We start from the raw sequence: 47,831 nt of genomic DNA on the forward strand, positions 1-47,831 counted from the left end.
GCCCGGCGCCGTCGTTCCCGCCGCTACGAGCGGTGGCAGATGTATGCCAGGGTGCCCAGCAGCAGCCGCGCCTGCGGTGGCGTGGCGGCCGTGTCCAGGACCGGCGGACACAGCCAGCGGACCGGACCGAGACCGCCCTCGTCCGACGGGGGTGCGGTGATGTGGCAGCCGGGCCCCAGTGCCCGCAGATCCAGATCCGCGTCGTCCCAGCCCATCCGGTACAGCAGCTGCGGAAGTTCGGCGGCGGCGCCCGGTGCGACGAAGAACTGCGCCCTTCCGGACGGCGTCACGGCCACCGGGCCCAGCGGCAGCCCCATCCGCTCCAGCCGCACCAGCGCCCGCCGCCCCGCCTGCTCGGCGACGTCGAGCACGTCGAACGTCCGCCCCACCGGCAGGAGCATCGAAGCGCCTGGCACCTCCGCCCATGCGCGTGCCGCCGTGTCCAGCGTGGCGCCCGCCGGTACCTCGTCGGCGAACTCCAGCGGATGAGCGCCGGGGGAGAGGCAGTCGGTGTCCCCGCAGGAGCACCTCCCCGCCATGGCCCGCGCCCCCGGCGCGACGGCCCAGCCCCACAGTCCTGTGTACTCGGCCACCGCGGTGCACTCGGCCGCACGGCCTCGACGCCGTGAGCCGGATCGCATCTCCCGGATGCCGCCGATCGTGAAGCCCATGCCCCCTCCAACGGGTCCGGCTCGCCGGTGGTTACGACGCGGAGCACTGTTGTGACACTCCGTCGCCCCGACGATCCGGCAGCGCCGGGGGTCGTGCGACACGAACCACGCGCCCCTGTGCGCACCACTGCTTCCACTGCTGATCGTCGTCTGTCAAGTGAATCGCGCCGGACGGCAGGCGCGTTCCCCCAAAGGGGTGGCGAATGGTGGCGTTTCTGTCAACGCCCTCGCCGAGGCGGTGATCGGGGGATTACCGTCGGTACACGAACCATGGAAGTATGTGCGCCTGCGGGTATGCCGGAGGCAATCCGATTTCCTGTTCGATGGCGCCCCACCCCCAAAGGGACGGCTTTGGATCACGGCAATCTGATAGTGGTTCGCGCGACAGTATTCAGAGGGATGGGGGCGTTCCAGTGAGTGGCAGCGGCGCAGGCGATACGAATGCCGGTAAGCGCCCCAACGGGCAATTGGGATCATGGTTCGTGCGCAGCGGCTGGTCGAAGGGCGAGCTGGCGCGGCAGGTGAACCGCAGGGCACGCCAGATGGGCGCCCACCACATCAGCACCGACACCTCCCGGGTGCGGCGCTGGCTCGACGGCGAGCAGCCGCGCGAACCGATCCCGCGCATCCTTTCCGAGCTCTTCTCCGAGCGCTTCGGCACCGTCGTCGCCGTCGAGGACATCGGACTGCGCTCCGCCCATCAGTCACCGTCGGTGTCCGGCGTCGACCTGCCCTGGGCGGGCCCGCAGACCGTCGCCCTCCTCAGCGAGTTCTCCCGCAGTGACCTGATGCTTGCCCGCCGCGGCTTCCTCGGCACCTCGCTCGCCCTCGCCGCGGGTCCCACCCTCATCGAACCCATGCAGCGCTGGCTGGTGCCGGTCCCCGTCGCGGCACCCGCGGAGCCCGAGCCGGCGACCGCCGCCCGGCGTCCCTCCCGGCTCTCCGGCCCCGAGCTCGACCTGCTGGAATCCACCACCGTGATGTTCCGCCAGTGGGACGCGCAGTGCGGCGGCGGACTGCGACGCAAGGCCGTCGTGGGCCAGCTTCACGAGGTCACCGACCTGTTGCAGGAACCGCAGCCCGCGGCCACCGCCAAGCGGCTCTTCCGGTGTGCGGCGGAACTCGCCGAACTGGCGGGCTGGATGAGTTACGACGTCGGTCTCCAGCCCACGGCCCAGAAGTACTTCGTCCTCGGGCTGCACGCCGCGAAGGAGGCCGGCGACAAACCGCTGGGCAGTTACGTCCTGTCGAGCATGAGCCGCCAGATGATCCATCTCGGACGGCCCGACGACGCCCTCGAACTCATCCATCTCGCCCAGTACGGCAGCCGGGACTGCGCCACCCCGCGCACCCAGGCCATGCTGTATGCGATGGAGGCCCGCGCGTACGCCAACATGGGCCAGCCGAGCAAGTGCAAGCGAGCCGTCCGAATGGCCGAGGACACCTTTCTCGACGCCGGGATCGACGGCGAGCCGGAGCCGGACTGGATCCGCTTCTTCTCCGAGGCCGAACTGAACGGCGAGAACTCCCACTCGTACCGTGACCTCGCCTATGTGGCCGGCCGCAGCCCCACGTACGCCTCGCTCGCAGAGCCTGTCATGGAGAAGGCCGTCGAGCTCTTCGGTGAGGACGACGAGCACCAGCGGTCGTACGCGCTGAACCTGGTCGGCCTCGCCACCGTCCATCTCCTCAAGCGCGAACCCGAACAGTCCACGGTGCTCGCCGAGCGGGCCCTGCGGGTCGCCAAGAAGGTCCGCTCCGAGCGCGTCAACACCCGGCTGCGGAAGACCGTCGACACCGCTGCCAGGGACTTCGGCGACATTCCCGCGGTTGCACAACTCACCGATCTGCTCACCGAGCAGCTGCCCGAGACCGCCGAAGCGGTCTGACCGGGCACCCCTCACCCCGGCCACGACGATCACCCCGCACAGACCGACTTCGGCTCCCCCTTGCCAGGTCAGCGGGTGATCGGCGTGGCCGGTTCGCGTTCCCGTTCCCGTACTCCAGAGTTGTAACCGCACCGTATGCGGCCACGGCCGCAGGGTAGGCCCGGCCGCGGATACGCCACTCGCGGTTCATGGGGACGTAACACGCCACGCCTCTTCGTCACTGTGGCGAAACACCGTGCGGCATCGGCGGAAACCGCGCTGGGCGAATCTCATGGCGCATAACCGGCCCGCACCTTTTCCACAGTGGTCCCGCACGTTTCGCCCCCCGCGGCCGCTCCGACGACGAGGAGACGCCGATGCCCCCAGGCATCACGACGCTTGCCGCAGACGCCCCGACGCTGTCTGCCGCCAACACCGGGTTCATGCTCATCTGCTCGGCCCTGGTGATGATCATGACCCCGGGTCTGGCCTTCTTCTACGGAGGCATGGTCCGCGTCAAGAGCACCCTCAACATGCTGATGATGAGCTTCATCAGCCTCGGGATCGTCACGATCCTGTGGGTGCTGTACGGATTCAGTCTCGCCTTCGGCACCGACATCGGCTCTCTCATCGGCTGGAGTTCGGACTTCGCAGGCCTGAGCGGGATCGGCATCACCCAGCTCTGGGACGGCTACACGATCCCGATCTACGTCTTCGCCGTCTTCCAGCTGATGTTCGCGGTCATCACTCCGGCGCTGATCAGCGGCGCCCTCGCCGACCGCGTCAAGTTCACCTCCTGGGCGCTGTTCGTCGTCCTGTGGGTGACCGTCGTCTACTTCCCGGTCGCGCACTGGGTCTGGGGCGCCGGCGGCTGGCTCTTCGAGCTCGGTGTCATCGACTTCGCCGGTGGTACGGCGGTCCACATCAACGCGGGTGCGGCAGCCCTCGGCGTGATCCTCGTCATCGGCAAGCGGGTCGGCTTCAAGAAGGACCCGATGCGGCCCCACAGCCTCCCGCTCGTCATGCTCGGCGCCGGTCTCCTGTGGTTCGGCTGGTTCGGCTTCAACGCCGGCTCGTGGCTCGGCAACGACGACGGTGTGGGCGCGGTCATGTTCGTCAACACGCAGGTCGCCACCGCCGCCGCGATGCTCGCCTGGCTCGGTTACGAGAAGCTCCGCCACGGTTCCTTCACCACTCTCGGCGCCGCTTCCGGCGCGGTTGCCGGCCTCGTCGCCATCACCCCGTCCGGCGGCGCGATCAGCCCGCTCGGTGCCATCGCCGTCGGTGCCATCGCCGGTGTGCTCTGCGCGATGGCGGTCGGCCTCAAGTACAGGTTCGGCTACGACGACTCCCTGGACGTCGTCGGCGTCCACCTCGTCGGCGGTGTCGCGGGCTCGCTCCTCATCGGCTTCTTCGCCACCGGCGGTGTCCAGTCCGACGCCAAGGGCCTCTTCTACGGCGGCGGCCTCGACCAGCTCGGCAAGCAGGCCGTCGGGGTCTTCGCCGTCCTCGCGTACTCTCTGGTCGTCTCCGCGGCGCTCGCCTTCCTCCTCGACAGGACGATCGGCATGCGGGTCGACGAGGACGACGAGATCTCCGGTATCGACCAGGTCGAACACGCCGAGACCGCGTACGACTTCAGCGGCGCCGGCGGCGGTGCGGCCCCGCGTACGGCCTCCGCACCGGCATCGGAGACCACGGCAGCAGCGCAGACCAAGAAGGTGGACGCATGAAGCTCATCACGGCAGTCGTGAAGCCGCACCGGCTCGACGAGATCAAGGAGGCCCTCCAGGCCTTCGGCGTCCAGGGCCTCACGGTCACGGAGGCCAGCGGATACGGGCGCCAGCGCGGCCACACCGAGGTCTACCGGGGAGCCGAGTACACCGTCGACCTCGTCCCCAAGATCCGTATCGAGGTCCTCGTCGAGGACGAGGACGCCGAACAGCTCATCGATGTCGTGGTCAAGGCAGCCCGAACCGGCAAGATCGGAGACGGCAAGGTCTGGAGCGTTCCCGTCGAGACAGCCGTACGGGTCCGCACCGGTGAACGCGGCCCGGACGCACTCTGACCGACGGCCTCGCAAACTGAAAGGCAGCTGGGTGACGAGCACCGAAGTGACCACCGAATCCGAAGACTCGGGACCCAGCGGCTACGCGGCGGCCCGGCTGCGCCTCCTCCAGGAGAAGGCGCAGCCCGGGCCGCCGCGCCGTGCGGCCCTCGCCTCACTCACGGACGACTGGCTGACCGCCCTGTTCGCCACCGCCACCGAACAGACCGGCGTCCGCGGCGCCGCGCTCGTCGCCGTCGGCGGCTACGGCCGCGGCGAACTCTCCCCGCGCAGCGACCTCGACCTCGTGCTCCTGCACGACGGCAGCGCCGGCGCCGGAGCCATCGCCTCCCTCGCCGACCGCATCTGGTATCCCGTCTGGGACCTCGGCCTCGCCCTCGACCACTCCGTACGGACCCCCGGCGAAGCCCGGAAGGCGGCCGCCGAGGACCTCAAGGTGCAGCTCGGACTGCTCGACGCCCGGCCCGTCGCGGGAGACCGCGGCCTGGTCGCCGCGATGCGCACCACGATCCTCGCCGACTGGCGGAACCAGGCTCCCAAACGGCTTCCCGCCCTCGACGAACTCTGCCGCGAACGCGCCGAACGCCAGGGCGAGCTCCAGTTCCTCCTCGAACCCGACCTGAAAGAGGCCCGCGGCGGCCTGCGCGACGCGACCGCCCTGCGCGCCGTCGCCGCCTCCTGGGTCGCCGACGCCCCCCGTGAAGGCCTCGCCGAGGCCCGCCGCATCCTCCTCGACGCCCGCGACGCCCTGCACCTGACCACGGGCCGCGCCACCGACCGCCTCGCTCTCCAGGAGCAGGACCAGGTCGCCACCGCCCTCGGCCTCCTCGACGCCGACGCACTGCTGCGCCAGGTGTACGAGGCCGCGCGCACCGTCTCGTACGCCACCGACGTCACCTGGCGCGAGGTCCACCGCGTGCTGCGCGCCCGGTCCGTTCGCCCCCGGCTGCGCGCCATGCTGGGCGGCGGCAAGACCGCCGCCACCGAACGCACCCCACTCGCCGAAGGCGTCGTCGAGGCCGACGGCGAGGTCGTCCTCGCCCGCACGGCCCGCCCCGAACACGACGCCGTGCTCGTCCTGCGCGCCGCCGCCGCGGCCGCCCAGTCCGAACTGCCGATCTCCCGCCACGTCGTGCGCCACCTCGCCGCCGCCGCCCGCCCGCTGCCCGTGCCCTGGCCCGCCGAGGCCCGTGAGGAACTCGTCACCCTGCTCGGCGCGGGCGAGGCCACCGTCCCCGTCTGGGAGGCCCTCGAAGCGGAAGGGCTGATCACCCGGCTGCTGCCCGACTGGGAACGCGTCCACTGCCGCCCGCAGCGCAACCCCGTCCACACCTGGACCGTCGACCGGCACCTCGTCGAAGCGGCCGTCCGCGCCTCCTCGCTCACCCGCCGCGTCGGCCGCCCCGACCTCCTGCTCGTCGCCGCCCTGCTCCACGACATCGGCAAGGGCTGGCCCGGCGACCACTCCGTCGCCGGGGAGGTCATCGCCCGCGACGTCGCCGCCCGGATCGGCTTCGACCAGCACGACGTGGGCGTCATCGCCACGCTCGTGCGCCACCATCTGCTGCTCGTCGAGACCGCCACCCGTCGTGACCTCGACGACCCGGCCACCGTCCGCTCCGTCGCCACCGCCGTCGGCAGCGCGTCCACGCTGGAGCTCCTGCACGCCCTCACCGAGGCCGACGCGCTCGCCACCGGGCCCGCCGCCTGGTCCACCTGGCGCGCCTCCCTCGTCGCCGATCTCGTCACACGTGTCGCCGCGGTCCTCGCCGGCGAGGCAACCGCCGATCCGGAACCCGTCGAACCCAGTGCCGAACAGGAACGGCTGGCCATCGAGGCGCTGCGCACCGGCGAACCCGTCCTCGCCCTGCACGCCCAGGCCGAGACCCCGGACGAGGACGGCGAACCGGAACCCATCGGTGTCGAACTCCTCATCGCCCTCCCCGACCGCCCGGGCGTCCTGCCCGCCGCCGCCGGAGTCCTCGCCCTGCACCGCCTGACCGTCCGCGCGGCCGACCTGCGCGCCGTCGAACTGCCCACCGAGCTCGGCGAGTGCGTCGACGTGCTGCTGCTCAGCTGGCGGGTGGCGGCGGAGTACGGCTCCCTGCCGCAGGCAGCCCGGCTCCGCGCCGATCTCGTCCGCGCCCTGGACGGTTCCCTCGACATCCCGGCCCGTCTCGCCGAACGCGAAGCCGCCTACCCGCGGCGCCGCGGGGTGAAGGCGCCACCACCTCGGGTGACGGTCGCGGCGGCGGGCTCGCGGCTCGCGACCGTGATCGAGGTGCGTGCCCAGGACGCCCCGGGGCTGCTGCACCGGATCGGGCGGGCGCTGGAACAGAGCACGGTCCGGGTGCGCAGCGCACACGCGTCGACGCTCGGTGCCAACGCGGTGGATGCCTTCTATGTCACAGGGGCGGACGGGGAGCCGCTGTCCGACGCACGCGCAACAGAGCTGGCCCGAGAGGTCGAGCGGGCTCTGGGCTGACCCCCGCGACCACGCGGAAGGGCCCTCGTCCGTCACGAGAAACGGGCGAGGGCTTTGCGTTTCCCGGCGTCCGGATACCCTTGGGGACGACTGACCTGCACCCGACCCCGACCCTGAGGACCGACGAGCGCCGTGTTCGATACTCTCTCCGACCGCCTTAGCGCGACTTTCAAGAACCTCAGGGGCAAGGGCCGCTTGTCCGAGGCGGACATCGACGCCACGGCCCGCGAGATCCGTATCGCCCTGCTCGAGGCCGATGTCGCGCTTCCCGTCGTGCGCGCTTTCATCGCCAACGTCAAGGACCGGGCGCGCGGCGTCGAGGTCTCCCAGGCGCTGAACCCCGCCCAGCAGGTCGTCAAGATCGTCAACGAGGAGCTTGTCGGCATCCTCGGTGGCGAGACCCGGCGGCTGCGGTTCGCCAAGAACCCGCCCACCGTGATCATGCTCGCGGGTCTGCAGGGTGCCGGTAAGACCACCCTCGCCGGAAAGCTCGGCCTCTGGCTCAAGGGCCAGGGCCACTCCCCGCTGCTCGTCGCCTGTGACCTCCAGCGCCCCAACGCCGTCAACCAGCTGAGCGTCGTCGCCGACCGCGCCGGTGTGGCGGTCTACGCCCCGCAGCCGGGCAACGGCGTCGGTGACCCGGTCCAGGTTGCCAAGGACTCCATCGAGCACGCCCGGGCCAAGCAGTACGACGTGGTCATCGTCGACACCGCCGGCCGCCTCGGTATCGACGAGGAGCTGATGCAGCAGGCCGCGGACATCCGCGACGCCGTCAGCCCCGACGAGATCCTCTTCGTCGTCGACGCGATGATCGGCCAGGACGCGGTCAACACCGCCGAGGCCTTCCGCGACGGCGTCGGTTTCGACGGTGTGGTGCTCTCCAAGCTCGACGGTGACGCCCGCGGTGGTGCGGCCCTGTCGATCGCCCACGTCACGGGCAAGCAGATCATGTTCGCGTCGAACGGTGAGAAGCTCGAGGACTTCGACGCCTTCCACCCCGACCGCATGGCGTCCCGCATCCTCGACATGGGTGACCTGCTCACCCTGATCGAGCAGGCGGAGAAGACCTTCAGCCAGGAAGAGGCCGCCAAAATGGCCTCCAAGCTGGCGTCCAGCAAGGGCAAGGACTTCACCCTCGACGACTTCCTGGCCCAGATGGAGCAGGTCAGGAAGATGGGCTCCATCTCCAAGCTGCTCGGCATGCTGCCCGGCATGGGGCAGATCAAGGACCAGATCAACAACATCGACGAGCGCGACGTGGACCGTACCGCCGCGATCATCAAGTCGATGACGCCGCACGAGCGCCAGGAACCGACGATCATCAACGGTTCGCGCCGGGCCCGTATCGCCAAGGGCTCCGGTGTCGAGGTGTCCGCCGTGAAGAACCTGGTGGAGCGGTTCTTCGAGGCGCGCAAGATGATGTCGAAGATGGCGCAGGGCGGCGGCATGCCGGGCATGCCGGGGATGCCCGGCATGGGTGGCGGCGCGGGCCGGCAGAAGAAGCAGGTCAAGCAGGCCAAGGGCAAGCGCAAGAGCGGCAACCCGATGAAGCGGAAGGCCGAGGAGCAGGCCGCTGCCGCCCGTCGCGAGCAGGCGGCGGCGCAGGGTGGCGCGTTCGGTCTTCCGGCGCAGGACGACCAGAACTTCGAGCTTCCCGAGGCTTTCAAGAAGTTCACGGGCTGACACCCGACGCCCGCAGGGGCGCACAGGCAAGGGGCATTCGCCATGGGCGGGTGCCCCTTCCCCGTGCCACCCGGTTGCGCGCCCGTGTCGTGTCGGTGTCCCTCCACGGGCCCAGCAGACGGCTTCTCGGAGGGCTTTGGTTGTATTTCTCCTTTAATGTCGGCTCAACGGCTGTCGGCAGAGGAGCGCGCGTGACCAATCCCGTACCGCCACGCGATCGGACCGACCAGCCGTGGCGCTCGGAAGGTGCCCCACCGCCCACACCGCCGGGCCGGAAGATGCCGGGCGGCTGGGGCGGACTGCTGCTGACCGCACTGGCCGTCTATCTGCTCGCCAACCTGGTGCTGTCCTTCTTCAACGGGAGGAACGAGCCGACCATCGCGTACACGGAGTTCAGCAAGCAGGTCACGGCGGGCAACGTCTCCAAGATCTACTCCAAGGGCGATGCCATCCAGGGGCAGCTCAAGAAGGGGGCGAAGATCCCGGGCACCGACGAGACGTACACCAAGTTCGTCACCCAGCGGCCCGCGTTCGCCGACGACAACCTCTGGGCCGAGCTGGTGAAGGACGACGTCACCGTCACCGCCGAGCCGGTCGTCAAGGAACGCAGTTTCCTCGCCAACCTGCTGATCTCGCTGGCACCGATGCTGCTGCTCGTCCTGCTCTGGGTGCTCATCGCCCGGCGGATGTCCCGGGGCATGGGCGGCGGGATGGGCGGCTTCGGCCGCAAGGCCCCGCCCAAACCGGTCGAACTGGAGGCGGGCAAGCGCACCACCTTCGAGGATGTGGCCGGCATCGACGAGGTCGAGGGCGAACTCAACGACGTCGTCGACTTCCTGAAGAACCCGCAGCAGTACCGGCGGATGGGCGCCCGGATGCCCGGGGGAGTGCTGCTCGCGGGTCCGCCCGGCACCGGAAAGACACTCCTGGCGCGGGCCGTCGCCGGCGAGGCGGGCGTGCCGTTCTTCTCCGCCTCCGCCTCCGAGTTCATCGAGATGATCGTCGGCGTCGGTGCCGGCCGGGTACGGGAACTGTTCGCGGAGGCCCGCAAGGTCGCCCCCGCCATCGTCTTCATCGACGAGATCGACACCATCGGCAGGGCCCGCGGCGGCGGCTCCGGCATGGGCGGCCATGACGAGCGCGAACAGACGCTGAACCAGATCCTCACCGAGATGGACGGCTTCTCCGGCTCGGAAGGCGTCGTCGTCCTCGCCGCGACCAACCGCGCCGACGTCCTCGACCCCGCCCTCACCCGGCCCGGCCGCTTCGACCGGATCGTCCAGGTGAGCCCTCCCGACCGGACCGGCCGGGAGGCCATCCTGAAGATCCACACCCGGCAGATCCCGCTCTCCGAGGACGTGAGTCTCGGTCAGGTGGCGCGGACGACGCCCGGCATGACCGGTGCCGACCTCGCCAACCTCGCCAACGAAGCCGCGCTTCTCGCCGTCAAGCGCCAGCAGTCCGAGGTCAGCCAGACCGACCTGTCGGACGCCCTGGAGAAGGTCCAGCTCGGAGCCGAAAGACCGCTCGTCATGCCGGAGGAGGAGCGGCGCAGGACCGCGTACCACGAGAGCGGCCACGCCCTGCTCGGCATGGTCCAGCCGGGCGCCGACCCCGTGCGCAAGGTGACCATCGTGCCGCGCGGCAGGGCCCTCGGCGTCACTCTCTCGACGCCGGACGCCGACAGGTACGCGTACACCGAGCAGTATCTGCGCGGCCGCATCATCGGTGCCCTCGGCGGTATGGCCGCGGAACAGCTGGTCTACGAAGTGGTCACCACGGGCTCGGAGAGTGACCTGGAACAGGTCACCAATCTGGCGCGCGGAATGGTCGGACGCTGGGGGATGAGCAGCAGGGTCGGCAGGCTGACGGCGATCCCGGGCGACGTCCAGCAGGCGTACGGGCTCTCGGCGGCGCCGGCCACGCTGGACGCCGTGGACGACGAGATGCGGCGCATCGTCGACGAGTGCTACATCGAGGCGCAGCGGCTGCTGGGCGAGCACCGGGAGAAGCTGGACGCGCTGGCGGCGGCGCTGCTGCAGAACGAGACGCTGGACGAGGAGGCGGCCTACCGGGCGGCCGGCATCCCGCGCCTGGCCAAGTAGGACCGCCCCATCGCGTTCGCACCGGCTTCAGGAGGTGCAGACGAGATAGCGGAAGACATTCGGCATCCACACCGTGCCGTCCTGGCGCCGGTGCGGGTGCAGTGCCTCCGCGACCTCCTTCTCCACCTGGGAGCGGTCCGTCGCCCGCACCGCCGCATCGAACAGCCGCGTCGACAGCAGCCCGCGCACCGCACTGTCCAGGTCCGCGTAGCCGAACGGGCACGCCACCCGCCCCGAGCCGTTCGGATTCAGTCCGGCCCGGAACGCCACGTCCTCCAGATCGTCCCTGCGCGCCGGGCGCCACCCACCCGCGCGGGGCGCCCGGGCCCCGTCGGTGAGCCGGGCCGCCACCCGGAGCACTGCCGCGGTCGCGCACCGCTCGGGGGGACCCCAGCCGGTCAGCACCACCGAGCTGCCCCGGGCGAGCAGCGGCAGGGCGGACTCCAGGGCGGGCAGCAGCCCTTCGGAGTCACCCGCCGAACAGCCGATCGGGGAGAACACGGTGAGCAGGTTGTACGGGACACCGTCGGCCGGTGCGACGGCGGACGGATCACCGGCGAAGAGTTGGGGCGGCCCGGCCGGGGCCGGATCGGGGCCGCCGTCCCACGCCGCTTCCGGCAGCAGCCGTTCGCGGGCCAGATCAAGGCGTTCACGGTCGGTGTCGACGCCGGTCACGCGCGCCCCGCGGGCGGCCGCGATCAGCAGCGCGAGCCCGGAGCCGCAGCCGAGGGAGAGCATCCGCGTACCGGCTCCGACTTCGAGCCGGTCGTACACCGCTTCGTACAGCGGCGCGAGCATCCGCTCCTGGATCTCGGCCCAGTCACGAGCACGGGTTCCGGGGTCCATCGGGGCGGACGGATCTGTCTGCCCGTGGTGCCGGACGAGCGTTGGTGTCATGGAAAGCGCCCCAATCCGCCGAGAGGTAGGTCGTTCCCGAGTGATGGACGGCCCCCGCGTGTGCGTGCCCGCACTCCCCCCGTATGTCAGAGAACTGCGCATCCGCGACCGCGTCCAGAGGGCGGAGGGCAATGGTTGTGCGCCTCGGTCGTGCGCCCCCGCAGACGGTCGGCCGTGACCGGTCCCGTCACTCCGTGGGAAAGGCGATGTCGCCGTACGATGCGCGCCATGGCAAAAGCACCCGTTCTCACACCCCAGGCCGAGGACTTTCCCCGCTGGTACCAGGATCTGATCAACAAGGCCGAACTTGCGGACAACGGCCCGGTGCGCGGCACCATGGTCATCCGACCGTACGGATACAGCCTGTGGGAGCGGATGCAGCAGGAGATGGATGCCCGCATCAAGGACGCGGGCGCCCAGAACGCCTACTTCCCGCTCTTCATCCCCCAGTCTTACCTGACACGCGAGGCCCAGCACGTCGAGGGCTTCGCACCCGAGCTGGCCATCGTCACCCACGGCGGCGGGAAGGACCTCGAAGAGCCCGTGGTGGTGCGGCCGACGTCCGAAACGATCATCAATGAGTACTTCTCGAAATGGGTGCAGAGCTACCGGGATCTGCCCCTGCTGATCAACCAGTGGGCGAACGTCGTCCGCTGGGAGATGCGTCCGCGGGTCTTTCTCCGTACGACCGAATTCCTCTGGCAGGAGGGGCACACGGCCCACGCGACCTACGAGGACGCCCGCGACTACGCCGCGTACATCCACCGGGACGTCTACGCGGACTTCATGACCCAGGTCCTGGGCATCGATGTGGTGCTCGGCCGCAAGACCCCGAGCGAACGGTTCGCGGGCGCCATCAACACCCTCACGCTCGAATCGATGATGGGCGACGGCAAGGCCCTGCAGATGGGTACGAGCCATGAGCTCGGCACCAATTTCGCCAAGGCGTTCCACACCGAGTACCTGTCCCGGGAGGGCAGGCAGGAGCTGGTCTGGCAGACCTCCTGGGGCTCCTCGACCCGGATGGTCGGCGGCCTGATCATGTCCCACGGTGACGACCGGGGGCTCCGCGTCCCGCCGCGGCTCGCCGCCGTGCAGGTGGTCGTCCTCGCGATCAAGGAGGACGAGGCGGTACTGACCGCGGTCCGTGAGATCGGCGACCGGCTGCGCGAGGCCGGGATCAGGGTCCGGATCGACGACCGGACCGACACCCCGTTCGGCCGCCGCGCGGTCGACTGGGAGCTGAAGGGCGTGCCCGTTCGGATCGAGATCGGTCCGCGCGACCTGGAGAACGGCACCGCGATGCTGGCCCGCCGCATCCCGGGCGGGAAGGAGCCGGTCGCGATCGAGGCACTGCCGGCCCTGCTCCCGGCGGTCCTGGAGGAGGACCAGGCGACGCTGCTGCGCGAGTCCCGGGCCCGCCGCGAGTCCCGTACCAGCGAGGTGTCCACCGTCGACGAGGCCGCGGAGGCGGCGGCAGCGGGCGGCTGGGCGCGTATTGCGTGGGACGTCCTCGGTCCGGCGGGGGAGGCCCGGCTCGCGGAGCACGGGGCGTCGGTGCGGTGTCTGGTGGCCGAGGACGGGTCGGTGCCGGTGTCGGACGACGCCCCGGGTAGTGTCGCCGTCGTGGCCCGCGCCTACTGAGGCCCCCCGGCGCTCCCGGAGCCGTCGGAACCCCGGCGCGGAGGCATTGTCTACGCACCGGGGCGTACCCGGCACTACGTACCACCTTGGTGTGAGCTGTGAGAGTTCTCCACAGATCGGCGCACCCGCCCTCGTCAGGGCGCATCAACGGCAACTGACTGGTACGTGCAATTTATTTGGGATGCCCCGGAATAGGAACACCGGGGCACTCGCGCTCGTTGTCACGACGTGAGCACGACACCACCTGTACTTGCCGCAGAGCTGGCACAGGCGTGGGCCGACATTCAGCGGTACCACCCCGAGCTGCCCGATCTTGCCGCGCCAGAGTCCCTGATCGGAGAGTCCTCGTCCGCCTGTGGCGCCGAGCTCTCCTTCGAGCGACTGCTGCATGAGGCAGTCCATGGAATCGCCGCCGCACGAGGTGTCCGCGACACCTCCCGCGCCGGCCGCTACCACAACCGCAGATTCCTCGCGATCGCCGAGGAGTTGGGCCTCGATCATGCCGAGGAACCCCACCCCAGCAGTGGCTTCTCGCTGGTCACGCTCAATCCCGAGGCGAAGCGGAGGTACCGCCCGACGATCGAGCGGCTGCAGCGCGCCCTCAAGGCGCACACGGTCGCCACCGCCGCCGACACCAAGCGCTCCTTCCGCGGGCCGGCCGCCCGGCACGGCTCCTCCGGCGGAGGCGTGCGGGTCAAGGCCGTCTGCGACTGCGGACGCAACGTCCGGGTCGTTCCCTCGGTCCTCGCCCAGGCGCCGATCGTCTGCGGGGGCTGCGGGAAGCCGTTCCGGATCCCGGAAGCAGCGGTCGCGGTGGGGTGACCCGACGTGGTGTGGCACAATGGCAAGCTGTACTCGACAGTCGAACAGGACCCCTCTCTCCTCCGGCTGACGCGTCCATCGGGCACCCGAGTACCGCAACCCCACGTGGCATCTTCGTTGTGCCCAACCACGTCATAGACCAGGAGACACCACTTCCGTGGCAGTCAAGATCAAGCTGAAGCGTCTGGGCAAGATCCGTTCGCCTCACTACCGCATCGTCGTCGCCGACTCCCGTACCCGCCGTGACGGCCGGGCCATCGAGGAGATCGGCCTGTACCACCCGGTGCAGAACCCCTCGCGCATCGAGGTCAACTCGGAGCGTGCGCAGTACTGGCTGTCTGTCGGCGCTCAGCCGACCGAGCCGGTTCTCGCGATCCTGAAGCTCACCGGTGACTGGCAGGCCCACAAGGGTCTCCCGGCCCCCGCGCCGCTGCTGCAGCCGGAGCCCAAGGCTGACAAGCGCGCCCTGTTCGAGGCCCTGGCCAAGGACACCGGCGAGGAGTCCAAGGGCGAGGCCATCACGCAGAAGGCAAAGAAGTCCGACAAGAAGGCTGACGAGGCTGCTGACGCTGCCGCGCCCGCCGAGTCGACCGAGGCCTGAGCATGCTCGAGGAGGCTCTCGAGCACCTCGTGAAGGGCATCGTCGACAACCCCGACGATGTGCAGGTCGCCTCGCGCAACCTGCGCCGTGGTCGTGTGCTGGAGGTCCGGGTTCACCCCGATGACCTCGGCAAGGTGATCGGCCGCAACGGCCGCACCGCACGCGCGCTGCGAACGGTCGTGGGCGCCATCGGCGGCCGTGGCATCCGCGTCGACCTCGTCGACGTGGACCAGGTTCGCTGACAGAGTTGAACACCGGCACGGGCCGGGGAGGGCCATGCGCCCGCCCCGGCCCGTCGTCGTATGACAGGAGAGACACAAGGTGCAGCTGGTAGTTGCGCGGATCGGCCGCGCCCACGGCATCAAGGGCGAGGTCACCGTCGAGGTACGCACGGACGAGCCGGAGCTCAGGCTCGGTCCCGGGGCCGTACTCACCACCGACCCGGCCGCGAACGGACCGCTGACGATCGAGGTCGGCCGGGTGCACAGTGGCAGGCTGCTGCTGCGGTTCGAGGGCGTACGGGACCGTACGGCCGCCGAGGCCCTCCGGAACACCCTGCTGATCGCCGACGTCGACCCGGCGGAACTTCCGGAGGACCCCGAGGAGTTCTACGACCACCAGCTCATCGACCTCGATGTGGTCCTCGCCGACGGCACCGAGATCGGCCGGATCACCGAGATCTCGCACCTGCCGTCCCAGGACCTCTTCATCGTCGAGCGCCCGGACGGCAGCGAGGTGATGATTCCGTTCGTCGAGGAGATCGTCACCGAGATCGATCTGGAGGAGCAGCGCGCGGTCATCACCCCGCCGCCCGGCCTGATCGACGACAGCCAGGCCGTGGTCGCCTCCGCGCGGGACGACGAGGCCGCCGAGCAGGAGAACGAAGCCTGATGCGGCTCGACGTCGTCACGATCTTTCCCGAGTACCTGGAACCGCTGAACGTCTCGCTCGTCGGCAAGGCCCGCGCCCGCGGGCGCCTCGATGTGCACGTGCGCGATCTGCGGCACTGGACGTACGACCGGCACAACACGGTCGACGACACCCCGTACGGCGGCGGTCCCGGCATGGTCATGAAGACCGGGCCGTGGGGCGACGCCCTGGACGAGGTGCTGGCGGACGGGTACGAGGCGGGGGCGCACTCTCCGGTGCTCGTGGTGCCGACGCCCAGCGGCCGCCCGTTCACCCAGAAGCTCGCCGTGGAGCTCTCCGAGCGACCGTGGCTGATCTTCACCCCGGCCCGCTACGAGGGCATCGACCGTCGGGTGATGGACGAGTACGCCACGCGGATGCCGGTCGTCGAGGTCTCCATCGGCGACTACGTGCTGGCCGGCGGGGAAGCCGCCGTACTGGTGATCACGGAGGCGGTGGCCCGGCTGCTGCCCGGCGTGCTCGGTAACGTCGAGTCGCACCGCGACGACTCCTTCGCGCCCGGCGCCATGGCCGATCTGCTGGAGGGGCCGGTCTTCACCAAGCCGCCCGAGTGGCGCGGCCGGGGCATTCCGGACGTCCTGCTCAGCGGTCATCACGGGAAGATCGCGCGCTGGCGGCGGGACGAGGCGTTCCGCCGCACCGCGCTCAACCGGCCCGATCTGATCGAGCGCTGCGAGGCGAGTGCCTTCGACAAGAAGGACCGTGAGATCCTCTCCATCCTCGGCTGGTCCCCGGAGCCCGGTGGCCGATTTTGGCGCAGGCCCGAAGCCGTGGAAGAATGAGCCGCTGCTGTACGTCCGGTGTGCGCCCCTGCCACAGGGGGAACGACGCCCGCCCGACGCGATCAGCACCCCATCTCCTTACGATCTCCCGTCGATGACCTGTGGCATCGGCGAAGAAAGCAGACAACATGGCTTCCCTGCTCGATGGCGTCAACGCCGCTTCCCTGCGTACGGACGTTCCGGCGTTCCGTCCCGGTGACACCGTCAACGTCCACGTGCGAGTGATCGAGGGCAACCGCTCCCGTATCCAGCAGTTCAAGGGCGTAGTCATCCGCCGCCAGGGCTCTGGCGTCAGCGAGACCTTCACGGTCCGCAAGGTCTCCTTCAGCGTCGGCGTCGAGCGCACCTTCCCGGTGCACAGCCCGATCTTCGAGAAGATCGAGCTCGTCACCCGCGGTGACGTCCGTCGCGCCAAGCTGTACTACCTCCGTGAGCTGCGCGGCAAGGCCGCGAAGATCAAGGAGAAGCGCGACAACTGAGCTAACTCCCAGCTCCGCGGCTCGGCCGGATAAACTCTGGCTCCGATGGACACGGAAGCAAAGCACACGGAGCGCGACCGCTCCTCCACACCCGAAGCAGGGGCGGAGGAGAGGTCGCGCTCTTCGCGTATTTTGGACCGGTTCGCCTCGCTGTCGTGGCGGCGTGCGGCCTTCCTCGGCGCTGTCTGCTCGGTCTTCCTGCTGCTCTTCAGTACTTATGTGCTGCAGCCGTTCCTGATCCCCAGTGGCTCGATGGAGTCCACCCTGCGGGTGGGGGACCGGGTGCTCGTCAACAAACTGGCGTACCGTTTCGGCTCCGTACCGCACCGCGGTGACGTGGTGGTCTTCGACGGCACCGGCTCCTTCGTCCAGGTGGCACCCGCCGAGAACCCCGTCACCGGGCTGCTGCACGGCGCGGCAGCGTCCCTGGGGCTGGCGGAACCTGCCGAGACCGACTTCGTGAAGCGGGTGGTGGGCGTGGGCGGCGACCGGGTGGTCTGCTGCGACAAGCAGGGCAGGATCGAGGTGAACGGGGCGCCGTTGGACGAGGAGTACCTCCATTCCGGCGACGCCCCGTCCCGGGTGGCCTTCGACATCGTCGTCCCCGACGGCACGCTGTGGATGATGGGCGATCACCGGAGCAACTCCCGCGACTCCCGTGACCATCTCGGAGAGCCCGGCGGCGGCATGGTGCCGGTCGACATGGTCATCGGCCGGGTGGACTGGATCGGCTGGCCGCTGGGCCGGCTGGGCTCGATCCCGAAGACCGGCGCCTTCGACGCCGTACGGATACCGGGCGGCACGCATGGGTAACCGAGGACGGGCGAGCGGCGGGTCGGACGCCGACGTTCCGCTGCCGACCGGCACCAGGCCGACGGCCGCGCGCTCGCTGCCGACCCGGGCGGAGCGGCGCAAGCTGGCGCGCCGGGTCAAACGGCGGCGGCGCAGGTCCGCCGTGAAGGAGATACCCCTCCTCATCACCGTGGCGCTGCTCATCGCGCTCGTCCTCAAGACGTTCCTGGTGCAGGCCTTCGTGATCCCGTCCGGTTCGATGGAGCAGACGATCCGGATAGGCGACCGGGTGCTGGTGGACAAGCTGACGCCCTGGTTCGGATCCAAGCCGCACCGCGGTGACGTGGTCGTCTTCAAGGACCCGGGAAGCTGGCTGCGGCAGGAGAACGTCGCGAAGCAGGATCCGCCCGTCGTCGTCAAACAGGTGAAGGAAGTGCTGACCTTCATCGGGCTGCTGCCGTCCGACGACGAACAGGATCTGATCAAGCGGGTGATCGCCGTCGGCGGTGACACCGTGAAGTGCTGCGACAAGGACGGCAGGGTCACCGTCAACGGCGTACCGCTCGACGAGCCCTATCTTCATCCGGGAAACCCGCCCTCCACGCTCAAATTCGAGGTAAAGGTTCCGGACGGCCGAATCTTCGTCATGGGCGACCACCGCTCCAATTCCGCCGACTCGCGCTTCCACCTGGACGAGCCGGATCACGGCACGGTCCCCGAGGACGCGGTCGTGGGACGGGCTGTCGTCATCGCCTGGCCCTTCGGTCACTGGCGGAGACTGGGAGAGCCCGAGACGTTCGCTTCGGTCCCGGACGCGCGCGCCGGGACGTCGGTGGCGTACGCACCGTCGAATAGTGTGTCGTCCCAGGACCTCAATGGAATGGTCCGGCTCCCGACCCCTGCGGAACTCCCGCTCGTTATGGGAGTGGTGGGCCTGCACCGACTAGGGGGCAGGCGGTGGCACGGAGTGAGGAGTGGATGTGGGGGATTTGGCGGTCGGCGCACGATCCGGACACGACGAACCCGAGGACCGGCCCGAGAGCGAAAGGTCTGCCGAGGTGACGCCGGACCGGGCGGAGAGTGACGGCGACTCCCCGGACGGTGGTGGTAGGGCTCCCGGGAAGCCACGCTCCTTCTGGAAGGAGCTGCCCCTGCTCATCGGCATCGCGCTGATTCTGGCGTTGCTGATCAAGACGTTTCTGGTGCAGGCGTTCTCGATTCCCTCGGACTCGATGCAGAACACGCTCCAGCGGGGCGACCGGGTGCTGGTCGACAAGCTGACCCCCTGGTTCGGCTCCGAGCCGCAGCGCGGCGAGGTCGTGGTCTTCCACGACCCGGGCGGCTGGCTGGTGGACGGCGAGTCGACGCCCCAGCCGAACCTTGCGCAGAAGTTCCTCAGCTTCATCGGACTGATGCCGTCCGCCGAGGAGAAGGACCTGATCAAGCGGGTCATCGCGGTCGGCGGCGACACCGTGGAGTGCAGGAAGAACGGGCCGGTCGTCGTCAACGGCAAGGCGCTGGACGAGCAGTCGTTCATCTACCCCGGGAACACCCCGTGCAACGACGAGCCGTTCGGTCCGATCACGGTGCCCCAGGGCCGTATCTGGGTGATGGGCGACCACCGCCAGAACTCCCTGGACTCCCGCTACCACCAGGAGCTGCCGGGGCAGGGCACGGTCTCCACGGACGAGGTGGTCGGCCGGGCCATCGTGGTGGCATGGCCCATCAACCGCTGGGCGACCCTGCCGGTTCCGAGCACCTTCGACCAACCGGGGCTGAACGCCGCGATGGGGCTGGCGCCGGGAGCACTCGGTGTAGCCGGAGCGCTTCCGCTCGTGTTGTGGCGTCGCAGGAGGCTGACCGCCGGGCGTACTGCCGGGTAGGGTGCCGACTCGGATCAGCGATTGTCGATCTCCGAGGTGGGGGACGCTGGGATGAGTGGAACTGGACGTACGAGTGACGGCCACGGTCGGCTCGGCAGCATGCTGTCCGGGCTGGCCGTGGCCGTCGGCTGTGTGCTCTTCCTCGGCGGGTTCGCCTGGGCGGCGGTGGTGTACAAGCCGTACACCGTGCCGACCGAATCGATGACGCCGACGGTGCGTGCCGGTGACCGGGTGCTCGCGGAGCGGGTGGACGGCGCCGAGGTGCGCCGCGGTGACGTGGTGGTCTTCAAGGACCCCGCGTGGGGCGACATGCCCATGGTGAAGCGGGTCGTGGGCATCGGCGGCGACCTGATCGCCTGCTGCGAGAAGAACGGCCGACTCACCGTCAACGGCAAGCCCATTGAGGAACCGTATCTGCAGGCGAAGGGCCTCGCCTCGGTGAAGAACTTCTCGGCGGAGGTGCCCAAGGGGCAGCTCTTCCTCCTCGGCGACGAGCGCAGCGGCTCCCTGGACTCCCGGGTCCACCTCGACGACCCGGGGCAGGGCTCGGTACCGCGCAGTGCCGTGCGGGCCCGGGTGGACGCCGTCGCCTGGCCGATGAACGGGATGATCGAGCGACCGCAGGCGTTCGCGGTTCTTCCCGGCGGGGTGTCGCAGCCCGGACCGCTGGAGCTGCAGGTCGGGGCCGTGGTGGCGGGTGCGGTGCTCATCGTCGGCGGCGCGGCGTACGGGCCGATCGCGGCGCGGTCCGCACGGAACAGGCGTGAACAGGGCGGGAAGGTGCCAGCGGGTGCCCGCTGAGATCCGGAAGGTCGCCAGGGTGATCCTGCTCGACCCCGACGACCGCATTCTGCTGATGCACGGCTACGAACCGGACAACCCCGACATCACCTGGTGGTTCACGCCCGGAGGCGGCCTGGAGGGCGACGAGACCCGCGAGGAGGCCGCGCTGCGCGAGCTCGCCGAGGAGACCGGGATCATGGGCGTCGAGCTCGGCCCCGTGCTCTGGCAGCGCATCTGCTCCTTCCCGTTCGACGGGCGGCGCTGGGACCAGGACGAGTGGTACTACCTGGCACGTACCACGCAGACCGAGACGGATCTGAGCGGGCTCACCGGGCTGGAACAGCGCAGTGTCTCGGGCCTGAGGTGGTGGACCTGCAGCGAACTGTCGGTGGCGCGTGAGACGGTGTACCCGACCAGGCTCGCCGGGCTGCTGCGCACGCTGCTCGACGAGGGTCCGCCGCGTACGCCAGTGGTCCTGGCCCCCGAAATCGCCTGAGCCTTCGGGGGTGCGGGAGCCTGGCGCACAATAGGTGGACGCACGGCTGAAGGGGAACATGCCAATGAGCGCCGAGGACCTCGAAAAGTACGAGACCGAGATGGAGCTGAAGCTCTACCGGGAGTACCGAGATGTCGTCGGTCTGTTCAAATACGTGATCGAGACCGAACGGCGCTTCTACCTCACCAACGACTACGAGATGCAGGTGCACTCGGTTCAGGGTGAGGTCTTCTTCGAGGTGTCCATGGCGGACGCATGGGTCTGGGACATGTACCGGCCCGCCCGGTTCGTCAAGCAGGTACGCGTCCTGACCTTCAAGGACGTCAACATCGAAGAACTCAGCAAGAGCGATCTGGAACTTCCGGGCGGCTGAGCCGCCGCGGCGGTCGCCGGTCCATTCGGGTGGCCGGGTTGTCCACAACCGCCGAGTTGTCCACCAAGATCCACCAGCGGGACTCGGACGCGTCATCGTCGGTGCCGGAGGTGGTGCCGAATGAACGCACGGGGGGCACTCGGGCGGTACGGCGAGGATCTGGCGGCGCGGCTGCTGACCGACGCCGGCATGGCCGTACTGGAACGGAACTGGCGCTGTCGCGCCGGTGAGATCGACATCGTGGCGATGGACGGGGACGCGCTGGTCGTCTGCGAGGTCAAGACCCGCAGGGCGGGGGCGTTCCAGCATCCGATGGCGGCCGTCGGCCCGGTGAAGGCGGACCGGTTGCGGCGGCTCGCCGAGATCTGGCTCGACCGGAACGGCGGCCCGCCGCCGGGCGGGGTGCGGATCGATCTGATCGGTGTGACGTTGCCCGGACGGGGTGCGCCGGTCGTCGAGCACGCGCGCGGGGTGGCCTGATGGGGTTCGCGCGGGCGTGCTCGGTGGCGCTGGTCGGCGTCGAAGGCGTGGTGGTGGAGGTCCAGGCCGACCTGGAGCCGGGGGTGGCGGCGTTCACCCTGGTCGGTCTGCCGGACAAGAGCCTGGTGGAGAGTCGGGACCGGGTCAGGGCCGCCGTGGTCAACTCCGGGGCGGAGTGGCCGCAGAAGAAACTCACGGTCGGGCTCTCCCCGGCTTCCGTGCCCAAAGGAGGCAGCGGCTTCGATCTTGCTGTCGCGTGTGCCGTACTCGGTGCGGCCGAGCGGATCGATCCCTCGGCCATCTCCGATGTGGTGATGATCGGGGAGCTCGGCCTCGACGGATGGGTGCGGCCGGTCCGCGGTGTGCTGCCTGCCGTGCTTGCCGCTGCGGAGGCGGGGTACCGGAAGGTCGTCGTGCCCAAACAGACCGCGGGCGAGGCGGCGCTGGTACCCGGCGTCTCGGTCCTCGGGGTGCGGAGCCTGCGGCAGTTGATCGCCGTGCTCAGCGACGAGCCGGTACCCGACGAGCGGGAGGGTGACGAGGAAGGACGCCCCTCCACGATGCTGGCGGGGCTGATGGTGCCGGGCGCGGGCATCGGCAGCGGACTGGCACGGGTCTCCGCGCAGGGCGAGGGACGTCCCCCGGACCTGGCGGACGTCGCCGGCCAGGAGACGCCGCGTCTGGCCCTCGCGGTCGCAGCGGCGGGCGGGCATCATCTGCTGCTCTCCGGACCGCCGGGCGCGGGCAAGACCATGCTGGCCGAGCGGCTGTCCGCGATTCTGCCGACGCTGAGCCGACAGGAATCCCTGGAGGTGACCGCGGTGCACTCGGTGGCGGGCATCCTGCCGCCGGGTGAGCCGCTGATCACCCGGGCGCCCTACTGTGCGCCGCACCACTCGGCGACGATGCAGTCGCTGGTCGGCGGGGGGAACGGGCTACCGAGGCCCGGGGCGGTCTCCCTGGCCCACAGGGGCGTGCTGTTCCTGGACGAGGCGCCGGAGTTTTCCGTCCGGGCGCTCGACGCGCTGCGCCAGCCGCTGGAGTCGGGGCATGTGGTGGTGGCGCGCAGCGCCGGAGTGGTGCGGCTGCCCGCCAGGTTCCTGATGGTGCTGGCGGCCAATCCCTGCCCGTGCGGGCGCCACACCCTCACCGGCGCCGGTTGCGAATGCCCGCCCTCTTCGGTCCGCCGCTACCAGGCGAGACTCTCCGGGCCGATGCTCGACCGGGTGGATCTGCGGGTGGTCGTCGCACCGGTCACGCGCGAGGACCTCATGGGCCTCAGAGGCCGGGGCGAGTCCACGGCCGTCGTCGCGGCGCGCGTACGGGAAGCCCGGGCCCGGGCGGCAGAACGGCTTGCGGGCACGGGATGGACCACCAACAGCGAGGTACCCGGCCATGAGCTGCGAACCCGGCTGCTCGCTGCGCCGGGGGCGCTCATGGAGGCCGAACGGGACATGGAGCGGGGGCTGCTCACCGCGCGGGGACTCGACCGGGTGCTGCGGGTGGCGTGGACCGTCGCCGATCTGCGGGGCGCGGATCGTCCGGAGGCGTCCGACATCGCGGTGGCCCTGGAACTACGCACCGGGATCGCCCGGGGAGCCCTGGCCCGGGGCGGGACGTCATGACGCGGGGGGCTACGGCGAGGGGCGGGGCGTGATGACGCCGGAGGCGGTGGGCGGCCGCCCACCGGTACGCGCGCCGGGGACGGTGGGGGAGCGGGAGCGGCTGGCACGGGCTGCGCTGACCCGTGTGCTGGAGCCGGGGGACGAGCACGGTGGCCGCTGGCTGCGCCAAGTCGGCGCCGTCGAGCTGATGCGGCGGCTCGCGTCCCGCGACGGGACCGCGGAAGGGCTGAGCGGCATGACACCGAAGCGGCTCGCCGGATACCGGTTGCGGGTCGGGTCGGCCGAGCCCGAGGGGGACCTCGCGGCGGTCGCCGCGGTGGGCGGCCGCCTGGTCTGTCCCGGTGACCGGGAGTGGCCCAGCCAGCTCGACGACCTGGGTGACTCCAGGCCGACCGCGCTCTGGGTGCGGGGCCGGGCCGATCTGCGGCTCTGGGCGCTGCGTTCCGTCGCCGTGGTCGGTGCACGCGCCTGTACTCCGTACGGGGCGCATATGGCGGCGAGCCTCGCTTCCGGGCTGGCGGAGCTGGGATGGGTGGTCGTGTCGGGCGCCGCGTACGGAGTGGACGGGGCGGCACACCGTGGCGCACTCGCGGCCGGCGGGGCGACGATGGCGGTCCTGGCCTGCGGCGTCGACGTCGCCTATCCCCGAGGCCATGCCGAGCTGATCGGACGCGTGGCGGAACAGGGTCTGGTCATCGGAGAGTTGCCACCGTCCGATCATCCGACACGCAGCAGATTTGTCCTTCGGAACAGGGTGATTGCCGCGTTGACGCGGGGAACGGTGGTGGTGGAGGCGCAATACCGCAGCGGTTCGCTGGTCACGGCGCGCAGGGCTCAGCAGCTCGGCCGCTTCACCATGGGGGTTCCGGGACCCGCCACCAGCGGACTGTCGGCCGGTGTCCATGAACTGCTCCGGGGCGAAGGCGTCCTGGTCACGGATGCCTCGGAGGTGGCCGAACTGGTCGGGGACATCGGTGATCTCGCTCCCGCCCGACGCGGTCCTCTGCTTCCCAGGGACCTGCTGAACGCCGTCTGCGCCCGGATCCTCGACGCCCTGCCCTCCCGCGGTTCCGTCAACGCGAGGGACATCGCCCGCACCGCGGGCACCGGCACCGACGAAGCGCTCGGCCGGTTGTACGAACTCCACTCACTGGGGTTCGTCGAACGTGATGGCGATGGATGGCAGTTGACGCGGCAGTCGGCATGCAATGGGGACGCGCGGCGAGGCGGTCCTTGACCTGGAGCATTCGGGTGAAAAGGTGATGCCGGTGACCTCGGCGGATCCTTCAGCGACACCTCCGGGACCGCTGCACAGGCGACGGGCCCGGAGCGTAGTCGTGTCTGTTCCCCCAGAAGTACCCGGCTTCGATGCTCTATCCTGCGCGCACCGCGACGCTTCAGTCACGCTACGCTCACAAGGAATCCGACTCAGACACAAGTCCCCCAGCACTTCACAGCAGAACGGCTCAAGGCACCACATGCCCCAGCACACCTCCGGGTCTGACCGCGCAGCAGTGCCACCCGCTGCGCGTGGCACTGTGCGTCCCCCTGCCCCCTCCTCGCTCGACGAGTTGTGGCGTTCGTACAAGTCCACGGGTGACGGCCGGCTGCGGGAGCAGCTGATCCTTCACTACTCGCCGCTGGTGAAGTACGTCGCGGGCCGGGTGAGCGTGGGGCTGCCGTCCAATGTCGAGCAGGCGGACTTCGTCTCCTCGGGAGTCTTCGGACTGATTGATGCGATCGAGAAGTTCGACATCGAACGGGCCATCAAATTCGAGACGTACGCGATCACGCGCATCCGCGGCGCGATGATCGACGAGCTCCGGGCGCTCGACTGGATCCCGCGCTCCGTACGGCAGAAGGCGCGGGCCGTGGAGCGTGCCTACGCGACCCTGGAGGCGCAGTTGCGGCGTACCCCGTCCGAGGCGGAGGTCGCGGCGGAGATGGGCATCGCCCTGGAAGAACTGCATGCGGTTTTCAGCCAGTTGTCGCTGGCGAACGTGGTCGCGCTGGAGGAACTGCTGCATGTCGGCGGCGAGGGTGGCGACCGGCTGAGTCTGATGGACACCCTCGAGGACACCGCCGCCGACAATCCGGTGGAGGTAGCCGAGGACCGCGAGCTCCGACGGCTGCTCGCCCGGGCGATCAACACGCTCCCGGACCGCGAGAAGACCGTCGTCACCCTCTACTACTACGAGGGGCTCACCCTCGCCGAGATCGGCAACGTGCTCGGGGTGACCGAGAGCCGGGTCAGCCAGATCCACACCAAATCGGTGCTGCAGCTCCGCGCGAAACTGGCCGACGCGGGACGTTGAGCAGGTATCCGGCCGGGCGATGTCGGCTGCCCGCGCCCCCTCTCGAAACCTGCCGCCGTAGAGTGGATCCGTGCCCAGGATTCGAGCGGCCTCCGTGGCCGAGCACCGGACCATGCAGCGCGGCGCCCTCCTGGACGCTGCCCGCTCCCTGCTGTCCGAGGGCGGTACGGAGGCGTTGACCTTCCCCGCTCTCGCCGAGCGCACGGGCCTTGCGCGGTCTTCCGTCTACGAGTACTTCCGTTCCCGCGCGGCCGTCGTCGAGGAGCTGTGCGCCGTCGACTTCCCCGTCTGGGCGGCCGAGGTCGAGAACGCGATGGAGCGGGCGCAGACACCCGAGGGGAAGATCGAGGCGTATGTACGCCGCCAGCTCGATCTGGTCGGGGACCGGCGGCACCGCGCTGTTGTCGCCATCTCGGCGAGCGAGCTGGACGCAGGCGCACGGGAGAAGATCCGGGCAGCCCACGGCGGTCTGATCGCCATGATTGTCGAGGCGCTCGGTGACCTCGGCCATGAACAGCCGAGGCTGGCGGCGATGCTGCTGCAGGGCTCGGTGGACGCCGCCGTGCGCCGTATCGAACTGGGCGTGGCGGAGACGCCCGGGGTGATCGCTGACACCGCCGTCGCCATGGTCCTGCGGGGCGTACGGGGCTGACGCCCGCACCGGGTCGCCGCCGCGACGAGGAACACGGCAGGGTCTGTGTACCCGACGGCGCCCGGCGCCTGCGGCTCCGGTACGCCGAACACCGGCAGCAGCCGCGAAGGGCCCCGCCGCAGCAGCTCCGGAGGCAGCAGCGACAGCGGATCCAGATACGCGTCACCACGCCGCAGCCCCCAGTGCAGACACCCGGACTCGCAGTGGAACGGTCCGGCCTCCATGACCGCGACCGGCTGGCCGGCGCGGACCTCGTCACCTTCCGACACCAGCGCCCGCACCGGCTCGTACGTCGTGCGCAGCGGCGGATCACCGGTGCCCGCCACCTCGATCGACAGCACCCCCCGCCCCGCGACGCGCCCCGCGAACGAGACCCGGCCGTCGGCGGCGGCTCGCACCTGGACACCCGGAGCGGCGGCGAGGTCGACGCCACGGTGCCCCCGCCCGTAGGGCCCGGCCGGCGGCTCCCACCCCTGTACGACCACGGGACGTCCCGCGAGCGGCCACGCGCGCCCGCCGTCCTGCGTGGGGTTGTCCGCGGCGGCACGGCCCGCACCGCACAGCATGGTGAGCACGGTCATGAACGCCGCCACGAGTGCTGCCACGAGCGCCGCCCGGGCCCGGCGAGCCGTCGATTCAGGTCTGTGTCGCATGCCCCGAACCGTTCCTCACCCGGCGGATCCGCGGGGATCATGGACCGGATCTGTGGACTACTCGCCGGTTGTGGACAGCGCCGTCACCCCGCACTCGACGGGTCCCGTACACTTCTTGTGGCGATCCGGGTCACCGGGTCGACTTCGCACGCCCCGCCACCTCCCTCTCTGCGGACGGTGGCCGCGCTCCTCGGTCCCTCGTGGCATGGCGCGTCGGGGCGTCAGGCGCGACCGCAATCCTGCGGTTGCGACAACCGAGTACCTCAAGGAGTACGGCCATGGCCGTCGTCACGATGCGGGAGCTGCTGGAGAGCGGCGTCCACTTCGGTCACCAGACCCGTCGCTGGAACCCGAAGATGAAGCGCTTCATCTTCACCGAGCGCAACGGCATCTACATCATCGACCTGCTCCAGTCGCTGTCGTACATCGACCGCGCCTACGAGTTCGTCAAGGAGACCGTCGCGCACGGCGGCTCCATCATGTTCGTGGGTACGAAGAAGCAGGCCCAGGAGGCCATCGCCGAGCAGGCGACGCGTGTCGGCATGCCGTACGTCAACCAGCGTTGGCTCGGTGGCATGCTCACCAACTTCTCCACCGTCTACAAGCGCCTTCAGCGTCTGAAGGAGCTCGAGCAGATCGACTTCGAGGACGTGGCCGCCTCCGGCCTCACCAAGAAGGAGCTCCTGGTCCTCTCCCGCGAGAAGGCCAAGCTGGAGAAGACCCTCGGTGGTATCCGCGAGATGCAGAAGGTGCCCAGCGCCGTCTGGATCGTCGACACCAAGAAGGAGCACATCGCCGTCGGTGAGGCGCGCAAGCTCCACATCCCGGTCGTCGCGATCCTCGACACCAACTGCGACCCCGACGAGGTCGACTACAAGATCCCGGGCAACGACGACGCGATCCGCTCCGTCACCCTGCTCACCCGCGTGATCGCCGACGCCGTCGCCGAGGGCCTCATCGCCCGTTCCGGCGCTGCGACCGGCGACTCGAAGCCGGGCGACAAGGCTGCCGGTGAGCCGCTCGCCGAGTGGGAGCGCGACCTGCTCGAGGGCGACAAGAAGGCGGACGCCGAGGTGCAGACCTCCGCCGAGACCGAGAAGGCCGCGGACGCCGCCGAGGCGCCGGCCGAGGCCGCTGCCGAGGCTCCGGCCGCGGACGCCGAGCAGGCCTGACGACTCCGTCACGGCTGAATGACGGCGGGGGCCGGTGCCACAGGCACCGCCCCCGCCGTTCACCCGTAGATCTTTCAGACTTCGAGAGAGAAACACAGACTCATGGCGAACTACACCGCCGCTGACGTCAAGAAGCTCCGCGAGCTCACCGGCGCCGGCATGATGGACTGCAAGAAGGCGCTCGACGAGGCCGACGGCATCGTCGACAAGGCCGTCGAGGCGCTCCGTATCAAGGGTCAGAAGGGCGTCGCCAAGCGCGAGGGCCGTTCTGCCGAGAACGGTGCCGTCGTCTCCCTCATCTCCGAGGACAAGACCTCCGGCGTCCTGCTCGAGCTGAAGTGCGAGACGGACTTCGTCGCCAAGGGCGAGAAGTTCCTGGCCGTCGCCGACGCTCTCGCCGCCCACGTCGCCGCGACCTCGCCGGCCGACCTGGCCACGCTGCTCGCCTCCGAGATCGAGGCCGGCAAGACTGTTCAGGCCTACGTCGACGAGGCCAACGCCAACCTCGGCGAGAAGATCGTCCTGGACCGCTTCGCGCAGTTCACCGGCGGTTACGTGGCTGCGTACATGCACCGCACCATGCCCGACCTCCCGCCGCAGGTCGGCGTCCTGGTCGAGCTGGACAAGGAGAACGCCGAGGTCGCCAAGGACGTCGCGCAGCACATCGCCGCCTTCGCCCCGAAGTACCTCAACCGCGAAGAGGTTCCGGCCGAGACGGTCGAGAACGAGCGTCGTGTCGCCGAGGCCACCTCTCGCGAGGAGGGCAAGCCCGAGGCCGCCCTTCCGAAGATCGTCGAGGGTCGCGTCAACGGTTTCTTCAAGGACGTCGTCGTCCTGGAGCAGGCCTTCGCCAAGGACAACAAGAAGTCCGTCCAGAAGGTCCTGGACGAGGCCGGTGTCACCCTGAAGCGCTTCTCGCGCATCAAGGTCGGCATCTGAGTCCGTCCGCGAAAAACGGTGGACCCCGATAGGGTCTGGTGCAGTCGTACGGCCGCACACCCGCCGTACGACCGCAGATCTGACGAGGAGGCCATTGCCGCTGAGGGACACCAGACCCACCGGCAATGGCCTTCTTCGTATGTGCACGAGGAGAATCTCCATGAACAAGGGCGCGGACGCCGCCAAAGGTGACCACAAGCGCGAGGACGGCAAGGTGGCCGGACGCTTCATGCTGAAGCTGTCCGGAGAGGCATTCGCCGGCGGCGGGGGCCTCGGCGTCGACCCCGACGTCGTACACGCCATCGCCCGGGAAATCGCGGCTGTCGTCCGGGGCGGTGCGGAAATCGCGGTTGTCATCGGCGGTGGCAACTTCTTCCGCGGCGCCGAGCTCCAGCAGCGCGGCATGGACCGGGCCCGGTCCGACTACATGGGCATGCTCGGCACCGTCATGAACTGCCTGGCGCTCCAGGACTTCCTGGAGAAGGAGGGCATCGACTCCCGCGTCCAGACGGCCATCACCATGGGGCAGGTCGCGGAGCCGTACATCCCGCTGCGCGCCGTGCGGCACCTGGAGAAGGGACGCGTCGTCATCTTCGGCGCCGGTATGGGCATGCCGTACTTCTCCACCGACACCACCGCCGCCCAGCGCGCCCTGGAGATCGACGCCGAGGGCCTGCTCATGGGTAAGAACGGGGTGGACGGGGTCTACGACTCCGACCCGAAGACCAACCCCGACGCGGTGAAGTTCGACGCACTGGAGTACAGCGAGGTGCTCGCCCGCGATCTCAAGATTGCCGACGCCACCGCCATCACGCTCTGCCGTGACAACCAGCTGCCGATCCTCGTCTTCGAGCTGACCGCGGCCGGCAATATCGCCCGCGCCGTCAAGGGTGAGAAGATCGGCACGCTCGTGAGCGACCAGGGCAGCCGGGCCTGACAACCGGGGGGCCGCCCGGGGGAATCCCCCGACGGTCCCGGGGCCGGCCGGGGACACCCGGGGGACGGTCCCGAAGGATGGACAACGGCCTGCCGGTCGGACACCGTGCAGGTGAGGACGCGACGCAGGACCCGCCGGGCCCGAGCACGCCGGGCCCACTCAAGACACGCAGGAGCACGTGGTGATCGAAGAAACCCTCCTCGAGGCCGAGGAGAAGATGGAGAAGGCCGTCGTGGTCGCGAAGGAGGACTTCGCCGCGATCCGCACCGGCCGTGCGCACCCGGCGATGTTCAACAAGATCGTCGCCGATTACTACGGCGCCCTGACCCCGATCAACCAGCTGGCCTCTTTCTCGGTTCCCGAGCCGCGCATGGCCGTCGTGACGCCGTTCGACAAGAGCGCGCTGCGCAACATCGAGCAGGCCATCCGCGACTCGGACCTCGGCGTCAATCCGAGCAACGACGGCAATATCATCCGAGTGACCTTCCCCGACCTCACCGAGGAGCGTCGTCGCGACTACATCAAGGTCGCGAAGACGAAGGCCGAGGACTCCAAGATCTCGATCCGGGCCGTCCGCCGCAAGGCGAAGGAGACCCTGGACAAGCTGGTCAAGGACAAGGAGTCCGGCGAGGACGAGGTGCGCCGCGCCGAGAAGGAGCTCGACGACACCACTGCGAAGTACGTCGCGCAGGTCGACGAGCTGCTCAAGCACAAGGAAGCCGAGCTGCTCGAAGTCTGATGAACGACTCTTCCTGGGGCGCCGCGCAGGGAGCCGGCTACGGGGGTACGCCCGAGATGAGGGCTGCCCCCGCGGGGCCTGCATACGATGTGCATGACGTCCAGCACACTCGGCCCATGCCCATCGTGCCGGACGTTCCCGACGCAGGTAGAGACGCTGACGACCGTGACGACCGGAACGGGGGAGCCGCCGGCCGGCGCGGCGTTCCCCCGTACCGTGACGAGAAGCCGCAGGAGACCATGTCCACCGCGCCGCCGCCCCCGCAGAAGAAACGTGCGGGTCGTGACCTGCGAGCCGCCATAGGGGTCGGTGTGGGGCTCGGGGCCGTCATCGTCGCCTCGCTCTTCATCGTGAAGGCCGTTTTCATCGGCGTGATAGCGGTCGCCGTCGTCGTCGGCCTCTGGGAGCTCACCTCCCGGCTGCAGGAGCGCAAGGGCATCAAGGCACCGCTCGTACCGCTCGCGATCGGCGGCGCGGCGATGGTCGTGGCCGGCTACATGCGCGGAGCCGAGGGCGCCTGGGTCGCCATGGCGCTGACCGCCCTGGCGGTGCTGGTCTGGCGGATGGCCGAGCCGCCCGAGGGATACCTCAGGGACGTCACGGCCGGTGTCTTCGCCGCGTTCTACGTACCCTTCCTGGCCACGTTCGTCGCGATGCTGCTGAGCGCGGACGACGGGCCGCAGCGAGTCCTCACCTTCCTCCTGCTGACCGTGGTCAGCGACACGGGCGCGTACGCCGTCGGCTGGCGCTTCGGCAAGCACAAGCTCGCGCCGCGGATCAGCCCCGGGAAGACCCGCGAGGGACTGTTCGGAGCCGTCGCCTTCGCGATGGTCGCCGGCGCGCTGTGCATGGAGTTCCTGATCGATGACGGCACGTGGTGGCAGGGTCTGCTGCTCGGCCTGGCCGTCGCTGCCAGCGCAACCCTCGGCGACCTGGGCGAGTCCATGATCAAGCGGGATCTCGGGATCAAGGACATGGGCACGCTGCTGCCCGGTCACGGCGGGATCATGGACCGACTGGATTCGCTGCTGCCGACCGCTCCGGTGGTCTGGCTCCTGCTGGTGCTTTTCGTCGGCTCCGGCTGAGAAGTCGGGCCGCCACCGTCCCGACCTGCGTTTCTCCATGTGAGGGTCCGTTGTCCACAGGACGGCGGGCCCTCACTCGTCTGTCCGCGACGCACAGTCGCGCCACCAACCTGTCCGGACAGTCCCTCAGGTCGCGCCGTACTCGTGTGGTCGGCCGCCCTGCCACTCCACCCACCGGGGGTCGTCCAGCACGTCATCGGCGTCCGGCAGGCCGGCGCGGCGGAGGAACTCGACCACGTCGGCGTCGCTGCGGGCGAGGCCCGCGGTCCGAGCGCGGATCGTCACTCGACGGCCACCCGCTCCTGCTGCTCGGTGCACGACGATCGGTGCGTCGCGCGTGTCCTCGGGGTCCGGCAGCTCGCGGCTCAAAGCACTCCTCGCTCTCTTGGCTCTGTCGGGTCGGCAGTACGGGCACGGGCGGGTGCCGATGGAGGCAGGGCGGGTACCCCTGTGTGCCTCAGCCCGGCATTTCTCCGGTTCGGCATGGCGCGACCGGTTCGCCCAGCTGGTACGTCTGGCACTCGCGAACGATGCGCGGGCGATCCGGGCGAGAGCAGTTTTCGGACACATATTCGATTCTAGGGTGCGGTGGGTCGTTGTGCGCACCACCTGTCTGTGGTGCGATCGGTCACTGTCCTGCGCGCGGCCGGGCCGTCCGTGGGTCGTCAAAAGGCCGTCGACGTCGACTGACGACGGCCGACGTCGACCGGGCTCGTGGGCCCCTCGTCCCTCCTGGGCCGGTGGAGGCCTCTACCGCCACGGCGTGTCTGCGACACTGGACGGACCATGCCTAAGCCCGGAGAACTCACTTTCGTCGCGCCCCGCGGAGCCAAGAAGCCACCGCGGCACCTCGCCGACCTCACGCCCGCCGAGCGCAAGGAAGCCGTCGCCGCGATCGGCGAGAAGCCGTTCCGCGCGCAGCAGCTGTCGCAGCACTACTTCGCGCGGTACGCGCACGACCCGGCCGAGTGGACCAACATCCCGGCCGGTTCGCGGGACAAGCTCGCCGAGGCGATGTTCCCCGACCTGATGTCCGTGGTCCGGCACATCAGCTGCGATGACGACACCACCCGTAAGACGCTGTGGAAGCTGCACGACGGGACGCTGGTCGAGTCCGTCCTGATGCGCTACCCGGAGCGGGTGACCATGTGCATCTCGTCGCAGGCCGGATGCGGGATGAACTGCCCGTTCTGCGCGACGGGGCAGGCCGGTCTGGACCGCAACCTGTCGACCGCCGAGATCGTCCACCAGATCGTGGACGGCATGCGGGCGTTGCGTGACGGAGAGGTTCCGGGCGGGCCCGCGCGGCTCTCCAACATCGTCTTCATGGGCATGGGCGAGCCGCTCGCCAACTACAAGAGGGTGGTCGGCGCGATTCGCCGGCTGACCGACCCGGAGCCGGACGGTCTCGGTCTCTCGCAGCGCGGCATCACCGTCTCCACCGTGGGCCTGGTGCCGGCCATGCTGCGCTTTGCCGACGAGGGCTTCAAGTGCCGTCTCGCCGTCTCGCTGCACGCGCCGGACGACGAGTTGCGGGACACGCTCGTGCCGGTGAACACGCGCTGGAAGGTACGCGAGGTGCTGGACGCGGCGTGGGAGTACGCGGAGAAGTCCGGCCGCCGGATCTCCATCGAGTACGCGCTGATCCGCGACATCAACGACCAGGCCTGGCGCGGTGACCTGCTCGGCCGGCTCCTCAAGGGCAAGCGGGTCCATGTGAACCTGATCCCGCTCAACCCGACGCCCGGCTCGAAGTGGACCGCCTCCCGGCCCGAGGACGAGAAGGCGTTCGTCGACGCGATCGCGTCCCACGGAGTGCCCGTCACCGTGCGGGACACCCGCGGCCAGGAGATCGACGGGGCCTGCGGGCAGTTGGCGGCATCCGAGCGCTGAGGCCGAAAGGGCCCGTGTAACCTGGGCCGGAAATCAACTTCATATTCCGACAGGGGAGCGCCACAGCGCTGAGAGTGCGGCACCGAGGACAGGTTGGCCGCAGACCCTCTGAACCTCGCCCGGGTCATTCCGGGTAGGAAGTTCGGTCATCAACTCATGCTGTTGCGCCCTGCCCGCTTCCACAGGGGCAGGGCCGCGTCTCTTCCTGGTCAAAACCCAGGAGGAATTCATAATGAGCACCACCCGCACCACGCGTGGGACCAAGCGGCTCGCGGCGACGGCCGTCGCCGCCGCGCTCGGCGTCACGGCACTTGCCGGCTGCGGCAGTTCCGACGACTCGGCCTCGGGGGCCGGCGACACCAAGGGCTCCGGTTCGAAGACCGTGACCCTTGTCAGCCACGACTCGTTCAACGCCTCCAAGGACGTACTGAAGGCGTTCACGCAGGAGACCGGCTACACGGTCAAGGTGCTGAAGAGCGGTGACGCAGGCGCCGCTCTCAACCAGGAGATCCTGACCAAGGGTTCCCCGCGCGGTGATGTGTTCTTCGGCGTCGACAACACGCTGCTCTCCCGCGCCCTCGACAACGGACTGTTCACTCCGTACGAGGCGAAGGGCATCGACCGGGTCTCGGCCGACTCCCAGCTGGACGCGGCCAAGCACCGGGTCACCCCGATCGACACCGGTGACATCTGTATCAACTACGACAAGAAGTACTTCGCCGACAAGAAGCTCGCGCCGCCGAAGACCTTCGACGACCTGGCGAAGCCCGCGTACAAGAACCTTCTCGTCACGGAGAACGCCGCGACCTCGTCGCCCGGTCTCGGCTTCCTCCTCGGCACCGTGGCCACCTACGGCGAGAGCGGATACCAGGACTACTGGAAGAAGCTGAAGAGCAACGGCGTGAAGGTGGTCGACGGCTGGGAGCAGGCGTACAACGAGGAGTTCTCCGGGTCCGCGGGCGGCAAGAAGGCCAAGGCGGACCGGCCGCTCGTCGTCTCGTACGCCTCCAGCCCGCCGGTCGAGGTGCTCTATGCGAAGCCGCAGCCGAGCGAGGCTCCGACCGGCGTCGCGACCGGGACGTGCTTCCGTCAGATCGAGTTCGCCGGTCTGCTGAACGGCGCGAAGAACGAGGCGGGCGGCAAGGCGCTGCTGGACTTCCTGATCAGCAAGAAGTTCCAGGAGGACATGCCGCTCAACATGTTCGTGAACCCGGTCACCAAGGACGCGAAGCTGCCGGAGCTCTTCACGGAGTTCGGCGCGACGGTCGACAGGCCCGCCACAGTGGCCCCGGACGCCATCGCCAAGAACCGTGAGCAGTGGGTCCAGTCGTGGTCCTCGCTCGTAGTGAAGTAGCGAAGACTCCCGTACGCGGTCCGGGCGCGGGCGGGAAGGGCTCGCGCGACCGGACCCGGCTGGCGGCCCCCCGGCGCGCAGGGGCGTGGCGGGGGAGCGTGGTGCGGCTCGGTCTGATGGCCGTGCCCGTCGCGTTCTTCGCGCTGTTCTTCGCCCGTCCCGTCGTCGCGATCGTCGGCCGCGGGCTGAAGGCCGACGGCGCCTGGCAGTTCAGCCGGATCGGCGAGGTGCTGACCAGGCCGGACATCCTCGACGTCCTCTGGTTCACCACCTGGCAGGCCCTCGCGTCGACCGCGCTGACCCTGCTGATCGCGCTGCCCGGCGCGTATGTCTTCGCCCGCTTCGACTTCCCCGGCAAGGAGGTGCTGCGGGCGGTCGTCACCGTGCCGTTCGTTCTGCCGACCGTCGTCGTGGGGACGGCCTTTCTGGCGTTGCTGGGGCGCGGCGGTTTCCTCGACGAACTGGCGGGTGTGCGTCTCGACACCACGGTGTGGGCGATCCTGCTCGCCCATGTCTTCTTCAACTACGCGGTCGTCGTGCGGACCGTCGGCGGGCTGTGGTCGCAGCTCGACCCGCGGCAGGAGGAGGCTGCCCGCGTGCTGGGCGCCGGGCGGTTCGCGGCATGGCGGCGGGTCACTCTGCCGGCCCTCGCGCCCGCAGTGGCCGCCGCCGGGCTGATGGTCTTCCTCTTCACGTTCACCTCCTTCGGGGTGGTGCAGATCCTCGGCGGTCCGGCCTACTCCACGCTGGAGGTCGAGATCTACCGGCAGACCGCCCAGCTCCTCGACCTTCCGACGGCCGCCGTGCTGACGCTGGTCCAGTTCGCCGCGGTCGGCGCGATCCTGGCCGTGCACGCGTGGACCGTGCGGCGCAGGGAAACGGCGCTGAAGCTGGTCGATCCTGCGCAGACCTCCCGCAGGCCGCGCGGCACCGGGCAGTGGGCGCTGCTCGGTGGGGTCCTGCTGACCGTGCTGGTGCTGATCCTGCTGCCGCTCGGTGTGCTCGTGGAGCGTTCGCTGGACGCCCCCGGCGGCTACGGCTTCGGCTACTACCGCGCCCTGCAGTCCGTGGAGGCGAGCGGCAGCACGTTCCTGGTCGCGCCTCTCGAAGCGATCGGGAACTCACTGCGGTACGCGCTGGTCGCGACTGCGATCGCGCTGCTCGTCGGCGGGCTCGCGGCGGCCGCGCTGACGCTCCCCCGGTCTCGAACGGACTCGGCCGGGGGGAACCCCCTGGCCGGGCGGCTGGTCCGCGGTTTCGACGCGCTGCTGATGCTGCCTCTCGGGGTGTCCGCCGTCACCGTCGGCTTCGGCTTTCTGATCACCCTGGACAAGCCCCCGCTGGATCTGAGGACTTCGTGGATCCTGGTGCCGCTTGCCCAGGCGCTGGTCGGCGTTCCCTTCGTCGTACGGACGATGCTGCCGGTCCTGCGGGCGGTGGACGGGCGGCTCCGGGAGGCGGCGGCGGTGCTCGGGGCGTCGCCGCTGCGGGCCTGGCGCGAGGTCGATCTGCCGCTGGTGCGAAGAGCGGTGCTGGTCGCGGCGGGCTTCGCGTTCGCCGTGTCGCTCGGCGAGTTCGGGGCGACGGTGTTCATCGCGCGGGCCGACAACCCGACTTTGCCGGTCGCCGTGGCGCGGCTGCTGGGACGGTCCGGGGAGCTCAACTACGGGCAGGCGATGGCGCTCAGCACGATTCTGATGCTGGTGTGCGCGGTGTCGCTGCTGCTGCTCGAACGTATCCGCCCGGACCGGTCCGGGGAGTTCTGACGATGCTCGGGGTGTTCTGGACATGCTGACACTGGAATCCGCCACTGTCCGCTTCGGGAAGCGGGCGGCGCTCGACGCGGTGGATCTGAAGGTTGCGGACCACGAGATCGTCTGTGTCCTGGGGCCCAGCGGCAGCGGCAAGTCGACCCTGCTGCGCGTGGTCGCCGGACTGCACCCGCCGGACGGCGGCAGGGTGCTCCTCGACGGCGTCGACCAGACCGGGGTGCCGGTGCACCGGCGCGGTCTCGGCCTGATGTTCCAGGATCATCAGCTCTTTCCGCACCGGGATGTCGGCGCCAACGTCGCCTTCGGGCTGCGCATGCACGGCGTCACACGCGGCGACCAGGACCGCAGGGTCGCCGAACTTCTCGAACTGGTGGGTCTGCCCGGCGCCGAGCGGCGGGCCGTCGCCGCACTGTCCGGCGGAGAACAGCAGCGCGTCGCCCTCGCGCGGGCGCTCGCCCCGCGGCCGAAGCTGCTGATGCTGGACGAGCCGCTCGGCCAGCTGGACCGCAGTCTGCGCGAACGCCTCGTCGTCGAACTGCGCACCCTGTTCGCCCGGTTGGGGACGACGGTACTCGCCGTCACCCACGACCAGGGCGAGGCCTTCGCCCTCGCCGACCGGGTCGTCGTGATGCGCGAGGGGCGGATCGCCCAGGCGGGCACCCCGCTGGAGGTCTGGCAGCGCCCCGCCTCCGCGTTCGTCGCCCGGTTCCTCGGCTTCGACAACGTGGTGGACGCGACGGTGACCGGCGCGGCGGCCGGTACGGCGTGGGGGAAGGTGCCGGTGCCGGACGGCTCGCCGCAGGGTCCGTGCGCTCTGCTGGTGCGTCCGGCGGGCGTACGGCTCGGATCCCCGGAGTCCGGGCTGCGCTGCACGGTCGGCGCGCGCACCTTCCGGGGCAACCATGTCGCCGTGACCCTCCACCCCGAGAGCGGTCCGGTCCTGGAGGCGGAGTGCCCTCTGCGGGACACCCCTCAGGAGGGCGCGCCGGTGGGCGTGACCTTCGACGCGTCGGAGACAGTGGTGCTGCCCGCGGTGTCCTGAGCTTCTCCGAGGGCTGTCCTGCAGGTGCGGCGCGCCGTGCCTGCAGGACAGTTCAGCGGCATATTAAACACATCGGTTGATTGACGAGGTGGCTGAGGAGCGTGATCGAAGCGGACCGGCTCAGCACCGTCTTCGCGGCTCCGGCCCACCCGACGCGCCGAGCGATCCTCGCGCGGCCGGCCGTGGGCGAGGCCACCGTCACCGAACTTGCCGAGCCGTTCGACATGAGTCTTCCTGCGGTTTCCCGGCATCTGAAGGTGCTGGAGCGCGCCGGGCCGATCACGCGCGGCCGGTCGGCGCAGTGGCGGCCGTGCAGGCTGGAGGCGGCGCCGCTGGCGGACGCCACGGAGTGGCTGGACCATTACAGGGCGTTCCGGGAGAGCGGTCTCGACCGCCCCGGGAACACCTCGAGCAGCTGCAGAAGATCCGGAACGACTCCGAGAGGGACAGGGACCATGACTCAATCGGCACGCGAGGGCATCGACATCAGCCGTATCCTCGACGCCCCGCGGGGGCTCGTCTTCGAAGCCTGGACGACCCCCGAGCACTTCGCCGCCTGGTACGGCGGGGACGCCGAGGTACCGCTCGACCGGGTGTCGATGGACGTCCGGCCGGGCGGCACGTGGAGCCTGGTCATCGTGGTGCCGGGCACCGAGATGCCGTTCCACGGTGTCTACCGGGAGGTGGTCGCACCCGAACGGCTCGTCTTCACACTGAAGGACGCGACCGCGCCCGACGACATCGAGGGCGAGATCGTCACCGTCACGTTCACCGACCGCGGCGACAGGACCACCGAGATGGTCTTCCAGCAGCGCGGCGGCCACCTCACGGCCGAGCAGTACGCGGCGGCGGAGGACGGCTGGGAGGCGTTCTTCGACGCGCTGGTCAACCGGCTCGCAAGGATCTGAACCGCCCGGCCGGACGGGACGGTCAGCCGGACAGCCGGGCGAGTGCCTCGGGGGCCTCGTCCACGGTGTCGACCAGGGCGATACGGGACTCCATCGGCCGGCCCGCGGCCAGCGTCCGCAGCAGGGGCCAGGCGGGCAGTTCCTCCGTCCAGTGGGCACGGCCGACCAGCACCATCGGGGTCGGTGTGCCGCGTGAGCCGTAGTAGTTCGGCGTCGTGTTGTCGAAGACCTCCTGAACGGTTCCGGCGGCGCCCGGCAGGAAGACGACGCCCGCCGTGGAGCGGGCGAGCAGCCCGTCCTCGCGCAGCGCGTTGGCGAAGTACTTGGCGATGTGGTCCGCGAACGGGTTCGGCGGCTCATGGCCGTAGAACCAGGTGGGGATCGAGACGGAGCCTCCGCCGTCCGGCCAGCGTTCCCGCACGGCGAAGGCGGCCAGCGCCCAGTCGGTGACCGAGGGGGAGAACGACGGGGCGGCGGCCAGGAGTTCGCATGCCTTGTCCAGCATCGGATCGGGATGCGGCGCCGCGTACGCACCGAGATTCGCCGCCTCCATCGCACCCGGGCCGCCGCCGGTGGCCACCGTGAGCCCGCCGCGCGCCAGGGTCCGGCCCAGCCGGGCCGCGGCCGCGTACGCCGCGCTGCCGCGCGCGGTCGTGTGGCCGCCCATCACCCCGACCACCCGCGCCCCGGTGAGGACCTCGTCCAACGCGTCGGAGACCGCGTCGTCATGGAGCGCGCGCAGCATCGAGGCGAAGGCGTCGCCGTTCGCGCGGGTCCGCTGGAACCAGCGGTACGCGCGGGCGTCGGGCGTCGCCTCGTAACCCCCCTCCGTCAGCCCTTCGTAGAGCGCGTCGGGGGAGTAGAGCAGGCCGCGGTACGGATCGAAGGGCAGCCCCGGCACGGGCGGGAAGACGAACGCCCCGTCGGCCCGCACCTTCGCCGCCGCGTCCGGCTCCATCCGGCAGCCGAGGAAGACCGCGCCGGACGTGTCCGCGGCGAACAGCGCGGCGCTGCGCTCCGTCAGGTCGACGGACTGGACGCGATGCCCGGCCAGTGACCCGCCGGCGATCACCGCGTCGAATTCGGCGAGCGACTCGATCTCGATGCCGGGTGCAGGAATGCTGTCGTCCGGGTTCTCCACGCTGTCATGCTACGTACCGGCCGGGGCGTACCGCTCCATCCGTACGGTCGTATGCCCGGAGCTGCCGACCGTCAACGGCGCCGGCGCCGAGACGGTCGGCCGGCCACAACGTGCCGCGACCAAGCGCCGGGTGTACCGGACGCCGCCGTCCCCGGACCGCCGCGCCGTGACGCTCCACGTCGGGGCCCGGAGCGAGGGCGAACTGCGCCACTACTGGCGCGAGGTGGAACCGGCTGCCCGGATCGACAACGGGTACGGCGTCGACAACGAGGTCCGGATCTGCCGGGGCCACGCGAGCCCTGGCCGGAGAACTGGCCGGCCTTCCGGCACCTCGGCTGACCACCGGTCGGCTCCACGGCCGGCCGGCGGACCTTCAGCCGGTCAGCGGCAGCGCGGCCAATTCGGCGATCGCCCAGGTGATCGGGGCGAACACGGCCAGCAGAACGCCCACTCGCAGGGCCGTCGCTGCCCGCAGCGCCGAGGCCGGCGCACCGAGCCGCAGCAGCGTCCGAGCCAGGTGGGCTCGGGCTTGTTTCGCCTCCAGGGCGGAGGTCAGCAGCGTCGCCGTCGTGCAGCCCAGTACGAGTACGGCGCCGAGCGCGGTGAGCGGGCCGAAGGGACGCGGACCCGTCCCGTACAGAGCGAACGCCGCGATCGCCGCGGAGAGCACCGCGCAGACCACACCCAGCGGCCGGCCGATCCGGCGCGCCTCGTCCATCAGCACCCTTCCGGCCAGCAGGCGTACGGCTCCGGGACGCACCGCCTGCAGCAGCTGTCCGCACAGGTGCGTCAGTCCGGGACCCGCCATGGCCAGACCGATCGCCGTCAGCGACCACCCGGCCAGCACCCACGGCGGGGTGGCGTCGGGAATTCCCGGCAGGGGGAATGCTCTGCCCGCTCCATCACGGCTCGCGTACACCTCGACCGCGAGACCGGCCGCTGTCAGCGCCACGCCCCACGGCAGCCCGGTCGGCGGAGCCGCCGGAGCCGGAATCTGCTCGTCCGGCACGATGTCCTGCGTGGCGTCCTCCGGCACCGCCGCCTGCAGCGGCCGGGTGCGCAGCGCCATCGCGCTCGCCGCCGCCGCGGCCACCGGTACCACCGTCAGCAGAACAAGGGTTGCGGCCACCGGCAACGGGGCCCCTGCACCCAGCAGTACGGCCGCCGCACCGTCGAACGGCAGCGCGGTCAGATCGCCGCGCAGATACAGGAAGACGAGCAGCGCCACCATCGACCCGAGGGTGCAGGACACGGCGGTGGAGACCGCGGCCAGCACGCCGAGCCGGATCGGCCCCAGACCTACGGCGGACAGCCCCGGACGCGGGCGGGTGCTCGGGTCCGTACGGGCCACCGCGACCGCGAACTGCACGGTGGCGGCCAGCGGCACGAGGCACCACAGCAGCCGCAGTACCGAGGCGGTCGAGTACGCCGGATGCGTCGACGCATATGCCAGAGTGCACAGGAGCAGGAAGCCGACCCCGGCCGAGGCGGCCGCGACCAGCAGCCGCCGCACCAGGACCAGCGGATGGGTACCGCGGGCTAGACGGAGAGCGAGCACGCCGCGCGGCCTTCCGTATCGGACCCGGCGGGCAGGGCGACGGTGGCGACCCGGCGGCCGTCCAGCAGCGGGACCGTACGGTCTGCCAGCGAGGCGACCTCCACGTCATGGGTGGCGAGCACGACCGTGATGCCGTGCGAGCGGGCCGCGCTCATCAGTGTCCGCAGCACGTGATTGCGGTCCGTGCGCTGCAGCGTCGCGGTCGGCTCGTCGGCGAAGATCACCGTGGGCGAGCCGGTCAGCGCTCGGGCGACGGCGATCCGCTGACGCTGCCCCTGGAGCAGCGTGTGCGGCCGCTTCTTGGCGCACATGCCGATGTCGAGCCGCTCCAGCCACTCCATGGCGACCTTCTTCGCGACCCGGTGCGAGGTGCCGCGCAGCAGCAGGGGAAGCGCTGCGTTCTCCCAGGTGTTCAGCTCCGGCACGAGCTGGGGATCGGGTGCGATCCAGCCGAACCGGTCACGGCGCAGCCGCTCTCGCAGCCGCGGACCCATGGTGTGGACCGGGACGCTGTTGAACCACACCTCGCCCTGCTGGGGCACCAGTTGGCCGGAGAGGCAGTGCAGCAGAGTCGTCTTGCCACTGCCTCGTGGGCCGGTCACGGCGAGGATCTCGCCGTCGCGGACCTCCAGGGAGATCCCGCCGAGCGCGGGTGAGCCGTTGTGGGAGTGGTGCAGGGAACGCGCCCAGATCACGTCGTTGTCCGGCGGGGCCACCATGGCGTACACCTCGGTTCAGATCAGATTTCCCGTCCCCCGTACGGGGGAACGAAGAGGGGGCCGATCGGTCACTCGGCACCGTAAGGATTCGGACCGCGGTGTGCGCACAGCACGCGGCCCGGGTGCGCTTCTTCCCACTCGAATGGGCGCATCCGGGCCGTGTGGACCGTATGAAATGACCGCTGGAATGCGGTCGGCTGGTGATCGGGCCGGGGTCAATCGGTCAATCGATCCGTGGTCGATCAGCCGATCGACCCGCGGCCCGGATCACCGTCCCTCTCAGAGCTTCGTCCAGGCCTCCGTCAGGACGCTCCGGAGGATGCCCTCGATCTCGTCGAACGTCGACTGGTCGGAGATCAGCGGCGGCGCGAGCTGGACGACCGGGTCGCCGCGGTCGTCGGCCCGGCAGTACAGACCGTTGTCGTACAGCGCCTTGGAGAGGAAGCCGTAGAGAACGCGCTCGGTCTCCTCGTCGGTGAACGTCTCCTTGGTGGCCTTGTCCTTCACCAGCTCGATGCCGTAGAAGAAGCCGTTGCCGCGGACGTCGCCGACGATCGGCAGGTCGTGCAGCTTCTGCAGCGTCGTGAAGAACGCGTTCTCGTTGTCCAGGACGTGCTGGTTGAGACCCTCGCGCTCGAAGATGTCGAGGTTGGCGAGGCCGACCGCCGCGGAGACCGGGTGGCCGCCGAAGGTGTAGCCGTGCAGGAAGGTGTTGCCGCCCTCGTAGAACGGCTCGGCGATGCGGTCCGAGACGATGCAGGCGCCGATCGGGGAGTAGCCCGAGGTCATGCCCTTGGCGCAGGTGATCATGTCCGGCACGTAGCCGAACTTGTCGCAGGCGAACATCGTGCCGAGGCGGCCGAAGGCGCAGATGACCTCGTCGGAGACGAGCAGTACGTCGTACTTGTCGCAGATCTCGCGGACCCGCTGGAAGTACCCGGGCGGCGGCGGGAAGCAGCCACCGGCGTTCTGCACCGGCTCCAGGAAGACCGCGGCGACCGTCTCCGGTCCCTCGAAGAGGATCTCCTGCTCGATCTGGTCGGCGGCCCAGCGGCCGAAGGCCTCCGGGTCGTCGCCGTGGATCGGGGCGCGGTAGATGTTGGTGTTCGGCACCTTGTGCGTGCCGGGGACCAGCGGCTCGAAGGGGGCCTTCAGGGCCGGCAGGCCGGTGATGGACAGGGCGCCCTGCGGGGTGCCGTGGTAGGCGACCGCACGCGAGATGACCTTGTACTTGGTCGGCTTGCCCTTGAGCTTGAAGTACTGCTTGGCGAGCTTCCAGGCGGTCTCGACGGCCTCGCCGCCGCCGGTGGTGAAGAAGACCTTGTTGAGGTCGCCCGGCGCGTAGTCGGCGAGCCGCTCGGCCAGCTCGACGGCCTTCGGGTGGGCGTATGACCACACCGGGAAGAAGGCCAGCTCCTGGCCCTGCTTGTAGGCCGCTTCGGCGAGCTCGTGACGGCCGTGACCGGCGTTGACCACGAACAGGCCGGACAGGCCGTCGAGGTAGCGCTTGCCCTGGTCGTCGTAGATGTAGGTGCCCTCGCCACGCACGATGGTGGGAACGGGCGCGTTCTCGTAGTCCGACATGCGGGTGAAGTGCATCCACAGGTGGTCGTACGCGGTTCGGCTGAGGTCCTTGCTCACGGCTATCGGGTTCCCCACATATAGGTCTGCTTCTTGAGCTTCAGGTAGACGAAACTCTCGGTGGAGCGCACGCCGGGGATGGCCCGGATGCGTTTGTTGATCGTTTCCAGCAGGTGGTCGTCGTCCTCGCAGACGATCTCCACCATCAGGTCGAAGGAGCCCGCGGTCATCACCACGTACTCGCACTCGGCCATGGCCGACAGCGCCTCCGCGACGGGATCGAGGTCGCCTTCGACATTGATGCCGACCATCGCCTGCCGCCGGAACCCCACGGTGAGCGGGTCCGTGACGGCGACGATCTGCATCACGCCCTGATCGAGCAACTTCTGGACGCGCTGCCGCACGGCCGCCTCGGAGAGGCCGACGGCCTTGCCGATCGCGGCGTACGGACGACGCCCGTCCTCCTGGAGCTGCTCGATGATTGCGAGGGAGACGGCATCGACCGCTGGTGACGATCCGTTCCCGGTCCTGGAGTCTGCGCTGCGACTGGCCACGCATCCACTGTGCACTGGGACTCGTCTGTCTCGCAACCCTCAATCGATGAAATTCGTTGTCTGAGGGTCCAGATCTCACTGAATCCGAAGTTCCCGGCGGGTGGGTATGTCGAAAGCGTCACCTCTGCGACTAGGCTGGACGTCTCACCCATTGGACGTGTCGACAGGAGGGGTGGTTGTGACCACCGAGGTGCGCCGTCTGCGCAACTACATCAACGGGGAGTTCCGGGACGCCGCGGACGGGCGGACCATCGATGTGGTCAACCCGGCGACGGAAGAGGTCTACGCGACCTCCCCGCTCTCCGGCCAGGCCGATGTCGATGCCGCCATGGACGCCGCCGCGGCGGCCTTTCCCGCCTGGCGCGACATCACGCCCGCCGAGCGTCAGAAGGCCCTGCTGAAGATCGCGGACGCCTTCGAGGCGCGGGCGGAGGAGCTGATCGCCGCCGAGTCCGAGAACACCGGCAAGCCGATCGAGCTCACCCGCACCGAAGAGATCCCGCCGATGGTGGACCAGATCCGCTTCTTCGCGGGCGCGGCACGGATGCTCGAAGGCCGCTCGGCAGGCGAGTACATGGAGGGTCTGACCTCCATCGTCCGCCGCGAGCCGGTGGGTGTCTGTGCCCAGGTCGCGCCGTGGAACTACCCGATGATGATGGCTGTGTGGAAGTTCGCCCCGGCGCTCGCCGCGGGCAACACCGTCGTCATCAAGCCGTCCGACACCACTCCGGCGTCGACCGTGCTGATCGCCGAGATCATCGGCGACATCCTGCCCAAGGGCGTCTTCAATGTCATCTGCGGCGACCGGGACACCGGCCGCGCGATGGTCGAGCACCGGACCCCGGCGATGGCCTCCATCACCGGTTCGGTACGGGCCGGCATGCAGGTCGCCGAGTCCGCCGCCAAGGATGTCAAGCGCGTCCACCTGGAGCTCGGCGGCAAGGCGCCCGTCGTCGTCTTCGAGGACTCCGACATCGCCAAGGCCGTCGAGGGCATCTCCGTCGCGGGCTTCTTCAACGCGGGTCAGGATTGTACGGCCGCGACCCGCGTCCTCGTCCACGAGTCGATCCACGACGAGTTCGTCACCGCGCTCGCCAAGGCCGCCGCCGACACGAAGACCGGGCAGCCGGACGACGAGGACGTGCTCTACGGCCCGCTCAACAACGCCAACCAGCTGAAGCAGGTCAGCGGGTTCATCGACCGGCTGCCCACGCACGCCAAGGTCGAGGCGGGCGGCCACCGCGTCGGCGACAAGGGCTACTTCTACGCCCCGACCGTCGTCTCCGGTCTGCGGCAGGACGACGAGATCATCCAGAACGAGGTCTTTGGACCGGTGATCACGGTCCAGTCGTTCACCGACGAGGACCAGGCCGTGGAGTACGCGAACGGCGTCGAGTACGCCCTCGCCTCCTCGGTGTGGACCAAGGACCACGCACGCGCGATGCGGATGTCCAAGAACCTCGACTTCGGCTGCGTGTGGATCAACACCCACATCCCGCTCGTCGCCGAGATGCCGCACGGCGGATTCAAGAAGTCCGGCTACGGCAAGGACCTCTCCGCGTACGGCTTCGAGGACTACACGCGCATCAAGCACGTCATGACCTCGCTCGACGACTGACACCCCCGCAGTGGTGACGGCCCCTCGAATGCATCGCTTCGAGGGGCCGTTCCCGTGCCCGCCCCTGACGGGGCATCGACAGGGTGTGCGGGAGGGGGCCGCTCCGCTGGACGGTTGGTCCATTGTCCGCCGCGTTCCCGGCCGGGCATCCTGCGCAGGTGCGAGCGATCCCGAACAATCTCATGTCCCGTCGGTCCCTGCTGCGCGCCTTCGGGGCGGGAGCGGCCGGTGTCACGCTGGCCGGCTGCGGAGTGCCCGCCGCCTACGTGCAGCCCGGCGACCGCGCCGGACGCGACTACTCCGGCAGCGATCACACGCTGCACTTCGCCAACTGGCCCCTCTACATCGACGCCGACGACAAGAACGCGTCGAAGCGGCCCACCCTCGACGCGTTCAGCAAGCGGACCGGGATCTCCGTCACGTACACCGAGGAGATCAACGACAACGACGAGTTCTTCGGGAAGATCAGTCCGGCGCTGATGAACCACCAGGAGACCGGCCGGGACCTGATCGTCGTCAGCGACTGGATGGCCGCCCGGTTCGTACGGCTCGGCTGGGTGCAGGAGATGGACCGGGCCAAGCAGCCCAACGTAGCCGAGTACCTCGACCCGCAGTTGCGTTCACCCGCCTTCGACAAGGGCCGGACGCACAGCGTCCCCTGGCAGTCCGGGATCACCGGCATCGCGTACAACCGCAAGAAGCTCGGCCGCGAGATCAGGAGCCTGAGCGATCTGTGGGCGGACGACCTGAGCGGCAAGGTGACACTGCTGTCCGGGCTCGACGAGTCCTTGGCCCTTCTGATGCAGGGCAACGGCGTCGACGTCACCCGCTGGAAGCGCGACGACTTCTACGAGGTGTGCGACCAGGTGGAGAAGCTGGTGAAGAAGAAGCACATCCGCCGCTTCACCGGCAACGACTACATCAAGGACCTGTCGACCGGCGATGTACTCGCCTGCCAGGCCTACTCCGGCGATGTCATCCAGCTCCAGGCCGACAACCCGGAGATCGAGTTCGTGGTGCCCGAAGAGGGTGCCGAACTCTGGGCGGAGTCCCTCATGATCCCCAACCTCGCCCGCCACAAGGGCAACGCCGAGAAGCTGATCGACTACTACTACGAGCCCGAGGTCGCCGCGGAGCTGGCGACCTGGGTCAACTACGTCTGCCCCGTCCCCGCCGCCCGCGAGGTGCTGGCCTCCTCCAAGGACGAGGAGACCGCCGCGCTCGCCGAGGAGCCGCTGATCTTCCCCGACGAGGCGATGCGCAAGCGGCTGGCGATCGCCCGCGACATCACGTCCGAGGAGCGCACCGAGTTCGCGAAGAAGTGGAACTCCATCGTCGGCCTGTGAGCCGCACCGGGGCGGGCCTGCTCGCGAGGCGGTGGGCCCGGCCCCGGGCAGCCGCGTCCGGCGCGGTCTGCGGCTGCGGCTGGTGGACGCGCCGAGTGTCGCCCCGTGGTACGTCCTCGGGAGGACGTACCACCGGGATGTCGGGCGGATGCGGTCCGTGGCGGCCGGGCCGCCTCGCCCGCCCCGGTGTCCCGCGCTCTCTCAGGCGTGGACCAGTGGCGTGTCGACCAGGTGCTCGGCCAGGAACCACGCCTGGAGCTCGCCGGTGCGGATCACCTGGGAGACGAGCACGTCGTTGGTGCCGTCGTCCCCCAGCTCGGCCGTCCTTGCGGCGGCGTCGTGGGCGTCGATGAGGACGGCCTCATGGGCCTCGAGGAGCCGGGACA

General features: G+C 69.8%; 44 protein-coding genes, 3 pseudogenes and 1 riboswitch. Of the genes and pseudogenes, 37 read left to right on the forward strand and 10 right to left on the reverse strand.

Annotated elements, in window-relative coordinates:
• Positions 1 to 23: 23 nt before the first annotated feature.
• Positions 24 to 671 (reverse strand): bifunctional DNA primase/polymerase, encoded by a 648-nt coding sequence (locus ACFU6I_RS29475; protein ID WP_384372157.1) that lies wholly within the window; start codon positions 669 to 671, stop codon positions 24 to 26.
• Between the two features lie 413 nt (positions 672 to 1,084).
• Between ACFU6I_RS29475 and ACFU6I_RS29480 the strand changes: the two genes are divergently transcribed.
• The 6 genes from ACFU6I_RS29480 (at position 1,085) to ftsH (ending at position 10,880) form a co-directional block, all read left to right on the forward strand.
• Positions 1,085 to 2,560 (forward strand): hypothetical protein, encoded by a 1,476-nt coding sequence (locus ACFU6I_RS29480; RefSeq protein ID WP_384372159.1) that lies wholly within the window; start codon positions 1,085 to 1,087, stop codon positions 2,558 to 2,560.
• A gap of 356 nt (positions 2,561 to 2,916) precedes the next feature.
• Complete coding sequence (locus tag ACFU6I_RS29485) at positions 2,917 to 4,272, forward strand: ammonium transporter (protein WP_384372161.1); 1,356 nt, start codon at positions 2,917 to 2,919, stop codon at positions 4,270 to 4,272.
• Complete coding sequence (locus ACFU6I_RS29490) at positions 4,269 to 4,607, forward strand: P-II family nitrogen regulator (protein ID WP_069170469.1); 339 nt, start codon at positions 4,269 to 4,271, stop codon at positions 4,605 to 4,607. The genes ACFU6I_RS29485 and ACFU6I_RS29490 overlap by 4 nt, the downstream gene beginning before the upstream one ends.
• Positions 4,608 to 4,638: 31 nt before the next feature.
• Positions 4,639 to 7,092 (forward strand): [protein-PII] uridylyltransferase, encoded by a 2,454-nt coding sequence (locus ACFU6I_RS29495; protein WP_384372163.1) that lies wholly within the window; start codon positions 4,639 to 4,641, stop codon positions 7,090 to 7,092.
• A gap of 132 nt (positions 7,093 to 7,224) precedes the next feature.
• Positions 7,225 to 8,775 carry a signal recognition particle protein gene (gene ffh / locus ACFU6I_RS29500; RefSeq protein ID WP_384372164.1) on the forward strand — a complete coding sequence of 517 codons (1,551 nt, stop codon included), beginning with the start codon at positions 7,225 to 7,227 and terminating at the stop codon, positions 8,773 to 8,775.
• Positions 8,776 to 8,966: 191 nt separating this feature from the next.
• Positions 8,967 to 10,880, forward strand: coding sequence for an ATP-dependent zinc metalloprotease FtsH (gene ftsH / locus ACFU6I_RS29505; RefSeq protein WP_384372166.1), 1,914 nt, complete (start codon positions 8,967 to 8,969; stop codon positions 10,878 to 10,880).
• Between the two features lie 27 nt (positions 10,881 to 10,907).
• On the opposite strand, the gene ACFU6I_RS29510 is transcribed toward ftsH, so the two are convergent.
• On the reverse strand, positions 10,908 to 11,777 hold the full coding sequence (locus ACFU6I_RS29510; RefSeq protein WP_384372168.1) for a methyltransferase domain-containing protein: 870 nt from the start codon (positions 11,775 to 11,777) through the stop codon (positions 10,908 to 10,910).
• A gap of 228 nt (positions 11,778 to 12,005) precedes the next feature.
• On the opposite strand from ACFU6I_RS29510, the gene proS reads away from it, so the two are divergent.
• From proS to ACFU6I_RS29600, 18 genes are all read left to right on the forward strand, one after another.
• The gene (gene proS, locus ACFU6I_RS29515; protein WP_384372170.1) at positions 12,006 to 13,421 is read left to right on the forward strand and encodes a proline--tRNA ligase; all 1,416 of its coding nucleotides are present in this window, start codon (positions 12,006 to 12,008) and stop codon (positions 13,419 to 13,421) included.
• 228 nt (positions 13,422 to 13,649) lie between these two features.
• On the forward strand, positions 13,650 to 14,243 hold the full coding sequence (locus ACFU6I_RS29520; RefSeq protein WP_030928573.1) for a hypothetical protein: 594 nt from the start codon (positions 13,650 to 13,652) through the stop codon (positions 14,241 to 14,243).
• 157 nt (positions 14,244 to 14,400) lie between these two features.
• A complete protein-coding gene (gene rpsP / locus ACFU6I_RS29525; RefSeq protein WP_037689851.1) occupies positions 14,401 to 14,844 on the forward strand; it encodes a 30S ribosomal protein S16 in 444 nt (147 codons plus the stop codon).
• A gap of 2 nt (positions 14,845 to 14,846) precedes the next feature.
• The gene (locus tag ACFU6I_RS29530) at positions 14,847 to 15,086 is read left to right on the forward strand and encodes an RNA-binding protein (RefSeq protein WP_005311361.1); all 240 of its coding nucleotides are present in this window, start codon (positions 14,847 to 14,849) and stop codon (positions 15,084 to 15,086) included.
• Positions 15,087 to 15,165: 79 nt separating this feature from the next.
• Positions 15,166 to 15,735, forward strand: a complete 570-nt coding sequence (gene rimM, locus ACFU6I_RS29535; RefSeq protein WP_384372172.1) for a ribosome maturation factor RimM — start codon at positions 15,166 to 15,168, stop codon at positions 15,733 to 15,735.
• Positions 15,735 to 16,556, forward strand: coding sequence for a tRNA (guanosine(37)-N1)-methyltransferase TrmD (gene trmD, locus ACFU6I_RS29540; RefSeq protein WP_384372174.1), 822 nt, complete (start codon positions 15,735 to 15,737; stop codon positions 16,554 to 16,556). The genes rimM and trmD overlap by 1 nt, the downstream gene beginning before the upstream one ends.
• 128 nt (positions 16,557 to 16,684) lie before the next feature.
• Positions 16,685 to 17,035: a 50S ribosomal protein L19 gene (gene rplS / locus ACFU6I_RS29545; protein WP_093899094.1), complete on the forward strand. Its 351-nt coding sequence runs from the start codon at positions 16,685 to 16,687 to the stop codon at positions 17,033 to 17,035.
• A gap of 45 nt (positions 17,036 to 17,080) precedes the next feature.
• Positions 17,081 to 17,848, forward strand: a complete 768-nt coding sequence (lepB, locus tag ACFU6I_RS29550) for a signal peptidase I (RefSeq protein ID WP_384372176.1) — start codon at positions 17,081 to 17,083, stop codon at positions 17,846 to 17,848.
• Complete coding sequence (gene lepB, locus ACFU6I_RS29555; protein ID WP_384372178.1) at positions 17,841 to 18,911, forward strand: signal peptidase I; 1,071 nt, start codon at positions 17,841 to 17,843, stop codon at positions 18,909 to 18,911. Before lepB (ACFU6I_RS29550) ends, lepB (ACFU6I_RS29555) begins: the two co-directional genes overlap by 8 nt.
• The gene (gene lepB, locus ACFU6I_RS29560; RefSeq protein WP_384044475.1) at positions 18,817 to 19,710 is read left to right on the forward strand and encodes a signal peptidase I; all 894 of its coding nucleotides are present in this window, start codon (positions 18,817 to 18,819) and stop codon (positions 19,708 to 19,710) included. The genes lepB (ACFU6I_RS29555) and lepB (ACFU6I_RS29560) overlap by 95 nt, the downstream gene beginning before the upstream one ends.
• A 51-nt stretch (positions 19,711 to 19,761) precedes the next feature.
• Complete coding sequence (gene lepB / locus ACFU6I_RS29565) at positions 19,762 to 20,511, forward strand: signal peptidase I (RefSeq protein ID WP_384372180.1); 750 nt, start codon at positions 19,762 to 19,764, stop codon at positions 20,509 to 20,511.
• On the forward strand, positions 20,501 to 20,989 hold the full coding sequence (locus ACFU6I_RS29570; RefSeq protein ID WP_384372182.1) for an NUDIX hydrolase: 489 nt from the start codon (positions 20,501 to 20,503) through the stop codon (positions 20,987 to 20,989). Before lepB (ACFU6I_RS29565) ends, ACFU6I_RS29570 begins: the two co-directional genes overlap by 11 nt.
• A gap of 64 nt (positions 20,990 to 21,053) precedes the next feature.
• Entirely contained in the window at positions 21,054 to 21,362 is a 309-nt protein-coding gene (locus ACFU6I_RS29575) for a DUF2469 domain-containing protein (RefSeq protein ID WP_345510613.1), read from the forward strand.
• Between the two features lie 120 nt (positions 21,363 to 21,482).
• Positions 21,483 to 21,842, forward strand: a complete 360-nt coding sequence (locus ACFU6I_RS29580; protein ID WP_384372184.1) for a YraN family protein — start codon at positions 21,483 to 21,485, stop codon at positions 21,840 to 21,842.
• The gene (locus tag ACFU6I_RS29585) at positions 21,842 to 23,467 is read left to right on the forward strand and encodes a YifB family Mg chelatase-like AAA ATPase (protein WP_384372186.1); all 1,626 of its coding nucleotides are present in this window, start codon (positions 21,842 to 21,844) and stop codon (positions 23,465 to 23,467) included. The genes ACFU6I_RS29580 and ACFU6I_RS29585 overlap by 1 nt, the downstream gene beginning before the upstream one ends.
• 31 nt (positions 23,468 to 23,498) lie before the next feature.
• Positions 23,499 to 24,704 (forward strand): DNA-processing protein DprA, encoded by a 1,206-nt coding sequence (dprA, locus tag ACFU6I_RS29590; RefSeq protein WP_384372211.1) that lies wholly within the window; start codon positions 23,499 to 23,501, stop codon positions 24,702 to 24,704.
• Positions 24,705 to 24,945: 241 nt separating this feature from the next.
• A complete protein-coding gene (gene whiG, locus ACFU6I_RS29595) occupies positions 24,946 to 25,782 on the forward strand; it encodes an RNA polymerase sigma factor WhiG (RefSeq protein ID WP_266981018.1) in 837 nt (278 codons plus the stop codon).
• Positions 25,783 to 25,876: 94 nt separating this feature from the next.
• Complete coding sequence (locus ACFU6I_RS29600; protein ID WP_384372213.1) at positions 25,877 to 26,434, forward strand: TetR/AcrR family transcriptional regulator; 558 nt, start codon at positions 25,877 to 25,879, stop codon at positions 26,432 to 26,434.
• Between the two features lie 65 nt (positions 26,435 to 26,499).
• Here ACFU6I_RS29600 and ACFU6I_RS29605 read toward each other — a convergent pair.
• Positions 26,500 to 27,087 (reverse strand): annotated as a pseudogene (locus tag ACFU6I_RS29605) (murein hydrolase activator EnvC family protein); the annotation flags it as partial.
• Positions 27,088 to 27,365: 278 nt separating this feature from the next.
• Here ACFU6I_RS29605 and rpsB point away from each other — a divergent pair.
• From rpsB to ACFU6I_RS29630, 5 genes are all read left to right on the forward strand, one after another.
• A complete protein-coding gene (gene rpsB, locus ACFU6I_RS29610; RefSeq protein WP_326792734.1) occupies positions 27,366 to 28,259 on the forward strand; it encodes a 30S ribosomal protein S2 in 894 nt (297 codons plus the stop codon).
• Between the two features lie 102 nt (positions 28,260 to 28,361).
• Positions 28,362 to 29,198 carry a translation elongation factor Ts gene (gene tsf, locus ACFU6I_RS29615; protein WP_384372188.1) on the forward strand — a complete coding sequence of 279 codons (837 nt, stop codon included), beginning with the start codon at positions 28,362 to 28,364 and terminating at the stop codon, positions 29,196 to 29,198.
• Between the two features lie 160 nt (positions 29,199 to 29,358).
• Positions 29,359 to 30,135, forward strand: a complete 777-nt coding sequence (gene pyrH / locus ACFU6I_RS29620; RefSeq protein WP_384372190.1) for a UMP kinase — start codon at positions 29,359 to 29,361, stop codon at positions 30,133 to 30,135.
• A gap of 181 nt (positions 30,136 to 30,316) precedes the next feature.
• Entirely contained in the window at positions 30,317 to 30,874 is a 558-nt protein-coding gene (gene frr, locus ACFU6I_RS29625) for a ribosome recycling factor (protein ID WP_093899080.1), read from the forward strand.
• Positions 30,874 to 31,959, forward strand: coding sequence for a phosphatidate cytidylyltransferase (locus tag ACFU6I_RS29630; protein ID WP_384372192.1), 1,086 nt, complete (start codon positions 30,874 to 30,876; stop codon positions 31,957 to 31,959). The genes frr and ACFU6I_RS29630 overlap by 1 nt, the downstream gene beginning before the upstream one ends.
• 126 nt (positions 31,960 to 32,085) lie before the next feature.
• On the opposite strand, the gene ACFU6I_RS29635 is transcribed toward ACFU6I_RS29630, so the two are convergent.
• Positions 32,086 to 32,328, reverse strand: a complete 243-nt coding sequence (locus tag ACFU6I_RS29635; protein WP_384372193.1) for a hypothetical protein — start codon at positions 32,326 to 32,328, stop codon at positions 32,086 to 32,088.
• Between the two features lie 417 nt (positions 32,329 to 32,745).
• Between ACFU6I_RS29635 and rlmN the strand changes: the two genes are divergently transcribed.
• The 6 genes and pseudogenes from rlmN (at position 32,746) to ACFU6I_RS29665 (ending at position 38,928) form a co-directional block, all read left to right on the forward strand.
• Complete coding sequence (gene rlmN / locus ACFU6I_RS29640) at positions 32,746 to 33,852, forward strand: 23S rRNA (adenine(2503)-C(2))-methyltransferase RlmN (protein ID WP_266981004.1); 1,107 nt, start codon at positions 32,746 to 32,748, stop codon at positions 33,850 to 33,852.
• Between the two features lie 41 nt (positions 33,853 to 33,893).
• Positions 33,894 to 34,010: riboswitch (TPP riboswitch) on the forward strand.
• Positions 34,011 to 34,084: 74 nt separating this feature from the next.
• Entirely contained in the window at positions 34,085 to 35,206 is a 1,122-nt protein-coding gene (locus ACFU6I_RS29645; RefSeq protein ID WP_384372195.1) for a thiamine ABC transporter substrate binding subunit, read from the forward strand.
• A gap of 116 nt (positions 35,207 to 35,322) precedes the next feature.
• Entirely contained in the window at positions 35,323 to 36,972 is a 1,650-nt protein-coding gene (locus ACFU6I_RS29650) for an ABC transporter permease (protein ID WP_384372215.1), read from the forward strand.
• A gap of 22 nt (positions 36,973 to 36,994) precedes the next feature.
• The gene (locus tag ACFU6I_RS29655; protein WP_384372197.1) at positions 36,995 to 38,020 is read left to right on the forward strand and encodes an ABC transporter ATP-binding protein; all 1,026 of its coding nucleotides are present in this window, start codon (positions 36,995 to 36,997) and stop codon (positions 38,018 to 38,020) included.
• Between the two features lie 182 nt (positions 38,021 to 38,202).
• Positions 38,203 to 38,301, forward strand: a pseudogene (locus ACFU6I_RS29660) (helix-turn-helix domain-containing protein); the annotation flags it as partial.
• A gap of 174 nt (positions 38,302 to 38,475) precedes the next feature.
• Positions 38,476 to 38,928 (forward strand): SRPBCC domain-containing protein, encoded by a 453-nt coding sequence (locus tag ACFU6I_RS29665; RefSeq protein ID WP_384372217.1) that lies wholly within the window; start codon positions 38,476 to 38,478, stop codon positions 38,926 to 38,928.
• A 22-nt stretch (positions 38,929 to 38,950) separates the two neighbouring features.
• Here the strand turns inward: ACFU6I_RS29665 and ACFU6I_RS29670 are convergent, their stop codons facing one another.
• From ACFU6I_RS29670 to ACFU6I_RS29690, 5 genes are all read right to left on the reverse strand, one after another.
• Positions 38,951 to 40,069, reverse strand: coding sequence for an LOG family protein (locus tag ACFU6I_RS29670; protein ID WP_384372199.1), 1,119 nt, complete (start codon positions 40,067 to 40,069; stop codon positions 38,951 to 38,953).
• A gap of 373 nt (positions 40,070 to 40,442) precedes the next feature.
• Positions 40,443 to 41,627, reverse strand: a complete 1,185-nt coding sequence (locus ACFU6I_RS29675; protein WP_384372201.1) for a hypothetical protein — start codon at positions 41,625 to 41,627, stop codon at positions 40,443 to 40,445.
• A complete protein-coding gene (locus ACFU6I_RS29680; protein WP_384372203.1) occupies positions 41,609 to 42,346 on the reverse strand; it encodes an ABC transporter ATP-binding protein in 738 nt (245 codons plus the stop codon). The genes ACFU6I_RS29675 and ACFU6I_RS29680 overlap by 19 nt, the downstream gene beginning before the upstream one ends.
• A gap of 279 nt (positions 42,347 to 42,625) precedes the next feature.
• The gene (locus tag ACFU6I_RS29685) at positions 42,626 to 44,005 is read right to left on the reverse strand and encodes an aspartate aminotransferase family protein (protein WP_384372205.1); all 1,380 of its coding nucleotides are present in this window, start codon (positions 44,003 to 44,005) and stop codon (positions 42,626 to 42,628) included.
• Positions 43,990 to 44,481, reverse strand: a complete 492-nt coding sequence (locus ACFU6I_RS29690; RefSeq protein WP_030928325.1) for an Lrp/AsnC family transcriptional regulator — start codon at positions 44,479 to 44,481, stop codon at positions 43,990 to 43,992. Before ACFU6I_RS29690 ends, ACFU6I_RS29685 begins: the two co-directional genes overlap by 16 nt.
• A gap of 178 nt (positions 44,482 to 44,659) precedes the next feature.
• On the opposite strand from ACFU6I_RS29690, the gene ACFU6I_RS29695 reads away from it, so the two are divergent.
• Together ACFU6I_RS29695 and ACFU6I_RS29700 are read left to right on the forward strand one after the other, a co-directional pair.
• Positions 44,660 to 46,099 carry a gamma-aminobutyraldehyde dehydrogenase gene (locus ACFU6I_RS29695; protein ID WP_384372207.1) on the forward strand — a complete coding sequence of 480 codons (1,440 nt, stop codon included), beginning with the start codon at positions 44,660 to 44,662 and terminating at the stop codon, positions 46,097 to 46,099.
• Positions 46,100 to 46,281: 182 nt separating this feature from the next.
• Positions 46,282 to 47,445 (forward strand): PotD/PotF family extracellular solute-binding protein, encoded by a 1,164-nt coding sequence (locus ACFU6I_RS29700; protein ID WP_384372209.1) that lies wholly within the window; start codon positions 46,282 to 46,284, stop codon positions 47,443 to 47,445.
• A gap of 201 nt (positions 47,446 to 47,646) precedes the next feature.
• Here ACFU6I_RS29700 and ACFU6I_RS29705 read toward each other — a convergent pair.
• A pseudogene (locus tag ACFU6I_RS29705) lies at positions 47,647 to 47,831 on the reverse strand (DNA starvation/stationary phase protection protein); the annotation flags it as partial.

Source organism: Streptomyces sp. NPDC057486 (genome assembly GCF_042802415.1).
Lineage (GTDB): Bacteria > Actinomycetota > Actinomycetes > Streptomycetales > Streptomycetaceae > Streptomyces > Streptomyces yanii.

Coding starts and splice junctions, on each gene's coding strand:
- ACFU6I_RS29510 (WP_384372168.1), bottom strand. CDS start 11,777: ATGACACCAACGCTCGTCCGGCACCACGGGCAGACAGATCCGTCCGCC.
- tsf (WP_384372188.1), top strand. CDS start 28,362: ATGGCGAACTACACCGCCGCTGACGTCAAGAAGCTCCGCGAGCTCACC.
- whiG (WP_266981018.1), top strand. CDS start 24,946: ATGCCCCAGCACACCTCCGGGTCTGACCGCGCAGCAGTGCCACCCGCT.
- trmD (WP_384372174.1), top strand. CDS start 15,735: ATGCGGCTCGACGTCGTCACGATCTTTCCCGAGTACCTGGAACCGCTG.
- pyrH (WP_384372190.1), top strand. CDS start 29,359: ATGAACAAGGGCGCGGACGCCGCCAAAGGTGACCACAAGCGCGAGGAC.
- ACFU6I_RS29475 (WP_384372157.1), bottom strand. CDS start 671: ATGGGCTTCACGATCGGCGGCATCCGGGAGATGCGATCCGGCTCACGG.
- ACFU6I_RS29650 (WP_384372215.1), top strand. CDS start 35,323: ATGGCCGTGCCCGTCGCGTTCTTCGCGCTGTTCTTCGCCCGTCCCGTC.
- ACFU6I_RS29485 (WP_384372161.1), top strand. CDS start 2,917: ATGCCCCCAGGCATCACGACGCTTGCCGCAGACGCCCCGACGCTGTCT.
- ACFU6I_RS29575 (WP_345510613.1), top strand. CDS start 21,054: ATGAGCGCCGAGGACCTCGAAAAGTACGAGACCGAGATGGAGCTGAAG.
- lepB (WP_384372180.1), top strand. CDS start 19,762: ATGAGTGGAACTGGACGTACGAGTGACGGCCACGGTCGGCTCGGCAGC.
- dprA (WP_384372211.1), top strand. CDS start 23,499: ATGACGCCGGAGGCGGTGGGCGGCCGCCCACCGGTACGCGCGCCGGGG.
- rplS (WP_093899094.1), top strand. CDS start 16,685: ATGGCTTCCCTGCTCGATGGCGTCAACGCCGCTTCCCTGCGTACGGAC.
- rlmN (WP_266981004.1), top strand. CDS start 32,746: ATGCCTAAGCCCGGAGAACTCACTTTCGTCGCGCCCCGCGGAGCCAAG.
- ACFU6I_RS29665 (WP_384372217.1), top strand. CDS start 38,476: ATGACTCAATCGGCACGCGAGGGCATCGACATCAGCCGTATCCTCGAC.
- rpsB (WP_326792734.1), top strand. CDS start 27,366: ATGGCCGTCGTCACGATGCGGGAGCTGCTGGAGAGCGGCGTCCACTTC.
- lepB (WP_384372178.1), top strand. CDS start 17,841: ATGGGTAACCGAGGACGGGCGAGCGGCGGGTCGGACGCCGACGTTCCG.
- ACFU6I_RS29585 (WP_384372186.1), top strand. CDS start 21,842: ATGGGGTTCGCGCGGGCGTGCTCGGTGGCGCTGGTCGGCGTCGAAGGC.
- ACFU6I_RS29580 (WP_384372184.1), top strand. CDS start 21,483: ATGAACGCACGGGGGGCACTCGGGCGGTACGGCGAGGATCTGGCGGCG.
- ACFU6I_RS29530 (WP_005311361.1), top strand. CDS start 14,847: ATGCTCGAGGAGGCTCTCGAGCACCTCGTGAAGGGCATCGTCGACAAC.
- ACFU6I_RS29630 (WP_384372192.1), top strand. CDS start 30,874: ATGAACGACTCTTCCTGGGGCGCCGCGCAGGGAGCCGGCTACGGGGGT.
- ACFU6I_RS29655 (WP_384372197.1), top strand. CDS start 36,995: ATGCTGACACTGGAATCCGCCACTGTCCGCTTCGGGAAGCGGGCGGCG.
- ACFU6I_RS29680 (WP_384372203.1), bottom strand. CDS start 42,346: ATGGTGGCCCCGCCGGACAACGACGTGATCTGGGCGCGTTCCCTGCAC.
- proS (WP_384372170.1), top strand. CDS start 12,006: ATGGCAAAAGCACCCGTTCTCACACCCCAGGCCGAGGACTTTCCCCGC.
- lepB (WP_384372176.1), top strand. CDS start 17,081: ATGGACACGGAAGCAAAGCACACGGAGCGCGACCGCTCCTCCACACCC.
- ACFU6I_RS29645 (WP_384372195.1), top strand. CDS start 34,085: ATGAGCACCACCCGCACCACGCGTGGGACCAAGCGGCTCGCGGCGACG.
- ACFU6I_RS29490 (WP_069170469.1), top strand. CDS start 4,269: ATGAAGCTCATCACGGCAGTCGTGAAGCCGCACCGGCTCGACGAGATC.
- ACFU6I_RS29700 (WP_384372209.1), top strand. CDS start 46,282: ATGTCCCGTCGGTCCCTGCTGCGCGCCTTCGGGGCGGGAGCGGCCGGT.